The following is a 51,790-nucleotide window of genomic DNA, read 5'->3' as shown; positions in this document are numbered from 1 at the left end:
TAAATAGTCATACTAAATATATCAAGATGGCGTTAGGAATAAAAGGTTCTGCAATTCAAGAACAATCTTCAACTTTATATTTAGATTTTATAAAAATTACCCTTCTTTAATTTACTACCCCAGATATGAATACTGTTCAACAAGGAAATATATTTTTATCTATCCTGCTCTTCGAATAATATGGGAAGATTATGGCACCTTTAGTGGTTGGACTTATGATTATTTTGGGAACATTATTAATATGTAAGAATAGAATCTAAAGCCCAAAAAAGAGGAGCCCAATTGTTAAAACAAGATTAAGGATGAGATTATATTTTTGGAGAGGTCGAGATTATTCTTATATAGAATACATAACACTTGAAAGATAAATAGAGGACTAAGCAGGAATATCGACTTATATCTTATGAATTTTCGTCCCATATATTTCAAGTTTTGATAAAAATGTAAGTGAACTATGGGAAGTACTCCTGGAGTATGAATAGATACAGAAGACTTCCTTGTATACGGAGGTAGTTGGACATATGTTATTTAAAAACATGATAATCTTGTATTTGTTAATGTTAGTTCTAATGGCTGGATGTAGCCATATTCCATATCTACAGAAAGAAGTTAGCCCCGAACAAGCAAATAAAGCTTTGGAGCATGCTTTACAACAAGTAAACAAGCCCTATGTGTGGGGAGAACAAGACCCTAATATTGGATTTGACTGTTCAGGCTTAGTCATATGGGCATATAAACAGGTTATACATAATATCATGTTTTTATACAAAGGAAAACCCGCAAAAGATATAGACGTTTTTACATTATATACTGAAAACTCGAGACTTTTGGAAAAAGATGAGATTGTTGAAGGCGATATTGTATATATAGCAAATAAAGAAAATAAGGTAGAACATTGCGGTTTAGTAATAAAAGTAGATGAAGATTCTGTTCAAATAATACATGCTTCAGGAAGTTTAGGCAAAGTTGTCATAGAAAAATGGGGCTTAAAAGAAGAAATTAGGGAGGGACATATTCATAGTTTTGGAAGGCTTAAGTATGTTTCTCTTTCTCCCTAAAACTAAGAAGTGAGGGCAAAAATGAAAATAGGAAGTAGATAAAAGCAAGCACTTTATCTCAGGATTTATAGTTATATCCTTTTCTTTCTTGTCTCTCAAAATCTTGCAATTTGGGAAGTTATAGCTCTTGCTTTAGAAAAAAATTTCTACGAGTTTGTAGCGTGCCTATAAGGTATTGAAATTACTTTGAGCTGATCACAGGAATTGGGAGTGTTTTGCTGAATAAATTTTAGGGATAAATTCCGAAGATAAGCTCTAAAATAAAAAACTTTGAAGTTTTAGAATTTATAATTTTTTTATTCCCCCCTATAAAATTTTCAAAAAATTCCTCTTGACATATAAAGAAACATAGATAAAACCTATATTTTTTGAAATTCTATCTTTTTAAAAAGTTAGATTTCTCCTTGTTTTTTGAAACTTGACAAACTTTAAAGTTATGTTAAAATTATAATTGCCACAGGCATCAAGGGGTCCGAAAGGGCTCGGATGCACTTGGCTGGGACAATGTAAGTCTCAAGAGCTGAGGAAAGGTTGGGGCGAGACTCCATACCAAGTACTCAGGTAGCTACTAGAGAGTAGTAGGAGTATTAGTAAAGCCTGGTACTCCTGCGAAATCGGTGGTTAAATCTTGAGGCTGAAAGTCTCAGAAAAGTGTTGAAGGGTTCTGTAAGGGTCCGTTGAGCCTGTGGCATAAATTTTTTGGAGAATTTTCCTCAATTAAAACCATCATTTTTAACCTTAGTTTAAGAAATGGTTTTATCCATTTTATGATGATATTCTGTTAATCCACTATCACTTTTAAATGGGCTTTATAACTTAAGTTTTTTTTGCTTTTTATGATAGAATATTAGTCAAAAAAAGGAGGAAAAATTCGTGAAGTCTAAAGTATTTGTTTATAATGCAGAGTACGATATAAAAGTATTAAGAACATTTATCAAAAAAGCTTTTGAAGAATTTAATCTTTTAGATTTTTCAAATAAAAGAATACTTATAAAGCCTAATTTATTAATGGCATCATCCCCTGAAAAAGCAATAACTACTCATCCCACAGTAATAGAAGCAATTGTTGAAGTTCTTAAGGAAAAAAGAGCAAAGGATATATATATTGGAGATACCCCTGGAAACTCTTCTGCCAATATGGAATATCTCTATAAAGCCACAGGTATGGAAGAAGTGGCAGAAAGAACAGGGGCAAAGCTTATTAACTTATATAAAGAGGGAATAATAAATATCCCTGGAAATAATTTTATAAATTCTATTCCTATTGTTAAATTCACAAAGGATGTAGATTTTATTATCAATGTCCCAAAATTAAAAACTCATTCTTTTATGCTTATGACCTGCGTTATAAAGAATCTTTTTGGGCTTGTTCCTGGCATGAATAAATCAAAAATGCACTCCATTGCCATAAGTCCTAAAAGTTTTGCAGAGATATTAGTGGATATATTTAAAGAGATAAATCCCATATTAAATATCGTAGATGCCATAGTGGGAATGGAAGGGGAAGGACCATCCGCAGGAATCCCAAGAAAATTTGGAAAAATTATCATTGGTACTGACCCAGTAGCAGTGGATGTCATATCAAGCCTTCTTTTGGGATATAAACCTGAAGAAATTTATACCAATGTTATTGCCTATGAAAAGGGACTTGGCGAGATAGATTTAAAAAATATTGAGGTGATAGGAGAAGAAAAGGATAAATTATATAATGAAGATGTAAAAAGGATTAGAAACTTACATAATTTGACATCAAGAATTCCTAAGTTTCTCAATAAAATAGCTCCTTTCTTTTACCTTAAGCTTTTTAAGCAAATTCCCGTAATTTTGGATGAAAAATGCATAAGATGTAAAATTTGCGAGAGGGCATGTCCAAATAAAGCTATTTCATTAATAAATAACAGAATGATAATAGATTACAAAAAATGTATATCTTGCTTTTGTTGTCATGAACTATGTCCTCAGAAAGCTGTAATTATTAAAAAAAGTTCTTTTGCAAAACTTTTATTTAAATAAATTATTCTTCCATCTCAAGGATGTTTCTTCCAAACATACCTACCAAGATAATAAAGACAGTAATCATCACAAGAGACATTTTAAGTATGAAGCTTAAATCTCCCTCTTCCACACCTACCGATATTCTTAAGGACTTTGCCACATAATAAAGGGGTAATGTCTGCCCAAATTTTCTTAAATAATCGGGAAGAAAATCTAAGGGCATGTATACTCCAGAGAAAAATATCATGATATTAACCAGTAAATTTCCTACATTATTTGCTGTTTGAGGATCTTTAAATAGAGAAGTTAGAAAAATACCAAGAGCCATCATTCCTAATATGGAAGATGAAAGAGAAAGAAAATAATATCCCCAGTTTATAGAGAATTTTATATTAAAAATAATTTGAGTAAAGAATAATACAAAAATTGAGGAAAAAAAACTAATTAAGAAATTTCCCGTAATCATCCCTGAAATGAAGGAAAAGGAATTTATTGGGGTTAGTGCGAATTTTTTTAATACTTTTCTTTTTCTGTAATATCCAAAAAGAGCTATCATGGCAAAAAGAGAAGAAGCAATAGAAAAGCTCATAACCCCAGGAAGAAGATATCCCAATTGGGAAACCCTGGCTTTTCCTGGATCAATAAACTCTTCTTCTACTTTTAGAAATCCTCCTTCTACTCCTGCTTCATTTAGAGAATAAGCATTTGATACCGTATCTCCAAGGGTTCTTAAGAAAGGCTTTTGTTGAAAACTTGCAAAATTTATGATTAAGTTAAAATTTTTACCATCAAATAATATTCCTGCATCTAAAGAGCCTTTTAATACTAAATCTCTTAATTCCTCAAGATTTTTTATAATATAAATACTTATTCCTTCTATTTTCTCTAGAGTTTTAATCAAAATATCATTGTTATCTAATATCCCAATATTAATTGTGTTTTCTCCATTGACATCTCCTGATCCGCCAAAGACAAAACCAAATATAATGGCAAAAATTATAGGTAGGATTAAAGAGAAAAAGAAGGTAAAGATATCCCTATAAAAACTTTTAAAGCGATAGAAAGCTATAGTTAAAAATGCTTTCATGAAGATTCACCCACATATCTTTTAAGAGCTATAAAGAGAAAGATTACTATATATAATAATGGGACCAAAATTGTTAAATAGAGAGGATATGGAGAGGGCATTATTCCAAGGGTATCTCTAATACCACAAGCAAGATAGGTAATAGGATTAATAACAACAATCCATCTAATTATCCAGGGAACATGAAAAACAGGAAAATATATTCCTCCGAGAAATTGTAAGGGAAATTGAATTAATTGGGCAATTATAGCGGACATATTAGTATTCTTAGAGATAGAGGAGACAAAAAAGCCTAAGGTGGATAACACTAACATTGATAAAATCACATAGAAGATGAAGTAAAAGGATAATGGATTAACACTGCTCTTGTAAATTACCTTTCCCACAAAGGTTACTAATAAAACTTGAAGGACAAAAAAGTAAAATCTTGCAAGAAAATAGGATATGAAAAATTGTAATGAAGAAAAGGGAGTAAGTTGATATCTTTTTAAAATTTTACCCTCTTTATACCAGGAAAGCTCCTGCCCAATTCCCATTAATCCTGCAAAAAATATAGAAACTATAACAATTCCTGGATAGATAAAATCTACATAGGAAAATCCTTCTTTACTTCCTAATATTTCTGTCTTTACAGAATATTCTTTTACGTTTCTTATTTTTTTGACAAATTCTAAATTCATTCTATTGAATACATTCTTTGCTATCATACTTGCAGTTTCAGAAGATGTATTATATTTTAAACTGTAGATCTTTATTGCAGGAGATGTTCCTTCCATTCCTAACATTTTAAAGGTAATGTAAGAGAGAACCTGGGCATCAAAGCCTTCTGGAATTTCTAAAATTAAATTGGTTTTACCCCTTTTAAGATCATCAATAAGTTTTTCTCTTGACGAAATATCTTTAAGAAGCCTCAGATTAAATATTTTATCCTTTCCTTCACTTAATTTTGTAAATACATCCTCTATCATATTAGAAAACTCATTAGATTCAGGCTTAATAAGGTAAATATTAAAATTAATTCTCTCAACCCTTGTCATAGAAGAAAAGATAGTAATAAGCATAACCATAAGAATAATGGGAAAGGCAAGAAACCAAAAAATAAAAGCCCTTTCTCTTATAGCGGATTTAAAAAAATAAATAGAAGTTTTCAGTACTGTCATTCTTCTCTCAATTGTCTTCCTGTAAGAGTTAAAAATACATCTTCTAAATTTGGCTGGCGAATAATCTCATTTCTAACCTTTAAAGAACATTCCCTGGCAATTCTTAAAATAGAATCTATAGTTTCTAAAACATTATTGGTTTTTATCAAGAGACGACTATGCTTGGGATTATAAGTATAATTTAGGTTTAATTCCTTTAATCTATCAAAAAAGGAAGGATTTTCTTCTACATCTACCTCGATAATACTCTCTCCTCCTATACTTTTAATGAGATCCTCAGGAGTTCCTTCCCTTATTATTTTTCCATAATCCATGATACATACCCAATCTGCCAAAAATTCTGCCTCTTCCATGTAGTGGGTAGTTAAAATAATTGTCTTTCCTTGTTTTTTTAATTGTAAAAGGAGATCCCATATGCTTCTTCTTGCTTGAGGATCAAGACCTGTAGTTGGCTCATCAAGGAAAAGAAGTTCTGGATCATTAATAAGGGCAAGCCCAATAGCAAGTCTTTGTTTCTGTCCTCCTGAGAGCTTATCCACTCGATCCTTAGCTTTATCTTTTAAATTAATAAACTCAAGAACATCGTCTACTTTTAAACCCTTTTTATATAGATTTCTAAACATAGAGAGGGTTTCTCTTACAGTAAGATGGGAAATAAGTTGAGTTTCCTGAAGCGAAACACCAATTAACTCCTTTTCTTCCCTTCCTATTCTTCTCACTTCTTTTCCAAATATTTTGATCCTTCCACTATCAGGAATTCTAAGCCCTTCAATTATCTCAAGGGTAGTAGTTTTTCCTGCACCATTAGGACCAAGAAGGGTAAAGATAGAGCCCTGTTTTATCTTAAAACTTACTCCATCAACAGCCTTTATATTTCCATAGGTTTTTCTTAAATCTTCAACTTCCACAATAAATTTATAATTATTCATGAAAGTCATTATAACACAAAAAATTAACTTATAAAAATTTAGGGCTCTCTTAAGAGAGCCCTTTTTTATTATTCTGATTGTTCCTTTAAGATAACATGGGGAGAAATAGCTTTTATTCTTCTTCTTCCTAAATATCTTGAAAGCAAGAAAGCAACAAATAAATAGGAAAATGAGAATAAAATGTCTCTTATGGTAGGCTGAAGTTTAAAAGAAAAATCTACATCTTTTAAGGCTTCATTCATTATATATCCCATTAAAGTATTAAAGAGAGGTATTCCCAATAGAAAGCCTACTATAAAGGAGAAATTATTAAAACCTAAGAACATGGAGCTTAACTCTCCATCTTTATATCCTAAGATTTTAAATATACCAAGGGGTTTTCTATTTTCTGTTATAACAAGAGCGGACAGTACATAGATTATTATAAAGGCTAAGAAGAAGGAGAGCATATACATAACCTGAAGCATTTGGTCGACACTTTGGGCAGAATCTCTAAAGGATTTTATAATATCTTCTTTACTGAAAGAAGATACAAGATTTTCCTTAGGTATGTTAAGTTTATTCATGGAATATAGTCCAATAAAGGAACCTTCTTCCATATTAAAGGTTTTATTAAAATCATCTAATATCATGTAGCCACTATTTCCCACATAAAGATCTGCAATCTTGTTAATTTTTAGACTATATTCCTTTCCATCTATATTATTTACAATATTTATAATATCTCCTTCCTTTAGATTAAACTTATCCGCTAAAGATTGAGCAATAACAAGTCCTTCCAGTTTTAGCCTATTTCCATGCTTATCCTTTAAAATAATCATTTGAGAATCCTTTTCTATTCCATAAATAACCACCTTTGCCTTTGTTCCCTTTAAATAAAAGGAAAGCATATTGAAAGGTTCTGCTTTTGGATAATTCTTTTCCTTTTCATAATAGTTAAAAAGATACATGTAATTATATTTAAAAATATTCTCAAAGGTATCTTCTACTAAATACGAAAGCGCAGTTTTTGCAACAACACCATACATTATAATCAAAGTAGCAAAGGCAACGCCAATAATCAAGACAAGCTCCCTTGAGGGATGAAGTAGTCCTTGCTTAAGCATAATTCTTCTTCTAAAGGAAAATCTATCAAGGAATTTCATTCTAAATTTGCTTTTAAATCCTTTTTCCGATTCTCCTCTTATTATCTCTACCACACTTCTTCTTAAAAGATCTCTTATAGCTATATATCCTGAAGGTAACATAAATAAAGCAGGTATAAATATAGCAATAAAAAGATCAGTTAGAGGGAAAAACTTTTCCACAACAGGTACACTTATGAAGGAAACATAAAATTTTGTAAAAGGATCCGAAAGGACATAACCTAAAGCTCCTCCAGGAATAGATCCTAATATCCATATATATATGGGAAACATAATGTAAGTCTTTAATAGTTCTTTTCTATCATATCCCAAAGCATAAAGGGTGCCAATCTCAGCATGCATAGAATTTATTAGTCTTCTTAGAACTATAAAAAGAAGTATAGAGGAAATTATCATAATAGTGAAAGAAATAACATAGGACATGGGTCTTGCACTCTCCATTTTCATTTCAGTTACTATAATTCTAAAATTTTCATCCTTTTCCTGAAAATTAAGAAGGGTATATTTAGAGTTTACTTCTGATTTGAAGGAATCAAGATCGGAAATTTTTCCCCTTACCATGTAGTATCTATATGCAATATTTCCTAAAAATTTCTTCATATCTTCAAAATTCATTATTCCTATTCCAAAATGAATAGGATCAGGAAGAAGATCATTTTCATTTTTTGTAATATATATGTAATCGGGAAGAGCAACAGCACCAGAAATTTTAAAACTTTTTCCTAAAATCTCAATTTCATCTCCTATTTTCAACTTATTTGCATTCAGGAAATTGGGGTCAAGAGCAATTTCTCCAATTTGGGGCATACTTCCTTCTAATATCAAGGGTTTATTTACCTTTTCTGTTATATTAAAAAATCTTATTATCTTTTCTCCAAATTCAAAATCCCAAGTAAATTTTTCTTCTATTAATACATTATATTTTTTCTCTAGTCCCTCTATATCTACAGGAAAAAAGGTTGTAAAATGAAAATTCTCCTGATTATACTTCTCCACAAAATTTTTGTAATTGGTATCAATATTTGTAATAAGAATGCTGAAAAGAGCATATCCAAAGGATGCAAGAAAAACCAATAAAATTATGCCAATAAAATGGGCTTTATCTCTCCACATTATTCTAAAAGGAATTTTTCTCAACATTACCAGACCACCTCCTCAGCAGGTATAGGAGATGGATTATCACTGTATTCTACAAGTTCTCCGCTTCTTAATCTTATTATCTTGTGGGACATTTTGGAGATAGCTGTATTATGGGTTGCTACAATTATTGTAGTACCATATTTTTTATTTATATCTTCAAGAAGCTTTAAAACTCTCTTTGCATTCTCAAAATCAAGAGCACCTGTGGGCTCATCACAAAGAATAATAGAAGGATTTTTTACTACAGCTCTGGCAATAGCAACCCTTTGCTGTTCCCCTCCAGAAAGTTCAAAGGGAAATTTATCTTTATGTTCCCACATTCCTACCACTTCAAGAACCTCTTTTGGATCTAACCCATCCTCAGAAAGATATTTTGTGGAAAGGACATTTTCAAGAACGGTAAGGGAGTTTACAAGGTTATAAAATTGAAAAACAAAGCCAAGCTTCTTTCTCCTATAATTAGTAAGAGCCGTGTCATCAAGAGCTGTTATATCTTCGCCATCAACAAAAACCTTCCCAGAATCAGCCTTATCAATTCCTCCAAGAATATTAAGAAGGGTTGTTTTTCCTGATCCTGATGGGCCAAGAATTACATAGAATTTCCCCTTTTCTAAATCCATGGTAATATTTTTAAGGGCATCAATTTTAAAACTACCCACTTGGTAGCTCTTCCACAAGTTCTTAATCTCAATAAACATAAAATTCCCCCTTTCTAAAATTTTCTTCCTTATTATGACTCTTTAGTCAGTGAAAGTCAAGATTAAACCCTATAGAGAACAAACTTATATCTAACAAGCCTTCTCTTATATAAGACTTAATCTAAACATTTGCCATTTTCTCCTCGGAAAACTGTACAGAACAAAGTTTATAATAAAGTCCTTTCTTTTTCATAAGTTCTTCGTGATTTCCTATTTCTATAATCTCGCCCTCTTTTAATACAATTATCTTGTCCGCCCTCTTTACTGTGGAGAGTCGATGGGCAATTATTAAAATAGTTCTTGTACCTGCTAAATTGTTAATAGCTTTCTGAATTTCCCTTTCTGTTTCTGTATCTACCGATGATGTAGCCTCATCTAAAATAAGTATAGGAGCATTCTTAAGGACAGCTCTTGCAATGGCAAGTCTTTGTTTCTGCCCCCCAGAGAGTTTTATTCCCCTTTCTCCAATCTCTGTATAATATTTATTGGGAAGTTCCATTATAAAATCGTGAGCACAGGCAATCTTTGCAGCATTGATAACTTCTTCTAAAGTTGCATTATCCTTTCCATATGCTATGTTCTCAAAAATTGTTCCATTAAATAAAAAAACATCCTGCATAACCATGCTTATATTTTCATGTAAAGATCTCAAAGTAACATCCCTTATATCGATGTCATCTATCTTTATACTTCCAGAATTGGGATCAAAAAATCTATTTATTAAATACATGATTGTTGTTTTTCCTACTCCTGTAGGTCCTACAAAGGCTACCATCTCTCCCGGATTTATCTCAAAGGATATATTTTTCAGAACAGGAATATCAGAATTATAAGAAAAGGATACATTCTCGAAGGTAATTTTGCCTTTTACATTTTTCAATTCTATGGCATTCTCTTTTTCCTTTATCTCCGATTCTGTCTCCAGTACTTCAAAAACCCTTTCTGCTCCAGCTAATGCCTGTTGTAGATTTTCTAAAATTTGAGATAAGGAATTTATGGGTTGATAAAACATATTAAGATAAAGTAAAAATCCCACTATATCCTGAACAAGAACTCTTCCCTTTAAAGCCATTATTCCTCCTATGGATACAACTATCAAATTGCCAAGAGAGCTTAAAAATCCCACTGTAGGATGGAAAACTGCACTAAGTTTAAGGGCAGAAAGAAGAAAAGATATATGTTTATAAACCTTATCCTTTATCTTTAAATATTCCTTTTCCTGTTTATTGAAGAGCTGAATTTCTCTTATTCCAGAAAGATTATCCTGAAGATCCGCATTTAAATCTGCAATAGCCCTCTGAGCCTTTCTAAAAATGGGCATTATTTTTTTTGCAAAATAGGTGCTACTTAACAACAAAAAGGGTATGGGAATTAGTGAAAGTAAAGCCAATATGGTATTTATTTTAAAGAGAATTATCATTATACCTAAAAGGATAAGAAAATTAGAAAGAAGGTCAGGAACCGCATGGGCAATAAGCATTTCTAAATTGGCAGTATCATTTACAACTCGGGACATAAGTTGACCTGTTTGTTTATCTAAAAAATATCTAAAGGAAAGGTTTTGAAGCTTATCATAAAGCATCATTCGAACATCTGCAACAAGATTCCATGCTGCATAATGGGAAAAATAACTTCTTAGAAATTGAAAAATTATCCCCCCAATATAGGAAATAACAAGTAAAAGGGAGATTTTTACTATATACTCCTGGGCATTGGGATATTTATTTATATTGGTTACTACACCTACTAAGGATCTTATAAGCCAAGGACCTAAAAGATTAAGTCCTGTTATTGTTAAAAGACTGATAACAGATATTATAAGATATCCCCAATAGGGTTTTGCAATCTTAACAAGTTTTATCAAATATTTCAAATTTCACACCTCCAATAGTTAGCTATCAAAATATTTTAATATAAAAAATGCTTTCTTGTCTATGAAATCCAAAAGAAAATTTTATTTAAAAATTTACAAAGAAAGGATTTAGGGACAAAATATAGAGTATGAATAAAACGAAGATGGAACTAAAATTACTTATAAATTTGGCAGAGAGATTTTTTGAGAAGAAAGAGGAAAATAAAAAAACCAGTAAGAAGGGGAAAACCAAAGGCATATCCTGAGCATTTTGTTCTTGGACTACTATTATTTAAGATATCCCAAGGATTGTCTTTTAGAGAACTTGAAAGGATAGCAATAAGAGAGATAGAAGGAAGGAATTTACAAATTATGTAAAAGATTGTATAGAAGTTGGATATAACGATGGGATAAGAAGAATTTGGGAGTATGGAAAAGTATCAAGAAGGGGATTCAAAAGAAAGATAAAATATTTTCACTTTTTAATCAATATTTCATTCTTTAAGCAGTTTCACATAACAATAGAGTAAATTTAGATGAGATTCTTATAGGTAATTAGAAGATCTAAGCTTTATCTTTATTTTCAATTCCTTCTTTTAATAATTTTATATACTGCTTCTGAAGATCCTTTATATATTCTGTGGAAAGATCTGTTATCTTTATTCCTTTACTTCTTATGAGATGAATAAAGAATCTTTTTAAACCCCAAGAGGAACTTTCAATAAATATTTCAACTATCTCAGGAGGAATATCCTGCCTTATAAATCCTGCTTTTTGATTTTTAATAACTAAATTATACAAAACATCCTTGGTCATTTTTTCATAATATTCTGCTATTTCCTCTCTATAGGGAGAATCATCATAAAAGGCTGATTTTTCAAGAAGAGTATATTCATGGGGATGTTTTAAAACAAAATCCCAGGTTTCTTCAAAGGATTTTTCTATATAATCAAAAAGGCTAATATTTTCAAAGTCATAATTTTTCATTAATTCAAGGAGTCTTTTTGTGGCAACTTCAATTGAATAAAAATACATCTCCTTCTTATTTTCAAAATATTGATACATACTCCCCTTAGCTACACCACATTCCTTTGCCACATCCTCAATATCTACTTGGCTATAAGGTTTTTCTGCAAAAAATTTTATAAGAACATTTGTTATCCTTTCTCTTTTTTCCTTGGGAAGATTAAAAAAGGTTTTCTTAGGCAGATCCTATCACCTCATTTTTTAATTCCCTTTTTTCTTCTTTTTTCCTCATACATTAATTTATCCGCTTTTTCTAAAAGATCCTCAAGGGGCATAGACTCTTCTGGATCATGAACTATGAGCCCCACACTAAGGGAGATTTCATAAGGTCTTTCTTCTTCTTCATTAAATTTTCTCACATTCGCCATAAGTCTTTCAATTATTTTTTCTTTATGATTTTCCTCACCTATTACACCAAGAACCACAAATTCATCTCCTCCAATTCTTGCAATAAGATCATTTTGTCTAAAGGTTTTTCTCAAAATATTTGCAGTATCAATTAAAGCCTGATCTCCCACATTATGCCCTAAGTTATCATTTATCCACTTCATATGATCAAGATCTATGAATAATATTATGGCTTTTTTATTTAATCTTCTTGCAAGTCCTAAAGTATGTTCAGCAAGGGTAAGAAATCCCCTTCGGTTATAAAGTTCTGTAAGAGCATCGGTTATAGATAAGATCTTCAATTCTTCTTCTAACTGTTTCCTATAAGTAATATCTAAAATAGTTCCTAAAATAGTGGGCTTTGACTTGTAATGTATATTAACCATAGATATTTCAATATAAATGGGTTGATTATTAGACTTTCTTGCCTTAAATTCATCAATAATATAATCTAAGCTTCTTTCTAGAACCATATTATATCTTTCTCGAAATCTTTCCCTATCTTCCTGGGAAATAAAATTTATAAAATCTTCCAAAGTTTCTATTATTAAAGGATATGCAAATAATTCTACAAATCTGGGATTTACATATATTATTTTTTCTTCCTGAATCATGAATACTCCCACAAGAGACTGCTCTGCAAGGATTCTATATCTATCCTCAGACTCCTTTAAAGCAGAAAAAAGCCTCGCATTATCTAAGATTAATGCTCCCTGCATGGCTATGGTTTCTAAATTAAGAATATCATTCTTTTTGAAGGCATTTCTATCAAAGGATTCTAATAGTAGAACTCCTAATATATCTTCTTTTCCTAAAAGGGGAAGGGCAAGAAGAGAGTTAGAAGAAGGTTCAAGACAAATTATTTCTGTCTCTTTTATATTAGGAATATATATAGTTTTCTTTTCCTTTATAGCTTGGTTTATAATACAATTAGGCTTATTTAAAATTTCATTATCTATTTCTAAATTTACCGTGGATTTTTTTAATGTTAATTTTCCATTTTCTTTTAAGAAAAGGGCAACTATTGGAGCATTACTAAGCTTTATTACACCATCAAAAATCTTCTCGATACATTCTTCAAAATCTAAAACAAAGATTGATTTCTGGATATCATTTAATATGCTAAGATTTTTTATTTGTCTTTTATAAATCTCCTCTTTTTTGACTCTATCTGTTACATCCTCTATTACAGTTATTACTCCCTTTATTTCTCCATCATCCATTAGGGGAAAAATTTGGGTAGTTTGTTGCATATATTCTAAATCCTCGTCCTCTATTTTTATTGGAATAAAATATTTATGAAATCTTTGGGCTAATATAATGGATCCTCCCTCTAGAGCTTGAAGATAATAACTCTTAAATTTCTTAAGCTCAGGAAATATTTCAAAAAGATTTTTGTTTAAAACCTCTTCTTTTCTCTTTTTTGTATTTATTTCCAGCCATCTATTCCAAAAGATAATTTTAAATTCCCAATCTACAGCAAAAACTCCCCAAGGTATATATTCTTCAATCCATTGATAGTAGCTTTTTAGATATTCTTCCATTTTCTAACCTAATTTATCTAAGGATTCTAAAAGTTTCTCTAGGGATGCCACTCCAAGAATAATCACTAAATAGCCCTTTATGGAACTATCTTTTATTCTAAATCTTGTTACTGCAATAAGGGCATATTTTAATTCCTCTTGGGATATAACAAGGGTATCTAAAATTGCATTTAGCTCATCTAAATGAATTTTGGGAACTGAAAAGGTTATATGTAATTGAAGAAGGTTTCCAAACATACCAAGACAAGCATTAAGAAGAATATTTCCTAATTCCATTATTACTTCTTTTAAGGATGGAGTTAGATAATCTACTTCTATTTCTTCTTCTCCTGCTACGATACTTGCAAGTCTTACTGCTCCATGATAATCTAACATAAGTAAGGCATCTCCAGCCACAGGACCAGTAAATATTTGATGTACTGTTGCCACTTCTCCATTTAATTCTTCCCCTAACTTTTTACTTATATTTTCTATGGGAAGAATATCAACTTTAGGTGGTTCAAGAAGAATTCTATCTCCTGTTAATTCTGAAAGGGAATTTGCTGTCCTTGAGAAGGCAATGTTAATGAGCTCTGTAAGAGCATCTCTTTGTTTCTCTGTTAATAGCATTATTTTTCCTCCTAAACCTTTCTAAGGACATCTAAAATTTCTTCCTCATTGAAGGGCTTATTTATAAAAGCAAAGGCACCTTTTTCCAATGCAAGATTTTTTGTCTGCTTCTGGATATCTGCAGAAGCTACAATTACCTTTGCAGAGGGATCTATCTCTTTTATTTTTTCTAAAACATCAAGTCCATATAATCCTTCCATGGTAAGATCTAAAAATACTACATCGGGTTTTTCCAGATAATATTTTTCTAAACCTTCCATACCACTTCCTGCTTCTATTATTTCATGATTCTCTTTTTCTAATATTTTTCTTAATAATCTTCTTGCAAGAGAAGAATCATCAATTAAAAGAATTTTCATCATATCCCCCCGTCACAAAATTAATAATTTCCTCTGCCATTTTATATAGAGGAACAACCTTATCGGAAAGTCCCTTTTCCTCTACAGATCTAGGCATCCCATATATAATACACGTTTCTTCAGCTTCTGTAAAAATTTTTCCTCCCTTTGATTTTATAAATTCTGCACCTAAGGTTCCATCATTTCCCATTCCAGTCATTATCACTCCCAAAACCCTTTCCCCAAAAACTTCTCCTGCGGATCTAAAAGTAATATCTATAGACGGCTTGTGTAAGGTATCAAAGGGCTTAAGATCAAGCTTTATATATACCTTTTCTTTTCTTACAAAAAGCATATGTTTTCCTGCAGGAGCAATATAAACTTTGCCCCTTTCCAACAGCTCTCCATCTTTTGCTTCTACTACCTCAAGTTCCGCTATTTCATTAAGTTTTTGGGCAAAAAGCTCGGTATATCCTACTGGCATATGTATAACCACTGCAATGGGCACTGGAAACTCTTTAGGAAATTTAGGAATTAAATATCTTAATGCTTGAGGTCCTCCCGTAGATACCCCTATCACTATTATATCTACTTTTGTTTTTATTAATTCTTTCTTTACTTCTAACTTTTCAGGTGGCTTCTCTATTAATTTTTCAACCTTAGTTAGAGAAATTTTACTTGCATTCTTTACCTTCCCTATCAAATCTTCAGATATTTCATAGATTTTTTCCGTTGCAAGAGCAGTAGGCTTTTGAACAATATCTACAGCACCTAAATTTAAAGCCTCTATAGCAAGTTCTCCAGACTCACTGGCAATACTTACTATTACCACTGGAATAGGCTTTCTTTTCATCTGTTCCCTTAAAAAGGAAATTCCATCCATATTGGGCATGATTAAATCTAAGGTTATTACATCGGGATTTAGCTTTTCTGCAAGCTCTAAGGCTTCCTCTCCATCCCTCGCAGTTCCAACCACTTCAATAAAGGGACTCTTAGATAAAATATGAGTTAGAGTTTTTCTTACAAAAGCAGAATCATCCACTATGAGAACTTTTATAATTTTATTTAAATTATCTTTTGACATATACAAAAGCTCCTCCAATTATCTGAAGATCAAAGGAATGAGAAAATCTCAAGAGAGATTCTGCAGAACCAACAAACAAATATCCAGGATTTTCCATATTTTCCTCAAAAACCCTCAAGATTTTTTGTATAATATCATCAGAAAAATATATAAACACATTCCTACAAAATATTATCTTCGATTTAGCTAAATCTTTAATTTCCTCTTCTTTAACTAAATTTGCCCTTCTAAAAATTACCCTTTTATGAATTTCTGGAATTATTCTAAATCCATTTTCTTCTTTTGTAAAATATTTATTAATTAATTCTTTGGGGAAATTTCTAAAGGATCTTTCCTTATAAATTCCTATTTTAGCTTTTTCAATAGCGGAATTACTTATATCAGTCCCATATATCTCAATATACATTTTCTCAAACCAATCCTTTTCCTTTAGCATTATAGCAATAGAGAGAGGTTCTTCTCCTGTGGCACATGCAGAACTCCAAATTTTTATGTGTTTTATCCCTTCCTGAGAAATTTTAGGAATTATAATATCTACAAGAGCTTTGATCTGATCTATCTCTCTAAAAAAGTAAGTCTCTTGTACCGAAAGGGCATCTGCAATTTTGTCCCATTCTTCTTTTCCTTCGGGATCATATTTCAAATAGTAATAATAATCTAAAAAATTGGAGAAATTTCTTTCCAGAGCAAGAGGAGAAAGTTTATCCGCCAAGATATCCTTCTTAGAATCATCATAAAAAATACCTATATTTTCCTTTATAAGATCCCTTAGGAGATAGAAGGAATTGCCAGGAAAATCTAAGGCTTCCTGAAAAAATCTCATGCCTTTTTCCTCTCAAGATTGGTTTTTATAATTTCTATAATCTCAGGATCCTTTTCTATTTTAAGATGTTCTCTAAGTAGATTTTCTCCTTCATAGGATCCAAGATTCTTAAGGGATAGTATTGCTTGTATTCTTATCTCCTTATCTTCATCTTTTAAAAATTTTTCAAGAAGGGGATAAACTCCTAATTTTTTCCTCTCCAAGGCTAAAATTAAAGATTTTTTTACTGATTTATGCATTTGGGATACATCTTCCAAAAGAATAGAAATCTTCTCCAAAGGAACCTGGGTTAGAGCTTCTACACAAAATTCTCTTTTAGAAGAATCCATAGCTAAGGAAAGAATTCCTTTAAGGCTTTCTTTTGTACCAATATTAATAAGAGCTAATAAACCTTCTTTTATTATCTCTTCCTTTTCTTCTGTCGCTATAGCCCATAAAATGTTTCCTACTATAGAGCTATCTTTTTTATTCCCCAAAGCCCTCAAAGCTTCCCTCTTAATCTCTCCTTCTTGGGAAAGAAAGGGAAGAAGAAGGGAAATAGTTTCAGGATGATCTATATTCCCCAAAGCTTTAATGGCATTTATAACTAAATCCTTATCTTCAGAACTTAAAAAGGATTTTAATAGAGGAATAGATTCTTTCTTTCTCAGCTTTCCTAAAGATTCTATAACTACAGCCTTTACTAAATTAGTTTCTTCTTTCTCAATAAGGGAAGAAAGGATCTCAAAAAGATTAGGAGGATTGTGGAAAACAAGGGATTTTACCCCATAATATCTTACCCAGGGCGAAGAATCTTTCAAGGCTTTCTCTATTAGAGGTATTGCTTTTTCTTGCTCTAAAAATATTAAGGATTTAGCAATAACTTCCCTTACCTTTCTTTTCTCTATATCTAATCCCCTATTAAGAATCTCTGGAATTCTTTCATCTTCAAAAAACACTATATTCTCATATATTGCCTTTCTTATTTCCTCATTCTCCTCTTCTATTAAATTAAATATCTCTTCTTTACATTCCTCATAGCCAAAATATCCTGCTATTTTAATTGCGGACTCTTTCTCCCATGGATTTTCACTTCTCAAAAGCTCCTTAATTTTCCTTAGCATTTCTGGATGTCCTAAAGAGTTTAATGCTGAAATTACTGCCTGTCTTATATAGGGATTGGGATTTTTAAGCATATTAATTAGGGGTTCAAAGGCTCTCCTATCTCCAATTTTTGCTAAAGCTCCAGCACTTACCACAGCTAAATCTTCATCCTCTAAGGTCTCAATAAGATAGGGGACAGCAGAACTATCTCCTATTCTTCCTAAAGCAATTACAGCAGAAAGCCTTATCTCTATATCTTCATCCCTTAATTTTTCTATAAGTAAGGGAATTATATCCTTTCCATATTTTACCAATACATTTATGACTTCACTCCTTATATTTGGATTTCCAATAAACTTAACAATAGTTTTCTCCAAGACTGGATCCTTGATATATCCCAATAACAGAATTAAATTCTTTAAATCTTCCTCTTTTAAATTGTATAAATGGTCAATTATATTTCTTAATCCAAAGGGAGTGATTTTATCTCTAAATAATTTTCCAATATATTCTCCTTCAGATATTTCTTCATATCTTCTATATATTTTGCCTAAAGCTACTAAGATGGACTCTATATTCTCAGTATTTTTATTAAGATAATCCACTAAAATCTCAAAGGAATCTTCGTCTCCTATCTCCCCTAAAAGTTCTATTGCATAAATGGAAAACAAATCTTCATAAAGAAGGGGATAAATTTTAGGAAGAATTACAGGATCCTTTATCTCTTTTAAAGCTTCTAAAGCAGGAATACAAAGATAAAAATCTTTCTTCTCAACAATATCTAAAAGATATGGGATTGCTTTTTGAGATTTCCTCTTTCCCAATCCCTCTATGGCAGAGAAAACTACATTGGGATTTTTATCATCAAGAGCCTTTATCAGTAGATCTTCTGCTCTTTTATCTTTTTGATTTTGAAGAATCTGTACCGTATATAACCTTAAATCAGGGTCAGGATGAGAAAGCATATGGGAAAGGGCATCTATAATATCTAAGTCAACAGAGGATAAAATCTGGATAATGCTGTTTAATACACTTAAGTTTTGATATTTCTCTTTCATTTTTATTAATAATTCCTCTACCATTTCCTTTGATGATTTTTTTAATTCTTCTACTGCCAATTTTCTTACTCTCCAGTTTTCATCTGAGATTACTTCTATCAAATCTTCTTTATGAGATAATCTTTTTACTGCTTCAAGCCTTATCTTATCATCGGGATTTTTTAAGTCTTCTTTTAACTTAAGTTCCTCTTCCAAAATTGGAGTAACGTCTTTAATGGTTATTACAAGTCCCAATATTTCATTCTCCTCCTTTATAGGTGATATGGTTACTAGCTGTTGCATTCTATGGAAATATTTTGAAGGGAATTGAGGCTTAACAGAGAAAAAGTAGTGATGAATCCTCGTGGAAAGGACTCTTATCATTCCAGAATTTAAGACTTCTTCTAAAAATATGGTAAGTTTTCTTTCTTTAATCTCTGGAAAAATTTCTGTAAGAACTTTTCCCAAAGCATTTTCCTGAGATATCCCTGTGATTTTTTCAATCCAAGGACTCCAGTAGGTAATAACAAGATTTCTATCGGTAGTGATAATACCTATTTCAAGATTATCTTTCATTTTTCCTCCAAGGATTTTATTCTTTACCCAATTCTCCTACTAATTTTTTTATACCAGAAATACTTCTGAAAATTAAGTTTAAGTTTTCCATATTTCTTTTATTGGAATCTGCAATAAGTTTTATCTGTTTTGAGATATTGCTTATAGCGGATAAGGTATTTTTATTAGATAAAACTTGCTCTGAAATTCCCTTTCTGATACCTTCAAGTTGTTTCCTAATATCTTCCACTGCAATAGAAATTTGAGAGGATGCCATAGCTTGTTCCGATAAGGCTTTACTCACGTTATTAATTATCTTAGAAAGCCTATCTGTTTCTCTTGAAATTTGATCGCTGGCTATACTTTGCTCCTGCATAGCTTTTGCAGTGGAAAGGGATATTTTTCTCATGGAATCTACTGCCTGAACAATCTGAGAAACTCCCTGAGATTGTTCCGCTGTAGCTTTTTCTACTTGACTTGCAAGACGAGCAGTAGTCTGCCCTGATCTTAATATCTCCCTAGCAGTCTTTGATTGTTCTTGCATGGCATTTACCATTTCCTTTGATATTCTTCTTATATTATTTATATTTTGTACAATATTGTGAGCTGTTTTTGTTTGTTCCGAGGTAGATCTTGCAATTTCTTCCGCCTGTTTAGAGGTAATGTTCACACTATTTACCACATTCTGTCCCGCAATAAGTTGTTCTTCACTGGCTCTTGCTATTTGAGAGATCATCTTTGTGGTTTCTTCCACACCTAAGAGAATTCTTTTTAGAGCATTTGCCCCTTCCTCAGAAAGATAGGTACTCTCTTCCACAACTTTTAAGCCTTCCTTTGATGCATCTACAGCCTCTTCCGCTACAGCCTGCAAGTTTTTTATAATTTTAGCTATATCAGAAGTTGCCTTTGTGGATCTATCCGCAAGATTTCTAATCTCTTCCGCAACAACAGCAAAACCTCTTCCTGCCTCTCCTGCCCTTGCAGCTTCTATGGATGCATTAAGGGAAAGGAGGTTTGTCCTTTCTGCAATCAAATCTATGGTATCTACAATCTCTGTAATTTCGCCTGCTCTCTTTCCCATCTCCTTTATAACGGAAGATATCTGATCCATTACCTGCTTTATCCTATTTATACCTTGAATAGCTTTTTCAACAGTAGCTCCTCCTTCCTTTGCCTCTTTCTCAAGAGTCTTTGATATTTCATCTGCCCTTTTTGTTATATCCACAACAGATTTTATAGACTTTTCCAACTGAAGGGCACTAGTAGCACTATTGGATACTGCCTCACTTATATCCTTTGTACTCTTTGCTACACTATCAATAGATCTTGCCATCTCTTCTATGGATGTTGCAATTTCCTCCACTGAAGCTGAAAGATTTTCAATGGATGCAGTTACTTCTTCTATGGAGGATGCCATTTCATTAATAGAGGATGTGGTTATATCAGCGGAGTTTGATAATTCTTTTGCATTTTCCGCCACACCCTGGATTGATCTGGAAATCTGTTCTATAGAAGATGCAGTCTCACTTACGGCAGTAGCTAAGGATTCTACATCGGAACTTACTGTTTTTATAGAGTTTACCATCTCTACCATACTTGCGGATAATTCTGTAGAGGATGATGCTATTTCCTGAGCCATCTGGCTAACACTTTGAATAGATTGGGAAAGCTCCTCAATACTTGAAGAAATTTCTTCAACAGAAGTAGAGAGACTATCAAGATTTTCTTTCATTTCTTCTATGGATGCGGTCATCTCATTAGCGGAAGATACCAATTCTTCTGTAGATCTGCTTATACTTTCCGCCTGTTCAGTGGTATTTCTAAACTCCTCGGTAAAACCTCTTAATCTCTCATCTAAATCCTCAGTTATTTCTATCCCCGTAAGGTTTTCAAGATTTATCTCATCACTTTTTTTCTTCTTCACTTTCTTTCCCTCCCTCTTTTAAAATCTCCTCTAAATTTAAAATTAAGATTAATCTATCTCCTAAGTTAGCAACTCCTTCTAAAAATCTTTCTGAAACTTCAAATATATCTTCAAAGGATTCCTGAATCTTATCCTTAGAAATTGTAGTGTATTCCCTTGCAGAATCCACAATAAGCCCTACTTCTCTATTCTTAACTTTTACTACTATCATTCTTGTCTTAATATTGAAATGAATTTTCTCCATTCCCAATCTTACTCTCAGATTTATAGCAGGAATAACCTTTCCTCGGGAAAAAACCACTCCTTCTATATAATTGGGAACATTAGGAACATGGGTAATATTTTCTATCATCTCAATCTGCTGAATATATTTACTTCTTATCCCATAATAAGTATTTCCCAATTGAAATATTACATAGGAATTATCCTCATCAAGCTTATTAAACACCTTCTCTCACCTCTCTTCTTAAAAGTCCCTCCACATTTAAAATTAGTACCACCTTTCCATCTCCAAAATCTGTTGCTCCTGAGATAGCAGGATTTTCCAAAATGATAGGATCATTAATAGGTCTTATTACTGCCTCTCTTATATTTATCACCTTATCTACTATAATTCCCCATTCTTTGTTTTCCTTAATAACTAAAAGCACATAATATTTATTTTTATTATTTTTTGATAATTTAAAAACATCGGAGAGAAACACCAAAGGTATACTTTTATCTCTATGGGAAATAATTTTCATGCCTCGAAATTCAACAATATCTTCCTTTCTTATCTCTATAATCTCTCTTATGGAAGATTGAGGAATGGCATATCTTTCTGAAGAAACCTCTACAATTATCGTGTCCAAAATGGCAAGGGTAAGGGGAAGTCTTAGAGTAAAGCAAGTGCTTTTCTCATTACTTCTTAAAGAAAGTTTTCCTCCAAGCTCCTTTACAGTATTTCTAACTACAGCCATTCCTACTCCCCTTCCACTGGCTCTATCCGCTTCATCCTTTGTAGAAAAATCAGGAGAACATATGATATCTAATATTTTCTCCTCGGAACTTACTTCTGATTTGTCCCTTATAAGTCCAAGCTTTAAAGCTTTTTCAGCAACTTTTTCGGTATCAATGGGTCTTCCATCATTTTCCACTTCTATTACCACTTCTTCTCCTGATGTATAGGCTCGGAGGTATATATTTCCAGTAGGATCCTTTCCCTTTTTTATTCTTTCTTCTTCTCCTTCAATTCCATGACTTATGGCATTTCTTACCAAGTGAAGAAGAGGCTCCACAATTCTTTCCACAATATATTTATCAATTTCTGTTTCCTTTCCCGATATATGCAAATTTATCTTTTTGTTACTCTCTCTAATCAAATCCCTTATTACAAATTGCATCCTTTCAAAGGCTTCTCCTATGGGGATAAGTCTTACTCTCATAAGACTTTCCCTTAATTCCCTTAAATGTCTTTCCAAGGATCTATTGGTCTCCAAAAGATTTCTATATATATGGAGAGGGAGATATTTTTCTATTTCCCTTAAATTCTCATGAAGCCTTGATCGAGCAATTACAAGCTCTCCCAATATTCTCATGAGTTCATCAAGCTTAGAAAGATCTACTCTAATATAGGATGTAGCCTGAGATGTTATAGATGGTTTTTCCTTTTTTTCCTCCTTGGAAACAATCTTTTCTCTCAAAAGATAGAAATCAACCTCAAGTTCCTGTAAAAATTTAAGTTTTTCTTCTTTATCACAGGCAACAATGAATTCAAAATACATTCTTTTATTCTCATCAATCTTAGGGGACACTTTAATAATCTCTGAAACTTCTGAAAGCTTTTCCCTTATAAAATCTACATTAATACCTTTTTCTGAAAGCTCTTGAGAAGGATAGAATATTACTTGAAATATGCTTTTACCTTCTTTAGTTTTTTTATCAAAGAGATCCTCTAATTCCCTTTCCATCTTTATATTCTTTTCTTCTTTAGGAGAATTTTCTGAAAGAAGTAATTTTAACTTATCAAGGATAGAGGTTAGATCAGGAATTTCTTTCTTCTCTTTTTCACACAAAATAACTTCCTCCAAATATTTAACTCCCTCTCTTAATATTGCTAAATCCTCATCCTTTAAAATCTTTTTTCCAGATTTTAGGAGCTTTAAATAACTTTCTAAATCGTGGGAAAGATTTTCTGCAGAAGATATTCCTACCATCGCGGAAAGTCCCTTTATTGTATGAAAACTTCTAAAAAGCTCATTTACTATACTTTCATCTATCCTTTCCTTTCCAAGAAAATCTTCTAAAATTAAAATATTCTTCTTTATGGATAGAAGATGCTCTTCACACTCAGCAAAGTAATCCTTTAATATGGATTCTAAAAATTCTTTATCCTCCCCCATGATAAGCTCCTAAGTTTAAAAATTCTTTCACTTTAGAAATCAATACCTCAGGATCAAAGGGCTTTGTTATATAATAATTTGCTCCTTCTTTTAATGCGGTTTCCCTCATCTCCTCATCTCCCCGAGTGGTGAGAATAATCACAGGCAAATCCTTATAATTATCATGACTTCTTAAGAATTTCAGCACTTCCAAACCATGCATATCGGGCATGTTAAGATCAAGAATCATAAGATCAATATTTTTAAGAGCAAGTTTTTCTAAAGCAAAAAGACCACTCTCCGCCTCTTCAAAGATTAAATTAGGAATTTTCGAAAGAATCGTAATCACCATCTTTCTAATAGTTTTAGAATCATCTACAATTAAAATAGTTTTCATAGTTTTCTCCCCTAAGATTTTATTGATAATATCTTTTACTCCTGAGAAAAACTCTGATTTGGAGATAAAACCATTAGCTCCTATTTCATAACCTGCTTTTTTATACTCTTCATTATCATATAAGGTAAGAATTACAGTTTTTACATGATTGTTTATTTTTTTTATTTCCTTTATTGTTGAAAATCCATCCATCTCAGGCATTATAATGTCAACAAAAACTAAATCAGGCTTTAAATTCTTAATTTTTTCAATTCCCTCTTTCCCTGAAAGGGCAAAACCAATAACTTCAATCCCCTCCTCCTCCAATAATTTAATTGCAGAATTTATAAAATCCTCACTATCATCAATTAAAAATACCTTCACCATGTTTTTTATCTCCTAATTAAAGAAAATAAAAAAGAGGAAAAAAATTTTCCATAGGAAAATTTCTGAGAAGAGGATAGGAAAAAGTAGGATTTTATTCTAGCTTAATTAATCCATATTTTATTGCAAATTTTACAAGACCTGCTAAATCATAAATGTTTAATTTCTCCATAATTTGAGATTTGTGGGTTTCCACAGTTTTTATACTTATACCAAGCTTATGGGATATTTCCTTTGCAGAATATCCTTCCGCCAAAAGCTTCAATATTTCCTTTTGTCTCTCTGTTAGTACATCTAAGGGATCTTTAACCTTTTCTAAATAATCCTTTACTAATATATTAGAAATTTTAGGACTTAAATATATTTCCCCCTTGAATACTGATCTAATTGCAAACTCTAATTCCGAAAGAGAAGAATCTTTTAATATATATCCCTTTACTCCATATTTTAATGCGGATCTAACATACTCCTCGGAATAATGCATGGATAGAATAATGACTTTTGTATTTTCAGAAATCTCTTTTATTCTTTCACAAAAGCTTAAATTATTCACATTGGGCATGGAAATATCCAATAGAACAATATCAGGGTCAAGAGTCTTTAATTTATCTATTAGTTCCTTACCATCTCCCACTTCCCCAACAACAAGCACATCAGGAATCTCTCTAAGAAGAGCTTTTATCCCCTCTCTTACCAAAGTATGGTCGTCTGCAATCAAAACTTTTATTTTCATAAGTCATTTTTATTATAATCAATTTTTAAGATTAAAAAATATATGATAAAATAGCTTCATGAGGAGCTTAAAATTATGGCAATTCCAAAAGAAGAGTTATATCCAATAATAAGAGAAATTGTCCTTCAAGAGCTTGAAGAAAGAATTCCCCTTCATAAAGAGATTGTGGATCTAAAATCCGCAATCGAAAGGCTTATCTTTGCTCAGGAAAGAACAGAAAAAAGAATTGAAGAACTTGCTGAAGCTCAAAAAAGAACTGAGGAAAGATTAGACGCTCTTGTTGAAGCTCAAAGAAAAACCGAAGAGGAGATTAGAGAACTTACTTTAGTTTTAAAAAACATGCAAAGACAAATTAATGGAATATCAAAGGAATTAGGCGGATTATCTCACGTTGTTAGATTCCAACTCGAAGATAGAGCCTATAGATCTCTTCCCTCTCTTTTAAAAAGAGATTTTGGAATTGAAGTAAAGGAAAGATTAGTAAGAAAATTTATCAAAAATAAAAAGGGAGAGAATATGGAAATAAATATCTTAGGAAAGGGAGAAAGAAATGGAAAAGAGATTTATATAGTAGGTGAGGCAAAGGCAAATCTTTCCATAAGACATGTTATTGATTTTATTGACAGATTAAAGGATATTAGAGAGGTTATAATAGGAGAAATTTTCCCCATTGTAGTCACTTATATGACAGAACCAGAGGTAGAAGAATTTGCAAAGAGCAAGGGAATTTATATCTATTATTCCTACGATTTTGAGCCTATTTATTAAATTGTGGCTTTAAAAGAATCCTTTGAAAAATTAAAAAATATTGAATTACCCTTTAAGAGAAGAATTTATTTCGTTGCTCTTTTAACTACCCTTTTAAAAGAAAAGAATATAACCCCTATAATAGTAGGAGGAAACGCCCTTGAATTCTACACCCTTGGAAGTTATTCCACGGAAGATATAGATCTTGTTTGTAATGGTATTGAAGAGGTTGGAAAAATCTTAGAAGGTTGGAATTTTAAAAAAATAGGAAGGCACTGGTATAATCCCGAGATAGATATATCTCTTGAAATTCCTAGTGAAATTCTTGCAGGAGATTATAATAGACTCACATTAGTTGAAATAGAAGGAATGACTGCATATATAATTGGGATTGAAGATCTGATCATAGATAGATTAAATGCCTGTTTTTATTGGAAATCTCAGCAGGACTGTGAATGGGCAAAGGAATTAATTCTTTTATATAAAGATGAAATTGACTGGAATTATTTAGAGAATAAATCCAAAGAAGAGGGGGTCTATGAAAATCTTATTAAGTTAAAAAATGAGAAAATTTAATTTTGATGATCATTTAAAAAGAAAGAAGGATTTTACGATTCTGAGGCTTGAAAAGGGAAAAAGAAAACTTCCAAGAGGAAAAGAAAAATCCTCTGAGGAATTGAGAATTATTATGGAGTTGATTAAAAAAAGATTTGAGGATATGATTAAAAAGGGAAAAATTGAGAAAATAGGAAAGAGAAAGTGGAGAATAAAACTTTAGTAAGTTAAATTATGGATAAAAATATTCTTATAGCTTTTTATAGCTGGTCGGGAAACACAAAAAGAATAGCGGAATTAATTCATAAGGAAGTAGGAGGAACCCTTTTCGAAATAGAGCCTGAGACTCCTTATCCTTCCTCCTATAATGCCACAGTGGAACAGGCAAAGAAGGAAATTAAAGAAGGATACAAGCCTCCAATTAAAGGAAAAGTTGAAGACTTTGAACTCTATGATGTTATATTTATAGGAACTCCCAATTGGTGGAGCACCATTGCACCACCTGTTGCCACCTTTTTAACTCAATATGATTTCTCAGGAAAAATTATTGCTCCCTTTTGTAGTCATGGGGGAGGAGGACAGGGAAAGATTATAAAGGATATAGAAAAACTTTGTCCCAATTCTAAAATATTAGAAATTTTCAGTGTATATTATGGAGGAGATAAGAATATAAAAGAAAAAATATCCTCATGGTTGAATAAGATAGGAATAAAATTGTAATATAATAGTTAAGGAGGTTTTTAAAAATGAAAATCTCTGAGGTAAGTAAAAAATATGGAATTTCTGAGGATACCCTCCGATATTATGAAAAGATAGGCTTGATTCCTAGAGTTCATCGTAATAAAAGTGGAGTTAGGGAGTATACCGAAGAAGATTGTAGATGGATTGAGTTTATCAAATGTATGAGAGAGGCTGGAGTACAAATAGAAGCCTTGGTAAGATATGTAAAGCTATTTCAACAGGGAGATAAGACTATTGAGGAGAGAAAAAAGATTTTAATGGAGCAAAGGGAACAACTTATATCCCGTCTTAAAGATATTCAAAAGGCTCTTGATAAGTTAAATTTAAAGATTGAGGCTTACGAGACTATAATAGTTCCTGCAGAAAAAAAGTTAAAAGGAGAAGAAAAAGTAAGTCTTTAAGAAATCTTAGATTTCAAGAGATAAGGTTATCTTTATTTCCGTTCCTTCTCCTTTTTTACTTTTAATTTCCATATTTCCATTAAAAAGTTCCACCCTTTCCTTTATTCCTAAAATTCCAAGGGCTCTCCCTTCTTTTATTTTTTCCCATATGTTTTCCACATCAAAACCAATTCCATCATCCTTAATGGTTATTAATATGTTTTCTCCTTCTTCTTTTATTTCTAAGAATATATTCCTTGCTTGGGCATGTTTTATAATATTTGTTAAGCCTTCTTGAATTATTCGGAAAATATTTATGGAAAGATCTTTATTTATTTTTTCCTGTTGGAAGTTAAAAACATATTCAATGTTAAGATTATTTCTCTTTTTTTCCCTCTCTATATACCATTTCAAAGAAGAAAGTAAGCCCAGATCATCCAAAAGAGAGGGGCGAAGATTTAGGGATAAATTTCTTACCTGTTCGATAGTTTTATCTATTAAATTAATACTATCATCTATGTAATTTACCAATTTAGGATCAATTTTTCTTCTAAGAAGTTCCAAATTAATTTTTATTGCAGTAAGGGCTTGACCAATTTCATCATGAAGTTCCCTTGCAATTTTCTTTCTCTCTTCTTCCTGAGCCTTCATCAAAAACTTACTTATATTTCCCTTCTCCATATTTTTATTTTACCTTAAAAAACTGATATATAAAAAAAAGTTTTCAATATGTTATAATCATAAAAAAATATAGTATTTTAGAGATTTTATGAAAGATTTTTTAGAAAATATAAAACATGGCGTTATTGTTATAAATTCTAACAATAAAATAATAAAATGTAATTCTGTCTTTGAAAAATTGTCAGGATATCAAAGGGAAGAAGTTGAGAATAAATTACTTGTTGATGATATTCTAGGAGATTTAAATCTATTAGAAGAAAGGGATTTTGAAACCTTTTTAAGAACAAAAAAGGGAGAGATATTAAAGGTCTTTGTTAATATTTTTCCCCTTAGTGAAAATTTAACTGTCCTTTCCCTCTATGATATCTATAAATTAAAAGAGACATATAATAACTTTAACCTGTTTTTTAATAAGTTTAATATTCCCCTTGTAGAGCTTGACGTTTCGGAACTTTTTCAATATTTTAAGACTTTAAAAAAGGTTATGGGAAAGGAACTATACAGATATTTTGATGTCCATCCCGAATTAGTATACGAAGTTGCTAAAAGAATAAAAATTGTAAATGTAAATCAAAGCTTTAAAAAGGAATTTTCTGATTTTGATTTTAGAAATTTTCAAGAAAATATTTTTCTTTATCTTAACGAGAGTAGTTTAGATATTATAAAAGAAGAGATAAATAAATTTTATAATGGTAATTTAAATTTGAATTTTGAAGTTCAAGCCTATAATCTACTAGGAAAGCCAAGAGATTTGAATATAAATATTTTACCTATAGAAAATGAAAGAGTCTTAGTCTCTATTGTAGATGTAACTCAAAGAAGAGATATAGAGAGAAAACTTTATGCGAGTATACATAAGCTAAACAATATTTTTACTCAAGTAATTATGACCCTTTCTTCTATTATGGAGTATAAAGATTCTTATACCGCTTATCATCAAAAAAGGGTATCGGAACTTTCTCAAGAAATTGCCAAAGAAATGAATCTTCCAAAGGATAAAATAGAAGCTATTAAAACTGGAGCCCTACTTCATGATATTGGAAAAATTTCCATACCTGGTGAGATTTTAAATAAGCCTGGAAGATTAAGTGTTCTTGAGATGAATATTGTTAAGACCCATCCCATTAATGGATATAACATGCTTAAAAATATTGATTTTCCATCCGAAGTTCTTGAGATAGTAGAAGAGCACCACGAAAGACTTGATGGATCAGGATATCCCGAAGGTCTTAAGGATAAAGAAATATCTCTTCCAGTAAGAATTGTTTCCGTTGCAGATGTAGTAGAAGCCATGGTTTCCCATAGACCTTATCGTCCTCCCTTGGGAATTGATAAGGCTTTAAAAGAAATAGAAGAGAATAAAGGAACTAAGTACGATGAAAATGTGGTAGAGGTCTGTATAAAACTTTTTAGAGAAAGGGGCTTTAAATTTTCTTTATAGTAATAGTAAGCTGAATTGCAGGTTTTTCATTATAGATTATGGGAACCCCTATACACTCCAATTCCACTTCTTCATCACATATATTCCCCTTAATCTTACATGTTCTTTTCTCTTTAGGAGAGAGAAGTACTTCTCTTAACTTTGCTATTTCCAAAGGGGATAGTTTGAGAAGCTCAAAAAGATTTTTTCCTATGATTTCTTCTTTATCCTTCTTTAAAAGGAGAGAAACATAAGAATTTGAAGTTAGAATTTCTCCTCCTATATCCTTTACCACAAAAAGGGGTAAGGGAATTCCCTCGATAAGATATTCATATTCTTTATCCTTTTCATAAAGAAGCTTTAACTCTTTATTTAATTTATTAATTTCTTCCTTTAATTTTTCAATCTCTTCGTTTTTTTCTAAATATTTTTCATAACTCTGAAGAAGTAAATTCAATATTTGGATCTGAGTGGTATATAATCTGTATCTTTTTCCCAAAATATTTATTTCAATTACAGATTCGATGGTACCTAACTTTTTTAATTCCCTACTGGAAATTAAAAATTGAAGGGTAGATATAAGATATTTGGTATCGAAGGGCTTTGTTATGAATCCATCCGCTCCAACCTCTAAACCCCTAATAATATCCTTAGGATCTGAAAGTACTGTCAATAGAAGAACAATTATGTTTTTTAATTTTTCATCGGATTTAATTTTTCCACATAATTCATATCCATCAATTCCTGGCATTACAATATCGGAAATTACTACCTGAGGTATTTTTGTTTTTAACAATTCTAAAGCTTCTTCTCCACTTAAAGCAACAAAAGAAGAATATCCATAGTCTCTCAGGATTTTTCTTAAGTATTCCGCCTGAGTAGGAGAATCTTCAACTATTAATATATCTCTTTCTTCTTCTGAGGGGATCATTTTTTTAGATTATATTATAAAAACTTTTTTAAGAGATATCAATATAAGTTTAAGGGAGGAAAGAAATCTCTCTCCTCCCTTAAAGTAATTTTATTAGTCAATAGAAAGAGGTAATTTCAAAATCCAAAGCTCAAGTATCTCTTCGTTTGAAACAATTTTAAAATTTTCGGTTATGTCTCTCAAAGTATCTTTTTCCCATATTCTTCCATTAATAAGTTGAGGAGATTTTAAGGTTGATAAATTACTTTTTACTCCAAAATCATTATCATTTAAAATTGCGAGTGTATCCTTCTGAATCAAAGCAAGTCCTTCACTTTTTTCAAAATTATATCCTAAGTTTCTTAGATCAATTATTTTTGTTTTCTTAACATAGAATCTATTCTCTATTTTCTTATCTTTTGTCTGACTCTCATCAAGAGTTTCAGGTATTGGAACTGCAGAATTTAGATCTATTAAGTAGATTATATTTTTATAACCCGAAGAAAGTTTTCCCCTCTCTAGGACTAAAAACTTTCCTTTTCCAAGGCTGGCCATATCTCCTATCATTCCATCACTGTATTTAGAATAGTCCTCATCTAAAGGATAGGCGTACATCTTTACTTTCTTGTCATCAAGGTTGAATTCAACTATTCTTACAAAATTTGCATTATTTTTAGTTTTTCCCTCTATATCTAAAGTACTTTGCACAACAACATATATCTTACCATCTTGAAAGGAAATAGCCTCAAATCCCCTATTTGGCTGTCTCCATTTCAAGATTTCAGGAAGTCCTTTTCCAGGATAAAATCTTTCTAAAATTCTATAAGTTTTGGGGTCAATTTTAATAATACTTGGACCGTATTCTTCACATATCCAAATAAATCCTTTATCATCAATAGTTATTCCCTCAGGATCTAGCCCTAAATCATCAAAATTTATTATTTTTAATTTTTCATCCAAAGGAATCTCTCCCGTAGAACCTATCTTATTCAGTGGTAAAGGTTTTCCTGTTGATTTCTCCCCATTTTCATTGTAGATTTCATAAAATTTATCTACATAACATTTATTGTTTCTTATCCTTAAATAGCCTATCTGGGGTGAAAACTCAGGTACTAAAAAGATTTTACTTGGATATAATTTGTTATCTAGAAGTATATCAGGAGAATCCACATTAGGTCCTCTATCAGTTATAGACAAGAAGACTAAATCTTCTCCTTCTTTTCCAAGGAAATATATTCCAGAACCAAAACTTATATTGTATTTTTCCTTTAAAAAAGGTGTATCAATTTTATACCTATAGACTTCAGTTTTTTCTCCAAAGTTTTGTCCTAAGATAAATATTATTAACAAAGATGCCAATAATATTAATCTTGATAAAACTCTATACATAATAGTTTATCCCCCTATTTAGATACTATTGCTTATAAATCTCCTCAAATTCTCTTAAAATCTTATTGCCTCTTTCCATTATATTATTTATAGTGGATCTTACATCTTGCTTGTTTTGGAATAATTTCTCAACTTCCTCGTAAATCACAATTCTTATAGCTGGAAGATTTCCGAGTCTAAGCCCTCTTGTGTTAGGAGTTGGATTTGTCCTTGTTAATTGAACAATTGGAATCTTCCCTACAGGATTTTGTTTATAAAAATCCTGTTTATTAGCATATTCATATCCTCCATAGGTAACAGGAACATATCCAGTAACCATATGCCACCATCCATCTATTTCAGGTCTTTTTAAGTAATTGAAGAAATCAATAACTCCTCGGTATTCTTCAGGATTCATATTAGGTCTTCTCATAACCCAAAGGGAGGCTCCACCAATTATTGAGTTGTATGGTTTACTTAAAAAATCATCATAATATGGTAAGAAACTTGCTCCCCATTTAAATTTAGCGTTAGCAGATATACTAGCATATGCAGCGGAAGATTCAATTATCATAGCAACTTCCTCTGAGAGAAATAAACTCCCAGGAGCAGAGTCTCTTCCTCCGTATATGAATAAACCTTTATCACTCATCTCCTTTAGATTTTCAAGATGTTTGCGATATAAAGGATGGGAAAAGGCAAGTCTTGCGTCAAGTCCTAAAAATCCATTCTGTCTTGTTGCAAAGGGAACATTGTGTATAGCAGAAAATTGTTCAAATTGGGTCCAAGAAAACCATGTGCAAGTAAAACCATTTTTAGCAGCCTTTGCTTTTACAATTTTATCTGCGTATTCCATTAACTCTTTCCAGGTGGTTGGAGGATTATCTGGATTAAGACCTGCTTTTTGAAAAGCATCTTTGTTATACCATAAAATAGCAGTAGAACTATTAAAGGGCATAGAAGCCATTTTCCCATCAGGATAGCTATAGTAGTATCTTATCGTAGGGATAAAATTATTTACGTCAAGCTTTTCTCCAAAATCTTTATAAAGTTGATATAATGGATATATAGCATCCTTAGCATACATCATAGTAGCAGTACCTACTTCAAAAATCTGAGCAATATGAGGTGCCTTACCAGCTCTAAAAGCAGCTATAGTCTGAGAAAGAACATCTTGATAGGATCCTTTATATACTAACTTAACGTAGTATTTATCTTGAGATTTATTATATCTTTCTACGTGCTGAGTAAGTAGATCTCCTAATCTACCTGAGAAGGCGTGCCAAAATTCTATTTCTATCTTTTTTGAAGACTGAGTGAAGGAAACATTTAAAATAAAAAGAGTTAAAATTAAAATCACAATCTTCTTCATTATATTCTACCTCCTTAAATTTTATATAGTAATGGAATCTTAAAGTTTTTCTAAAAAATTTATCTAGACTTTTTCACCCCCTTCACTTTTCTATATCTACAAGTCCTTTTATCAGCCATTTTTGGGCAATTATAGTAATGAAAAGAGGAATAATTATGGCAATAATCGCGGAAGACATTATTAAATTCCAGTCAGTCATACTATCTGCTCCTCCAATCATCCTTGCTATACCTACAACAATGGGTTGTTTTTCTGGCTCTGTTAATACTAAAAGAGGCCATAAATATTGATTCCATCCGTAAATAAACATAATGACAAATAATGATGCAATATTAGGTCTAATGAAGGGAATAATAATACTGAATAATAAAGAAAAAGGACCTATTCCATCTATAAGAGCAGCCTCTAAAACCTCTTTGGGTATACTCTTAAGAGATTGTCTAATAAGAAGTGTACCTGTAGCAGAAACCATTAGTGGTAAAACTAAACCTTGATAAGTATTGATAAGGTTAAAATCTGAAAGAACTTTATAGGTAGAGACAATTCTAACTTCTAAAGGCATCATTAGAGTAGAGAATATTATCCAAAAGAAAAAATTCTTAAAGGGAAGACTAAAAAATTCAATAGCATATGCAGAGAGAATGGATAGAGTAATCTTTCCCACTGAAACTAAGATGGCCAAGATAAAAGAATTTAATAATAAGATTTTTATAGGAACACCCTTAACTCGTTGTCCAGATCCTAAATCCCAAGCCTGTTTATAATTTTCTAAAAATTTATTTCCAAAAGTTAAAGACATTTTTCCCCTACTAATTGTAGGTGTATCATAGGTTGATGCTACAAAAGCTACATATATGGGGAACATAATAAAAAGAACACCTAATAATAGAACTAAATAAGCAAAGTAATTTTCTCTAATATTATTCTTGAATTTAAGAAGTTTAGATTCCATGATAATAAATTCTCCTCTCAAAAAATCTAAGCTGTAAATAGGTAAGTAAAATACCTATAAAAAACAATATTACTGATTGAGTAGCTGAATTATTAAGATCAAACTTTGTTATCCCATCAACATAAGATTTATAAATGAGAGTCTCTGTGGCTTTTGCTGGACCACCCTTTGTGAGAGCATCAATTATACCAAAAGTTTCAAAAAGGGAAAAAATTAAATTCATTATCAAAAGAAACAAAGTTGTAGGAGAAATAAAGGGAAAAATAATATGCCAGAAAATTCTTTTAGAATTTGCTCCATCAATTTTAGCAGATTCTATAAGAGACTTAGGTATTGATGTAAGTGCAGCCAAATAAAATATAAAATTATACCCAATCTGAGCCCAAGAAGAAACGAATATAATTAAAAATAAGGCTTGTCCTCCATTTAATATATAATTCCAGTCATATCCAATACTTTCCAATAATCTTGAAATGATTCCAATGGATGGTTGAAAAATAAAAACCCAAACTACCGATGCAACAGGAGGAGCAATAGAAAAGGGCCATATTAATAACGTCTTAAACAATTTACTGTTATAAATAGGCTTTTCAACCATAAGAGCTAAAAGAAGAGAAATTGGAATTGTTATAAAAACTATAGAAATAGATATAACAGTGGTCACAAAAAGAGCATTCAAAAAATCTTTACTTGTAAATAAATCTATATAATTTTTAAACCAAACAAACTTTTGATTTATACCAAAAGGATCTGTTTGCTGAAAGGATAATACAAAAGATTCCCATATTGGATACAAGAAAAATAATATTGCAAATATTACTTGAGGTAAGAGAAAAATTAATGGGACAAACTTATTTTTAAATAGAACTCTACTTTTCATATTCAATAAGCTCCTTTCAAGCAGAAGTATAGAGGGCTAATTTTAAATAAGCTTTAAGAAAATATTAAATTTTGACTTTAATAAGTTAAAGAAATTTTAAAGCTTTAATGTAAGGCAATACTTAAAAGGGTTTAAAGGTTTTGTAAAGATTTAAAAGTTATGAGGAAATATTTAAAAAAGAAACCTAGTATATATTTTCTCCTCCATTCTCCATCAACTTTATCTTTCTATGTACATAATCGGAGTAATCTTGAACTAATCTTTCATACTCAGTATTCATTAAAGGGGAAGAGATAAGAAAATCTGCTGTTGCTCTATTACATGCTATGGGAATATTCCATACCACTGCAATACGCAAAAGAGCCTTTACATCGGGATCATGGGGCAGAGGTTCCAAGGGATCCCAAAAGAATATGAGAAAATCTATTTCCCCCTCTGCTATTTTGGCTCCTATCTGTTGGTCTCCTCCCAAGGGACCACTATATAGTTTATTAATCTTCAATCCCAATTCTTTTTCCAAAATATCCCCTGTGGTTCCTGTAGCATAAAGTATGTGCTGAGCTAAAGTGCCTTTATTAAATTTAGCCCAGTCCAGTAATTCTTGCTTTTTATTATCATGAGCCACTAAGGCAATTCTCTTTTGTTTTCCCATTAAAATTTTTTTATATTCCATTATTAAATCCTCCAAGAATATTAATATTTAATAATCATTATATCAAAAAGAAAATAATCTACTAGCACTTGGTATGGACATAGGTGCCACTCTTAAGAAATATAGATAAATTCTTAGTAAATAAGCCATAATAGGCAAATTTATATAACTTTCAGAGATAGATAAGTAATATTTTCTTTTAAAAAATATTCATGTCTTCTATAAGAGAAGTCAGTTCTTTTTAGCTTATTAGATAAAGTTTTAACTTCCTGTTTATATCAAGGACAGTGAGCACAGTCTTAATTCTTTCTATCTTATTATACTGGCGCATATCTCACTAACTATTTTGCTAAAAGAAAAATAGTTTTTATGCACCAGATTTTATCTTTCTCCTTCTAAAAAAGATCTTTATCTTTAATAATTGCAGATAAAGGATTAAGCTATTTGGAATATGAGAAATAGGTAAATATAGAAGAACTGATTAAAGTCATAAATCATAGTGATCCAAATATAAGAAGACTTGGATATAACAGAGAAGAGATATAAATCCATTTGTGCGAGAAGCATCCGCCTATGCTCTAGGAGAGATAAAAGATCAAAGAGCAATAGAAGCACTGATACTAATATTAAATGATTCCCATTTTAATGTAAAAGATGCTGTAATAAGATTCCTTAGAAAGATTACAGGCATTCATTTTGACTATAATATAAACAAATGGATTGAATGGTGGGAAAAGAATAAATATAAATTCTTAAAATAATGTTTAAAAGTGAACTTCTAAAAAAATTTAGGGGATGTCTTATTGGGGGAGCTATAGGTGATGCTCTTGGCTATCCTGTTGAATTTTTAAAAAGAGAGGAAATTCTTAAAATATATGGAAATGAGGGAATTACAGATTTAATAGTAAAAGATAACAGTAATTCAGAATTTTCAGATGATACTCAGATGACTCTTTTTACCGCAGAAGGAATATTAATCTTTGAAAATTATAAAATTATAAATAGTTCATATGTTGATCACAAAAAAGTTATGTATCATTCTTATCTGAGGTGGCTTTATACTCAAGGTTTTCCTTTAAAAAACTTTGAGGAGATAAATGTTGGATTTCTGATAAAAATAAGAGAACTTTATAAGATAAAAGCCCCTGGAAAGACTTGCATATCCGCTCTTTCTTCTGGAAAAATGGGCACTTTAGATAATCCTATAAACAATAGTAAGGGATGTGGAGGAGTTATGAGAATTGCACCTTGTGGGTTGGCATATCCTAAGAATGTTGCTTTTGATATGGCTGTTGATTTTTCAGCAATAACCCATGGACATCCTACAGGATATTTGGCAGGAGGTGCTCTAGCTTATTTTATTTCTGCTATAATTGATGGTTTAGATTTAGAAGAAGCCTTAATGGAAGTCATTTCTAAGCTGAAGAATTGTAAAAAAAGTGAAGAACTTGTAGAAGCTCTAATTGAGGCCTATAAACTTTCTAAGAGTTCTCTTGGAGATATTTCTGCCATACCTAAATTAGGACAAGGGTTTACAGGGGAAGAAGCCTTATCTATATCTTTATATTGTGCTTTAAAATATAGAAACGATTTTAGAAAAGCTTTAATTTCTGCTGTAAATCATGATGGAGACAGTGATAGTACTGGAGCAATAACAGGTAATATATTAGGAGCCTATTTAGGAATTGATAACATTCCTAAAGAATGGATCCAAAAGATAGAACTTAAGGATGTTATTTTAAAGATTGCCGATGATTTGTTTGAGTTAAGTCAAAAAACAAGGAGAATATATTAAAAGCAATTTTTCTAAAATTTTACATACAGTTATCAGAAGTATAACTACTATTCTCTTTCCTTCTCCCAAATCCTTTGCCATTTTTAAGGATGCAAAGACATTTCCTTAACATTTCCTCCTGGATTAAAAGATTCTATCTTTCCAATAATTTCTGCCATTCCATGCTCCCCAATTTTATTTAGCCTTATCATGGGAGTATTCCCAATAAGATCTATCACACTATCTACTATCTTGGAATTCCCATTCTTCTTTCTTATCAATTCTTTTTAAAGATCATAAATATTGACTTCGAGTTAACTCTAAGATATATATTTAAACCTATATTCCATAAGGGAAGAAAAAATAATTATGAATAAAAAGGAGGAAAGAAATGGAAAAAAATATATTTGGAAAAGGAGAGCCTGCTTCTCCTGAGTTAAGTAAATATTTCTCAGGAAAGGTTTATTTTAATCCCTTAGTTTCCTCTGAGGAAAAATATAATTTTCAAGTAATAAATGTTACCTTTGAGCCTGGATGTCGTAATAATTGGCATACTCATTCCCATGGACAAATTTTATTAATTATCGATGGATATGGTTGGTATCAGGAATGGGGGAAGAAAGCCCAAAGACTAAAACCTGGTGATGTGATAAAAGTTCCAAGTGGGGTAAAACACTGGCATGGAGCAGGAAAGGATACATGGCTTTCTCATGTAGTTATCAGCGCATCTGAAAATATAACCCAATGGCTTGAGCCCGTTTCTGAAGAAGAATACGATAATTTGAAGGAATAAAGAGGTAAATTCATATGAAGGTGATAAAAAATAAAGATTTACTGCTTTTAAAAGTCTTTCTTTTCATTTATTATGCCAATTGGACCTTTATATTCTTCTTTATACCTGTTTATTTAAGAGAATATAAGAATTTTTCTATTGGAATGATAGGAACCCTTTCTGCCCTTTCTGCCTTTTTTGGTGCTCTTTCTCAGGTTTATGTAGGTTATCTTTCTGATAGATTGAGAAAGAGAAAGCCTTTTTTAATAGTAAGTTCTCTAATACTTATACTAATATACTTCTTAGTCTTTCCAAGATTAAATCAATTTTTAGGCTTTGTTTTTATGTACTCCCTTATAGGCATTTTTATGAACTCTTTGACCACATTATCAAATGTTTTAATCTTTGACTATTCCACTGGAATAGGCACAGGAAAAGCCTTTGCATCAGTAAGAGTATGGGCTCCCATAGGATTTTTAATAATGATGCTAACTATTGGTTTTTATCCCAAACTTACAGAACCTAATATTATGTTTCCGTTAATAAGTTTAATCTTTTTTCTTGGATTATTAACAGTTCTTCTTCTAAAGGAGCCAGAATTAAAAACTGGAGTAAGAAGGATAGAGATAAAAGATATACAAAAGTTTATAACAAGAACGGATGTTAGAAATTTTTTAATATTCTTTATGATCTATATTTTTGCCATGGGGGGCTCTGCAGGAAATGTCAATCTTTTAATTAAACATTTAGGAGGGACAAATAGTGATATTAGTTGGGCTCTTTCTGTATGTTCTATTACCGAAATACCTACTACTTATCTATGGGGATATTTATCGGATAAAATAGGAAGATTGCCTCTTCTTTTATTCACTTCAATAATATTACCTATAAGGGTATTTTTATATTCCTTGGCTAACAAAGCCTTAGATGTTATTTTAATACAACTTTTTACCCATAGCTTAACCTTTGCAATAATGATTACTGTTGCAGTGGTATATATTAACGATCTTGTATCGGAAGAGGAAAGAGCAAGTGCCCAAGGAATTCTATCTATGGCAATGGCTATTTCTCAAACATTAACAGCATTAATATCGGGCAATGTTGCGGATATCTTAGGATTAAAGGGCATGTACTTATTCTTAACAGTTATTGCCTTAATTTCTACTTTTCTCGGCTTAACTTTACTAAGAGGAAAAAGAAGGAAAGTATAAATTTAAATTCTTCTCTTTAAGTATGAAATAATATGATCTTTATATTTTATGAAATCATTGAGATTTTTTTTAATTATATTTACAACAATCCCAGGATCAATTTTATCATAATTATGAACTATTATATTTCGAAATCTTACCATCCTTTCCATTATCTCTAACAACTCATTATTAATAATTTCTTTTTCATACAATACTTTAAAAGTATCACTATAACTTGAAGGTATTCTAAAGCCTTCCTCTGAAATAATATGATTTGCTATATCAATACAAATTTCTATAGTAATCTGCAATGTTCTCTCTATAATTCTCTGTATTTTCCAATCTTTCGAATAAATTTCAACGGTTATATCTTTAAACTCGTCTAATTCTTTTAAATGTTCTTCCAATTCGGATATCTTTCTAAGAATAAGAGCTTTATCAACCAAGCTTATATCTCCTATAAAGAATTTGTTTTTCTTTTATAGAAAAATCAAAAAACATTCTTAAAGTCAAAGACTCAAATGAATACCTCAAAGAAGGATCTTTATCAATAATAACTATTCTATTTTGAAGTATTCTTCCCTTTAAAGAGATAGGAGCCATATTCAGAATTATAAGGTCTACATCATCATATTTTAAAGAATCACATATTTTATTCAAAATTCTAATTTTTTCATTCACAATATTCGCTACATTTCTTAAATATACTGCTATATCAATATCACTTATAGGAGAAATTCTATTCTTAGCTAATCCTCCAAAAAGATATGCAAATATAATATTCTCATCTTCTTCAAAATTTTCTTTTAATTTTGAAATCAATTCTGTTAAATTTATTGATATACTTCTCCTTCCATATTTCATAATTAATAGTTTATCATTTTCTCTCCAATTTTTCAGTAAATCTTACTTCTCACCTCCCCGATTCCTATTTCTTTGACAATCTTTAGGAACTCAAGGCGCTTGCAACTTTTTCTAATAGATCTCTTATAGGAAGACTTTGAGGACACTTTGGCTCACATTCACCGCATTTCTTACAGTTTTCAGCCCTTTCTTCTGGATTCATTCCATGATTATAGTGCCACGAAGGAGCTCCCCAACTATTATATCTTACTCCCTCATTGTAAAGATGGAAGTTTAGAGGAATATTTACTCCATAGGGACAGGGCATACAATATTGACATTGAGTGCAATCTATTGCTTTTATCCCCAAATAAATATCTCTTACTTTTTCAATAATCCTAAGCTCCTCTTGAGTTAACAAACCAATTTCAGCCTTATCTGCGATCTCAATATTTTCTTTGACTTGCTCCAAGGTACTCATTCCAGAAAGAACTGTGGAAACTTCAGGATGATTCCAAATCCAAAGTAATGCCCATTCTACAGGAGATCTTTTTGTTTTATAATTTTCCATAAGTCTTTTTGCTTCCTCAGGAGGATTAACCAATCTACCTCCCCTTAAAGGTTCCATTATTACTACTCCAATACCCCTTTTCCCTGCATATTCTAAACCTTCTTTTCCTGCCTGTTCTTTTATATCCATGTAATTATACTGAATCTGACAAAAATCCCAGTCATAAGCATCAATAATCTTTTTAAAAGCCTCCAGATTATCATGAAAAGAAAAACCAAAATATCTAATAAGACCTTTTTCTTTCATCTTTTCGCCCCAATCTAAAGCTCCTAAATTATACATTCTCTGCCATGAACTCTCATTAAGAGCATGTAAAAGATAAAAATCTATATGATCAGTATCTAATTTTTTCAACTGTTCCATTAAATACTTATCCATATCTTCTTTTCTACTAACAAGCCAAACAGGAAGTTTTGTAGCAACATATGTTTTCTCTCTATATCCTTCTTTTAATGCTTTTCCAACTACTATTTCACTTTGCCCTCCATGGTAGGGATATGCAGTATCCACATAATTTACTCCATGATTAATAGCATATCTTATCATCTCTATAGCCTTAGGTTCATCTATTTGGGACTCTCTTCCTAAGGTTGGAAGTCTCATAGCGCCAAATCCTAAAACAGAAACTTTTACATTAAGTTTTCCCAAATTTCTGTATTTCATTCATATACCTCCTTAATTATTATTTTTAGTTATAAATAAAATTATAAATTTTGGAGTTAACTCCAAGTCAAGATAACTTAATAAACAAAAAGTAGATAGGCATGGAGATAGGTCACTTAGAAAGAAATTGAGACTATACTATATATAACAGAAGAATGGAATAACATATTCTATACTTATGGTCTTATGCTTTAAAATTAGTAAAAATAAAAAACAAAATCTCCTAACTTAAGTAGATTCAATTATTAAAAGTCTAGACTTTTTACCTTACTCATTTACCATTACTATCCTTAAGTATTTTCTAAAAAATAGTTTAAAAAATTTACTTCTTTTAATAAAACATTCCCAAACTCTTTCTAAAAGAGATTAATAAATTATTGTGTTTCCAACTCCAAAATACCATCTTTTATTCTCACCATCCCTTTTACACAATATTCTTTTGCTTCACATCTCTCATAAAGTAGACAATCTCCTGTAATCTCATCACGATTTCTACAACCATACTTTGAAAGTATCCATAGAGGTTCATCTATATCTAAAGATATCATCTCTCTATCTTTTAATCTAAGCCCTTTAACGCTTTCAAACCAAGCTTTTCGTATATGCTCAAATATTTTATTGAATTTATCTCTAAATTTACCTCTAATAACCCCAGTAGTTAAAGTAGCTCTCGCTATATGTATATCTACAGGAATTGGAATTTTTTCTAAATTTTTCAATTGAATTCCTACGTTATCCCTTAGCATCCTTAACCATAATGAACTAATTTTAGGACCACGAAGATATGGAAAGTCATACTTTAAATATTTCAAATATTTCAAAACATTTTCTGCATCCCAATCACAATATTCGAGAAATTTGAAAGGATTACCCTGCCATCTTTTATAAAAAGTAACTCCAATTCCTCTCCAAATATTAGCATCCTTTTCAATTTTCTTAGACAGTTTATACTTTTGCATATCTAAAATAATTTTTTCTATGGGAGTTTCATATAATAATTTAGGAACAAATAGATATTTTGTTTCGGCATCTTCAAAAGTTTTTCTTGAACTTTCCCATAATAATGTAGCATCTCTTTGATAATCAATAGAAACTGTTAGAGTGATAAATAATATATGATCAATAGAACCTTTTTCTACACCTTTAGGTATCATATCCTCTGGCATTTCAGTTTTTCCATGAATCCCCTTGGTAGAGAAAACCCTATAGAGAAGATCAGCAACCTTTTTCCCTCTCTCAGTATCGATAATAACAGACATAATTTTAACTCCAAATTAAAACTTTTATTCTTAAATCTAATTAAAGATTACGATAATCCTTTAAGAATTTAGATTTTGTATTATTCTTTCCCTTGTAACTCCAATTTTATAAATTCCTGAATGAACTTACTTTCCCCATAGATTTCATCCCTTAAAAACTCTTCCAATATGATTTCCTCTGAAAAATCATTATACATCATCATTTTTGTTTTTAAACAGCTATCTATACAATTAATTAATTCCTGCAAACACTCATATTCTTCATTGGAAAATTCATCTAAGAGAATATCATAGGGAATAAATTTATATTCAAAACATTTTAAATCTTTAATTAACTCCATATCCCATCCCAAAAAATAGGATAATTCTTCTAAATTTGGTTCTCTGTTATATTTTTCTAAAAAATTTTTATAACCTTTTCTTAAAATTTCTTGTCTTTCTTTAAAATGTAATGGTGTTCTAATCAAAGATCCAAAATCTACTATTGCCCTTGTAATTGACTGTTTTATCCACCATTTAGCATAGGTAGAGAATTTATAGCCCTTTTTCCAATCGAATCTTTCCAAAGCTTAAATAAGTCCTAACCTTATATAAGAAACATCCCTTATATGAGGGAATAGAAGTTTAAAATATGCAGTAGATATTTTTTTAATTGCAATCACATACCTTGTATCTGCTTATATTAAAAATTCAGTATAGGATTAAAATAAGACCTTTTTATAATCAAAGAATTAAAAAAAATAACAAGGGGAGAGAAGATCTCTCCCCAAGATTTTTATTGATTGAAAGTAAGATTATAACTTAGAATTCTAACTCCTCTACCACCAAGGGGATCATTTCTTTCACTATCACCAATATAAGGAGGAAGATAATAAAAATCTACCTCACAGACAGATTCTGCTAAACCGGCACAAACTGCTCTTGCTTTACCTTCTATACACACAAAGATACTATAATTTGTATTTCCTTTTAATTTTATATTCTTAAATTCAATCCTATATTTTCCGTTTACAACTTCAGCAGCATTTACAGATTGATTGGCTACTTCAATCAATGTTACTGCCACATCATATCCTGGAACAAAAATACTTCCATATCCTCCCAATATAGTTTTAATTGAGGATTCAATGAATTCTAACCAATCCCTTGATGCCTTTTGCCATATAATAGCTCTATAACCAGATTGACTTTCTAAATAATAAAGATTTACATTCTCTACTATTCCAGCGGTAACTTTTCCCAAGTATTGAGTATCACTTGCTCCGACTGGCAAAGCATAATCTATCTTACCAATTAATCCCTTAACATCCACTTCCATGGTTAAATTACAAGTGTAAAAATCATTAGTGGGTGCATTAATTTTAATATTATGGGATCTAAATGCTTTTACATAAGAAACAACATCACTTGCTGGTATTTTAGCATAAGCATAACACCAAGCCTTCAAATATCCATTAGCATCTATACTATACCTATAATTTCCAGAACATCCCACTACAGGACCATGTGACGTAGAAACTTCTGTATAGCTTATATTTTGAGTTGAGGGCACAACTGTACTTGGCAATCCTGCAAAACCTAGCCACTGAGTCCATACATTTTGGGCAGGAGTTCCATCATGCTTAATTAAAGACAGGGTAAAACCATCATTTCTATTATTAACTGCTCCAGCAATAACCCCTGGCTGTGCGGAAAGAACATAAGAAGGACTACTTATAAAAGGAGGAGTAAAGGAAATATTGCTACCATTACTTAATACTTTGACTTCTCCCTTAAATCCATTAAGCTGAGGCTCAGGAATAATAGCTCCCCAAATAACCCAAGCATCATTTACAGGATTTCCATTACTATCTACCAAGTATAAATCAAATCCTGTGGGAGAATTGTTCATAGCACCAGAAATTAAAGCAACTCCTCCTTTCTGAGCATTTGTGATTATTACTGGATAATTGGGAAGATTAAAGGATATACGTTGACCATGACTTGCAACCATTATGGATCCTACCATTTTTAAAGATGCATCAGGAATAAAAGCTATCCACTGAACCCAAGCAGAAGGGACAGGATTCCCTGCATCATCTCTCAGGGAAATAACAAAATTATCTCTTCCCACATTTACAGCACAGCTTGATACAGCCCTTCCATTTACCTGAGCAGATGTTAAAACTACTGGAACATTAGGAAAGGTAAAATTATAATTTATAACCTGATTGTTATTTGCATATAATACTCCATATTTTGGTGTTACCAAACCTAAGGAAGGGGAAAGAAAAAGAAGAAAAAGAATGAAGGGGAAAAGAAATACTGTTTTTTTCATCTCTATCCTCCTAATTGAATTTTTTAAAGAAGTAAGATTTGAATGTGATATAAATTATTAATATTATGATTATTCAAATCTTATTTCTATGAGTATTATAAAAAAATAAAATTTTTTAAAAAGTGATTTTTATCACATCTTGAAAAGAATAAAAAATTTTTATGGCAATTTTGATATAATTTTATTAAAATCTATTTTAAAGAGGAGATGATATAAATAGGGGAGATTAATATGAAAAAGTTATTACTTATCTCTTTAATATTTATTTTACTTTCTACACCTATTATTGGAAATATAAGACCTACTACAGGCACATTTTTAAAAGATTCTGAAAGAAATGGGTATGGAGTCTTAACAATCAAAAACGATATGAATAAAACTGATGCCATATGCATAATTTCTTCTGTAGATGAACCTAAAAAAGTATTGATAGCTGTATATATAAGAGCTAAGGAAACTTTTACTATAAAAGGGATAAAAGATGGAAAATATTATTTATATTTTAGCCTTGGAGAGAAATGGGATAGTAATGTTGGTAAATTTACTAAGAATGCCAGATATGAAAGGTTTAAAGATATTTTCATATTTAAAACTCAAAGGGTAGAATCTTCTATTCACTACACAGTCTATAAAGTAACTCTCTATGAAGTGGTAGGGGGAACTGCTAAAACTATTAATATACCAAAAGAAGATTTTCCAAAGATAAAATAGTTAGATTAAAATTATTAGGAGGTGTTATTTTTGAAGAAATTAAGCATCCTAATTTTATTTTTACTTCTAATCCTCTCAGGATGTGTAAAAAATAGTGAAGGAGGTGGTAATATTATTCCCACAGGACAATTTAGTGTTAATGTAAATATTAATACCAACAAAGAAAGAATAACTATTAGTCCATACATCTATGGAGCAAATCAGGATGTTGAAAATGTAAGGCATACTGCAAGAAGAATTGGAGGCAATAGACTTACAGGTTATAATTGGGAAACTAATATGTCAAATGCAGGTTCTGACTGGTATCATTATAGTGATTATTACTTACCTTGGGTTATGGGAATACCACAAAAGGACTATAATATACCTGCTATTGTACTTTCTAAATTTCATGATGATTCTTTAAAAATGGGAGCAATTAGCCTTATTACTCTTCAGATGGCAGGTTATGTGGCAAAGGATGCAAATGGTACTGTAAAGGAGAATGAAACTGCACCATCTCCAAGATGGGCACAAGTTCAATTTAAGAAAAATTCTCCTTTTTCTTTAACTCCAGATACTACTGATAATTTTGTATATATAGATGAACTTATAAATTTCCTTATAAACAAATATGGGAAAGCAAATACAAATACTGGGATAAAAGGTTATCTTCTTGATAATGAGCCCGATTTATGGTCAAGCACTCATCCAAGAATTCATCCCAATAAGACTACATGTAATGAACTTATTCAGAAATCTGTTGAACTTGCAAAGGTAATAAAGGAGATGGATAAAGATGCAGAAGTTATGGGATATGAATCCTATGGATTTATGGGATATTATTCTCTACAGGATGCTCCTGATTGGAATCAAGTAAAAGGAAATCATAAGTGGTTTATTAGCTATTATCTGCAGAAAATGAAGGAAGAATCACAAAACTATGGAAAAAGACTTCTTGATGTTTTATCTCTTCACTGGTATCCCGAGGCAAGAGGAGGTAATGTAAGAATTTGCTTTGAAGGAGAAAATAACATAGATAAAGATGTCAGTATTGCAAGAATGCAGGCTCCAAGAACCTTATGGGATCCTACCTATAAATCCTCTCAAAAAGGTGTTATTACTGCGGGCGAGAATAGCTGGATCAATCAATGGTTTCCTGAGTTTTTACCTATAATTCCTACTATCAAGAAAGATATTGAGACTTATTATCCTGGAACAAAGCTTGCCATAACTGAATATGATTATGGAGGAAGAAATCATATTTCAGGAGGAATTGCTCAAACTGATGTTCTTGGTATCTTTGGGAAATATGGTATTTATCTTGCCACAAGATGGGGGGATTCAGGTAGCTACATTTCTTCCGCTTACAATATTTATTTAAATTATGACGGAAAAGGGTCAAAATATGGAGATATATGTGTAAAAGCAGAAACCAGTGATGTAGAAAATATGCCAGTATACGCCTCTATTCATAAGGATAATGAAAATAAACTACATATTATTATTATAAATAGAAATTGGGACAAAGAAGGTATAGCAAAGGTAAATATAGAAAGTTCATATACCTATTCTTCTTGTGTTATATGGGGATTTGATTATAACTCACCTAATATAAGAAAAATGGGAGAAATAAAGAATATAGAAAATAATCGTTTTGAATTGAAAGTTCCACCTCTAACAGTATATCATTTGGTGTTTTGATAGAGAACATAACATCAAATAGAAGGGGGGTGAATAAATGTTAATTAAGTGTAGTTCAGAATATTTAAAAAGAGAAAATTACACTTTAGAACTTCCAAACGGAGCTAAGTTATTACATGATGGAAATATAATATGGAGGGAAAATTCTAAAACTGCAGAAATCTATGGTGCTTATGTTTACAGAGGATGGATTTTTGAAAATATAAAATTAGAATTTTCACCAAGATTTTACTCATGTTATATTATAGATTCACTGACTTTTGGAGAAGATTTACTTGAAGATCGATGGTATTGGTTTAATATAAAACCTACATCTAAAACATCAATATTTAGAAAAGGGGAGGAAGAAGCTTTACTTGATCCATCTTTAGAAAAAGTTTTTGAATACCTTGGTTATATCATCCTAGAAGATATGGAAATACTTGAAGAAAGTGGAGATGAGGAGGCAGAAGAAGAATTTTTAAAATTAATAATAGAACGCATGAAACTTCAAAGTAAAAACTGGAAAGAGTATACTGTATAAAAATTTTTTGCTATCTCCTGATAGACCATAATTTAAACTACTCTACTAATTTTAAATTTTGTCCTTCCACTTCAATTCTTTTGGTTTATGGAATACCATAGATTTCCAAACCCCTAAAGATATTCTATAATAATCCTCAAAATATACAAAATTGGAGGAATAAAAATATGAATATTAATTCAAAATTCCTTTTAAAAATTTTTATTATTTTTCTTTTATTTTTAACCTCCACATATTCTTCCCCTCAAGAAAATGTTAGTAGAAAATTAGTTCTTGAGCTTTTCACTGCTACTTGGTGCGGTCCCTGTGCAAGATATGGTCCACTAGTAGATAAAATTTATGATCAATTTTCAAATCAAATTATACTTTTAAGAAATCAAGTTTGGCATGATGGTTTAGATACTAAAGAGACTAACAACAGAGCAAATTATTATAGAATTGAGGGAGTACCTACTTTAATAATAAATGGCAAATATGCTATTCATCCAGCATATTATGATGAAATTATTGAAATAATTAATGATATTTTAAAAGAAAAACCGATATATTCCCTTGAAATATATGATTTGAAGAGAAGTGGAAACAAAATAAGTTTTAAAATTGGAATAGAATCTCTTTCTAATACTACAAAAAATCTTAAGCTTTTCGTTATTTTTTATGAAAAATTAGTTCATTATGAAGGTAGAAATGGAGAAAAGAAGCATAGATTTGTCATAAGAGATTATATTCCTGATGAGAGAGGAAAAAGCATAAAAATAAATCCTAAGGAAAATCTTGAATTAAAAATAGAATATGATTTACATAAAAATTTTAGTCCCAACAAATTCTCTATAGCAGTATTTTTACAAGATGTAAATACAAAGGAAATCTATAATGGAGAAAAAATAGAATTGTAAATAAGTACTTTCATTTATTGATATTATCATGCAGAAGCTCGAATTATTAACTTAGGTTCTAACATTACTTGTATGGGTTCCTTTTTTTCCTCTTTAAGTTTTTCAATAAGTATTCTTGCGGATTTTATTCCCATTTCATATTTTGATATGTCAACAGTAGTAAGAGGAGGGTCTATTAAATCGGTAAAATCCAAATTATCACATCCCATTACTGCAACGTCATCAGGTATTTTTATTTTTTTATCTTTTAAAATTTTAATTACTTCTAAAGCTATGGAATCACAAAAACAAAATATTGCTGTAGGTTTTAATTTTTGTGAAAAAACATGATCTAAAATATCTCTTAAATTAATATTGGGGCTTAAGGAATATATAAGCTTAGGATTTATCTTTAAACCAGAATTAAGAAGAGATCTCTTATGTCCTTCTAATCTTAATAGAGCACTAGAACTTCTCCAAGAATTGATAAAAAGAATTCTTTTATGTCCTTTCTTAATAAGATATTCCGTCGCTATTCTTCCTATCTTAAAGTCATCACAAATTACATAGTTAGTATTTTTATCTATGGTATTTCTTGCTACAAGAACAAAGGGAATTTGGTTTTCCAAAAGATATTTTACACTTTTAGATTGATATTCCACTGGAGCTAAGATTAATCCGTCTACCCTTTGAGCTCTTAAAGTTAATATGGATTCTCTCTCTTTCACAGGATCTTCGTTGGAATTATATAGAGCTAAGGTGTAACCCTGAGAAGATAATACGTTCTCTATACCTGAAACTACAGTGGCATAAAAGGGGTTTAGAATTGTTGTAATTATTATGCCAATTTTTTTTGTTCTTCCAGAGATAAGTCCACGAGCTAAGGAATTAGGAATGTACCCTAATTTTTTTGCAGCATCTAAAACTCTTTTTCGTGTCTTAGGACTTACTTCTTCTTTATTATTTAGAGCTCGAGAAGCAGTAGCTATACCTACCCCTGCAAGCCTTGCCACATCTCTTATGGTAACATGCTTCATACTAATCTCCTCTTTATATATTATATAAGAAAACATGTAAATTTTTTATATCTTTCAAATTTTCTTCTAATCACTAAACAAGATTAAGCTTGGTTTAAAGAACAATGAGAAATTTAGGCATAATTTCTCTTTATATTTCTTATTTTTTAGAATTTGCTTAAGTTTTTTATCTCTATTAGAGTCATACCTCAGCTTCTTTTTTCTCTGTTACCTCTGCTAGTACTATACTGGTACTTAGCTACTAAGAATTATAACAAAGTATTCAAAGTATAGTATAACTGAAATTACATATAGATAGTAAAAAAAGAAAAAAAATTTTTGTAGGGACTACTATTGACCCTTTCCTTATTTATAATATCTCTTAAAAGAAATTTTAGAAATTCCAGTAAATTTATTTAAGAGGTATAATATAAGGAATATTTTAAAAAGGAAAATAAAATTCATCTTTAAAAAGGGGTGATAGATTATGAGATTTAAGCTCATTTATGAAGGGGACCTCCTTCCTATAGATTACAGAAACTATTTTATGAAGCTAATTAAAGATGCCCTTAATCTATCAGAAGAAGGTAAAGAATATTTAGATAGATTATACCATTATGAAGAAGACAATATAGAAAAGACGAATAAGGCTCCTAAACCCTTTTGCTTTGCAATAAGATTTCAACACGATAAAGAAGAGTTTAAAAAAGAAAAAAATATCTTCTATCTAAAAAGTCCAGTTGAATTTTACATATCCTCTTTAGATATTAATTTCCTTGTTATTCTTTATAATGGCTTGATAAATAAAAAACTTTATCCCTATAAAGTAGGAGATGGAATAATCTCTAAAATCATAAATATCACTCTTTTAAAAGAAAAAATAATAAAAGACAATAAAGCTATTTTTAAAACGCTTTCACCAATACTGATAGAAGATAAAAACAAAAATCCTTTATTACCCATTGATAGCGATGGAGATATTCTTGAAAATACTAGTGAAAAATTTGTTTATTTTTTAAGAGAGTTTAATTACTTAATAGATTCAATTTTAAAAGGCATTAGAGGAGAAGGAATAAAGGAGAGGATTGAATTGAGACCCATAAAAATAAGAAAAGAAGTAATAAAACACAGAATAAGAGAAAAAAATGAAGAACCTTGTCTATACACTTTTACTTGTTTCTCGGGAGTTTTTGAACTTTCTGGAAATCCTGAAGACTTGGACTATTTACAAAAAATTGGAATTGGATTACGAAGAGCTCAAGGATTTGGAATGGTGGAGGTGGTTTAGAAAATGGGAGAAAAGACAGTAACATTATACCCAGGAAATTGGCTATATAACGCTAGTGTTATAGGCTTTTTATTATCGATCGAAAAGGTCGAAGGGTTGAATAATAAATATTTCTTATTAAAAGATGAAGGGAGTCTCGAAATAGACAAAGAACTTTTTCTTAACTTAGATGTTAATAAGAGATATTTTTCAACTAATAAAATAGCAGCTATAACAGCAAAGGTAAAATTATATAAAAATTATCTACAAAAAAAGTGGGAAGAACCTTTCCCCTTTTTTGTTAAAAGTCTCTACTTTTTAGAAGAAAAAGCTTCTTA

The 51,790-nt window shown here is 31.0% G+C and carries 51 protein-coding genes and 1 pseudogene; 19 read left to right on the top strand and 33 right to left on the bottom strand.

Annotated elements, in window-relative coordinates:
- The first annotated feature begins 521 nt into the window (after window positions 1-521).
- Window positions 522-1,058 (top strand): NlpC/P60 family protein, encoded by a 537-nt coding sequence (locus NZ841_07960; protein MCS7202692.1) that lies wholly within the window; start codon window positions 522-524, stop codon window positions 1,056-1,058.
- A gap of 873 nt (window positions 1,059-1,931) precedes the next feature.
- The gene (locus NZ841_07955; GenBank protein MCS7202691.1) at window positions 1,932-3,071 is read left to right on the top strand and encodes a DUF362 domain-containing protein; all 1,140 of its coding nucleotides are present in this window, start codon (window positions 1,932-1,934) and stop codon (window positions 3,069-3,071) included.
- A gap of 1 nt (window position 3,072) precedes the next feature.
- On the opposite strand, the gene NZ841_07950 is transcribed toward NZ841_07955, so the two are convergent.
- The 6 genes from NZ841_07950 to NZ841_07925 form a co-directional block, all read right to left on the bottom strand.
- The gene (locus NZ841_07950; protein ID MCS7202690.1) at window positions 3,073-4,140 is read right to left on the bottom strand and encodes an ABC transporter permease; all 1,068 of its coding nucleotides are present in this window, start codon (window positions 4,138-4,140) and stop codon (window positions 3,073-3,075) included.
- On the bottom strand, window positions 4,137-5,300 hold the full coding sequence (locus NZ841_07945; GenBank protein ID MCS7202689.1) for an ABC transporter permease: 1,164 nt from the start codon (window positions 5,298-5,300) through the stop codon (window positions 4,137-4,139). Before NZ841_07945 ends, NZ841_07950 begins: the two co-directional genes overlap by 4 nt.
- The gene (locus tag NZ841_07940) at window positions 5,297-6,229 is read right to left on the bottom strand and encodes an ABC transporter ATP-binding protein (GenBank protein ID MCS7202688.1); all 933 of its coding nucleotides are present in this window, start codon (window positions 6,227-6,229) and stop codon (window positions 5,297-5,299) included. The genes NZ841_07945 and NZ841_07940 overlap by 4 nt, the downstream gene beginning before the upstream one ends.
- A 68-nt stretch (window positions 6,230-6,297) precedes the next feature.
- Window positions 6,298-8,514: an FtsX-like permease family protein gene (locus NZ841_07935; protein ID MCS7202687.1), complete on the bottom strand. Its 2,217-nt coding sequence runs from the start codon at window positions 8,512-8,514 to the stop codon at window positions 6,298-6,300.
- On the bottom strand, window positions 8,514-9,212 hold the full coding sequence (locus NZ841_07930; GenBank protein MCS7202686.1) for an ABC transporter ATP-binding protein: 699 nt from the start codon (window positions 9,210-9,212) through the stop codon (window positions 8,514-8,516). Before NZ841_07930 ends, NZ841_07935 begins: the two co-directional genes overlap by 1 nt.
- A 121-nt stretch (window positions 9,213-9,333) precedes the next feature.
- A complete protein-coding gene (locus tag NZ841_07925) occupies window positions 9,334-11,085 on the bottom strand; it encodes an ABC transporter ATP-binding protein/permease (GenBank protein ID MCS7202685.1) in 1,752 nt (583 codons plus the stop codon).
- 183 nt (window positions 11,086-11,268) lie between these two features.
- On the opposite strand from NZ841_07925, the gene NZ841_07920 reads away from it, so the two are divergent.
- The gene (locus NZ841_07920; protein ID MCS7202684.1) at window positions 11,269-11,442 is read left to right on the top strand and encodes a hypothetical protein; all 174 of its coding nucleotides are present in this window, start codon (window positions 11,269-11,271) and stop codon (window positions 11,440-11,442) included.
- Window positions 11,443-11,628: 186 nt separating this feature from the next.
- On the opposite strand, the gene NZ841_07915 is transcribed toward NZ841_07920, so the two are convergent.
- The 12 genes from NZ841_07915 to NZ841_07860 all read right to left on the bottom strand — a co-directional run bounded on the left by NZ841_07915 (window position 11,629) and on the right by NZ841_07860 (window position 25,327).
- Window positions 11,629-12,210 carry a TetR/AcrR family transcriptional regulator gene (locus NZ841_07915; GenBank protein ID MCS7202683.1) on the bottom strand — a complete coding sequence of 194 codons (582 nt, stop codon included), beginning with the start codon at window positions 12,208-12,210 and terminating at the stop codon, window positions 11,629-11,631.
- A 74-nt stretch (window positions 12,211-12,284) separates the two neighbouring features.
- Entirely contained in the window at window positions 12,285-14,021 is a 1,737-nt protein-coding gene (locus NZ841_07910; GenBank protein ID MCS7202682.1) for a diguanylate cyclase, read from the bottom strand.
- Between the two features lie 3 nt (window positions 14,022-14,024).
- A complete protein-coding gene (locus NZ841_07905) occupies window positions 14,025-14,630 on the bottom strand; it encodes a chemotaxis protein CheC (GenBank protein ID MCS7202681.1) in 606 nt (201 codons plus the stop codon).
- Between the two features lie 11 nt (window positions 14,631-14,641).
- On the bottom strand, window positions 14,642-14,989 hold the full coding sequence (locus NZ841_07900; protein MCS7202680.1) for a response regulator: 348 nt from the start codon (window positions 14,987-14,989) through the stop codon (window positions 14,642-14,644).
- The gene (locus tag NZ841_07895) at window positions 14,970-16,052 is read right to left on the bottom strand and encodes a chemotaxis response regulator protein-glutamate methylesterase (protein MCS7202679.1); all 1,083 of its coding nucleotides are present in this window, start codon (window positions 16,050-16,052) and stop codon (window positions 14,970-14,972) included. Before NZ841_07895 ends, NZ841_07900 begins: the two co-directional genes overlap by 20 nt.
- On the bottom strand, window positions 16,039-16,875 hold the full coding sequence (locus NZ841_07890; GenBank protein ID MCS7202678.1) for a protein-glutamate O-methyltransferase CheR: 837 nt from the start codon (window positions 16,873-16,875) through the stop codon (window positions 16,039-16,041). Before NZ841_07890 ends, NZ841_07895 begins: the two co-directional genes overlap by 14 nt.
- The gene (locus NZ841_07885) at window positions 16,872-19,571 is read right to left on the bottom strand and encodes a HEAT repeat domain-containing protein (GenBank protein ID MCS7202677.1); all 2,700 of its coding nucleotides are present in this window, start codon (window positions 19,569-19,571) and stop codon (window positions 16,872-16,874) included. Before NZ841_07885 ends, NZ841_07890 begins: the two co-directional genes overlap by 4 nt.
- Window positions 19,572-19,587: 16 nt before the next feature.
- The gene (locus NZ841_07880; GenBank protein MCS7202676.1) at window positions 19,588-21,474 is read right to left on the bottom strand and encodes a methyl-accepting chemotaxis protein; all 1,887 of its coding nucleotides are present in this window, start codon (window positions 21,472-21,474) and stop codon (window positions 19,588-19,590) included.
- A complete protein-coding gene (locus NZ841_07875) occupies window positions 21,455-21,922 on the bottom strand; it encodes a chemotaxis protein CheW (protein ID MCS7202675.1) in 468 nt (155 codons plus the stop codon). Before NZ841_07875 ends, NZ841_07880 begins: the two co-directional genes overlap by 20 nt.
- A complete protein-coding gene (locus tag NZ841_07870) occupies window positions 21,915-23,855 on the bottom strand; it encodes a chemotaxis protein CheA (GenBank protein MCS7202674.1) in 1,941 nt (646 codons plus the stop codon). Before NZ841_07870 ends, NZ841_07875 begins: the two co-directional genes overlap by 8 nt.
- Complete coding sequence (locus NZ841_07865) at window positions 23,842-24,597, bottom strand: response regulator (GenBank protein ID MCS7202673.1); 756 nt, start codon at window positions 24,595-24,597, stop codon at window positions 23,842-23,844. Before NZ841_07865 ends, NZ841_07870 begins: the two co-directional genes overlap by 14 nt.
- A gap of 91 nt (window positions 24,598-24,688) precedes the next feature.
- Window positions 24,689-25,327: a response regulator transcription factor gene (locus tag NZ841_07860; protein ID MCS7202672.1), complete on the bottom strand. Its 639-nt coding sequence runs from the start codon at window positions 25,325-25,327 to the stop codon at window positions 24,689-24,691.
- Window positions 25,328-25,402: 75 nt separating this feature from the next.
- On the opposite strand from NZ841_07860, the gene NZ841_07855 reads away from it, so the two are divergent.
- From NZ841_07855 to NZ841_07835, 5 genes are read left to right on the top strand one after another with little or no spacing between them, the layout of a single operon-like run.
- Window positions 25,403-26,095 (top strand): hypothetical protein, encoded by a 693-nt coding sequence (locus NZ841_07855; protein ID MCS7202671.1) that lies wholly within the window; start codon window positions 25,403-25,405, stop codon window positions 26,093-26,095.
- A gap of 3 nt (window positions 26,096-26,098) precedes the next feature.
- Window positions 26,099-26,650, top strand: a complete 552-nt coding sequence (locus tag NZ841_07850; protein ID MCS7202670.1) for a DUF6036 family nucleotidyltransferase — start codon at window positions 26,099-26,101, stop codon at window positions 26,648-26,650.
- Window positions 26,637-26,852: a hypothetical protein gene (locus NZ841_07845; GenBank protein ID MCS7202669.1), complete on the top strand. Its 216-nt coding sequence runs from the start codon at window positions 26,637-26,639 to the stop codon at window positions 26,850-26,852. The genes NZ841_07850 and NZ841_07845 overlap by 14 nt, the downstream gene beginning before the upstream one ends.
- An 11-nt stretch (window positions 26,853-26,863) precedes the next feature.
- Window positions 26,864-27,349: a flavodoxin gene (locus NZ841_07840; GenBank protein ID MCS7202668.1), complete on the top strand. Its 486-nt coding sequence runs from the start codon at window positions 26,864-26,866 to the stop codon at window positions 27,347-27,349.
- A 26-nt stretch (window positions 27,350-27,375) separates the two neighbouring features.
- A complete protein-coding gene (locus NZ841_07835) occupies window positions 27,376-27,771 on the top strand; it encodes a MerR family transcriptional regulator (GenBank protein MCS7202667.1) in 396 nt (131 codons plus the stop codon).
- Between the two features lie 6 nt (window positions 27,772-27,777).
- On the opposite strand, the gene NZ841_07830 is transcribed toward NZ841_07835, so the two are convergent.
- The gene (locus NZ841_07830) at window positions 27,778-28,431 is read right to left on the bottom strand and encodes a sensor histidine kinase (GenBank protein ID MCS7202666.1); all 654 of its coding nucleotides are present in this window, start codon (window positions 28,429-28,431) and stop codon (window positions 27,778-27,780) included.
- A gap of 88 nt (window positions 28,432-28,519) precedes the next feature.
- Between NZ841_07830 and NZ841_07825 the strand changes: the two genes are divergently transcribed.
- On the top strand, window positions 28,520-29,872 hold the full coding sequence (locus NZ841_07825) for an HD domain-containing protein (GenBank protein ID MCS7202665.1): 1,353 nt from the start codon (window positions 28,520-28,522) through the stop codon (window positions 29,870-29,872).
- Here the strand turns inward: NZ841_07825 and NZ841_07820 are convergent.
- The 6 genes from NZ841_07820 to NZ841_07795 all read right to left on the bottom strand — a co-directional run bounded on the left by NZ841_07820 (window position 29,856) and on the right by NZ841_07795 (window position 36,006).
- Complete coding sequence (locus NZ841_07820) at window positions 29,856-30,782, bottom strand: response regulator (protein ID MCS7202664.1); 927 nt, start codon at window positions 30,780-30,782, stop codon at window positions 29,856-29,858. The two genes, NZ841_07825 and NZ841_07820, sit on opposite strands and share 17 nt — an antisense overlap.
- A gap of 93 nt (window positions 30,783-30,875) precedes the next feature.
- On the bottom strand, window positions 30,876-32,150 hold the full coding sequence (locus tag NZ841_07815; GenBank protein ID MCS7202663.1) for an esterase-like activity of phytase family protein: 1,275 nt from the start codon (window positions 32,148-32,150) through the stop codon (window positions 30,876-30,878).
- Window positions 32,151-32,175: 25 nt separating this feature from the next.
- Window positions 32,176-33,501, bottom strand: a complete 1,326-nt coding sequence (ugpB, locus tag NZ841_07810) for a sn-glycerol-3-phosphate ABC transporter substrate-binding protein UgpB (GenBank protein ID MCS7202662.1) — start codon at window positions 33,499-33,501, stop codon at window positions 32,176-32,178.
- 82 nt (window positions 33,502-33,583) lie between these two features.
- Complete coding sequence (gene ugpE, locus NZ841_07805) at window positions 33,584-34,453, bottom strand: sn-glycerol-3-phosphate ABC transporter permease UgpE (GenBank protein MCS7202661.1); 870 nt, start codon at window positions 34,451-34,453, stop codon at window positions 33,584-33,586.
- Complete coding sequence (locus tag NZ841_07800) at window positions 34,443-35,333, bottom strand: ABC transporter permease subunit (protein MCS7202660.1); 891 nt, start codon at window positions 35,331-35,333, stop codon at window positions 34,443-34,445. The genes ugpE and NZ841_07800 overlap by 11 nt, the downstream gene beginning before the upstream one ends.
- A 184-nt stretch (window positions 35,334-35,517) precedes the next feature.
- Window positions 35,518-36,006 carry a methylglyoxal synthase gene (locus NZ841_07795; GenBank protein ID MCS7202659.1) on the bottom strand — a complete coding sequence of 163 codons (489 nt, stop codon included), beginning with the start codon at window positions 36,004-36,006 and terminating at the stop codon, window positions 35,518-35,520.
- A gap of 521 nt (window positions 36,007-36,527) precedes the next feature.
- On the opposite strand from NZ841_07795, the gene NZ841_07790 reads away from it, so the two are divergent.
- Entirely contained in the window at window positions 36,528-36,746 is a 219-nt protein-coding gene (locus tag NZ841_07790) for a HEAT repeat domain-containing protein (GenBank protein ID MCS7202658.1), read from the top strand.
- Window positions 36,746-37,780 carry an ADP-ribosylglycohydrolase family protein gene (locus NZ841_07785; protein MCS7202657.1) on the top strand — a complete coding sequence of 345 codons (1,035 nt, stop codon included), beginning with the start codon at window positions 36,746-36,748 and terminating at the stop codon, window positions 37,778-37,780. The genes NZ841_07790 and NZ841_07785 overlap by 1 nt, the downstream gene beginning before the upstream one ends.
- Before the next feature lie 83 nt (window positions 37,781-37,863).
- Here the strand turns inward: NZ841_07785 and NZ841_07780 are convergent, their stop codons facing one another.
- On the bottom strand, window positions 37,864-38,040 hold the full coding sequence (locus NZ841_07780) for a hypothetical protein (GenBank protein ID MCS7202656.1): 177 nt from the start codon (window positions 38,038-38,040) through the stop codon (window positions 37,864-37,866).
- 110 nt (window positions 38,041-38,150) lie between these two features.
- On the opposite strand from NZ841_07780, the gene NZ841_07775 reads away from it, so the two are divergent.
- The gene (locus NZ841_07775) at window positions 38,151-38,552 is read left to right on the top strand and encodes a cupin domain-containing protein (GenBank protein ID MCS7202655.1); all 402 of its coding nucleotides are present in this window, start codon (window positions 38,151-38,153) and stop codon (window positions 38,550-38,552) included.
- 14 nt (window positions 38,553-38,566) lie between these two features.
- On the top strand, window positions 38,567-39,742 hold the full coding sequence (locus NZ841_07770; GenBank protein MCS7202654.1) for an MFS transporter: 1,176 nt from the start codon (window positions 38,567-38,569) through the stop codon (window positions 39,740-39,742).
- 2 nt (window positions 39,743-39,744) lie between these two features.
- Here NZ841_07770 and NZ841_07765 read toward each other — a convergent pair whose 3' ends face one another.
- From NZ841_07765 to NZ841_07740, 6 genes and pseudogenes are all read right to left on the bottom strand, one after another.
- The gene (locus NZ841_07765; GenBank protein ID MCS7202653.1) at window positions 39,745-40,170 is read right to left on the bottom strand and encodes a DUF86 domain-containing protein; all 426 of its coding nucleotides are present in this window, start codon (window positions 40,168-40,170) and stop codon (window positions 39,745-39,747) included.
- On the bottom strand, window positions 40,163-40,588 hold the full coding sequence (locus NZ841_07760; protein MCS7202652.1) for a nucleotidyltransferase domain-containing protein: 426 nt from the start codon (window positions 40,586-40,588) through the stop codon (window positions 40,163-40,165). The genes NZ841_07765 and NZ841_07760 overlap by 8 nt, the downstream gene beginning before the upstream one ends.
- Window positions 40,589-40,670: 82 nt before the next feature.
- A complete protein-coding gene (locus NZ841_07755; protein ID MCS7202651.1) occupies window positions 40,671-41,801 on the bottom strand; it encodes an aldo/keto reductase in 1,131 nt (376 codons plus the stop codon).
- 374 nt (window positions 41,802-42,175) lie between these two features.
- Window positions 42,176-43,060, bottom strand: coding sequence for a hypothetical protein (locus tag NZ841_07750; protein ID MCS7202650.1), 885 nt, complete (start codon window positions 43,058-43,060; stop codon window positions 42,176-42,178).
- A 446-nt stretch (window positions 43,061-43,506) separates the two neighbouring features.
- Window positions 43,507-43,644 (bottom strand): annotated as a pseudogene (locus NZ841_07745) (RNA polymerase sigma factor RpoD).
- A 191-nt stretch (window positions 43,645-43,835) separates the two neighbouring features.
- Entirely contained in the window at window positions 43,836-45,377 is a 1,542-nt protein-coding gene (locus NZ841_07740) for a hypothetical protein (protein ID MCS7202649.1), read from the bottom strand.
- Between the two features lie 231 nt (window positions 45,378-45,608).
- Between NZ841_07740 and NZ841_07735 the strand changes: the two genes are divergently transcribed.
- The 4 genes from NZ841_07735 to NZ841_07720 all read left to right on the top strand — a co-directional run bounded on the left by NZ841_07735 (window position 45,609) and on the right by NZ841_07720 (window position 49,190).
- Window positions 45,609-46,088 (top strand): hypothetical protein, encoded by a 480-nt coding sequence (locus NZ841_07735; protein ID MCS7202648.1) that lies wholly within the window; start codon window positions 45,609-45,611, stop codon window positions 46,086-46,088.
- Between the two features lie 21 nt (window positions 46,089-46,109).
- Window positions 46,110-47,771 (top strand): glycoside hydrolase family 44 protein, encoded by a 1,662-nt coding sequence (locus NZ841_07730; GenBank protein ID MCS7202647.1) that lies wholly within the window; start codon window positions 46,110-46,112, stop codon window positions 47,769-47,771.
- A 37-nt stretch (window positions 47,772-47,808) separates the two neighbouring features.
- A complete protein-coding gene (locus NZ841_07725; GenBank protein MCS7202646.1) occupies window positions 47,809-48,294 on the top strand; it encodes a hypothetical protein in 486 nt (161 codons plus the stop codon).
- Between the two features lie 167 nt (window positions 48,295-48,461).
- A complete protein-coding gene (locus NZ841_07720; protein ID MCS7202645.1) occupies window positions 48,462-49,190 on the top strand; it encodes a thioredoxin in 729 nt (242 codons plus the stop codon).
- Window positions 49,191-49,216: 26 nt separating this feature from the next.
- On the opposite strand, the gene NZ841_07715 is transcribed toward NZ841_07720, so the two are convergent.
- Window positions 49,217-50,206: a LacI family transcriptional regulator gene (locus tag NZ841_07715; GenBank protein ID MCS7202644.1), complete on the bottom strand. Its 990-nt coding sequence runs from the start codon at window positions 50,204-50,206 to the stop codon at window positions 49,217-49,219.
- A gap of 466 nt (window positions 50,207-50,672) precedes the next feature.
- Here NZ841_07715 and cas6 point away from each other — a divergent pair, with 466 nt between their 5' ends.
- Window positions 50,673-51,473 carry a CRISPR-associated endoribonuclease Cas6 gene (gene cas6, locus NZ841_07710; protein MCS7202643.1) on the top strand — a complete coding sequence of 267 codons (801 nt, stop codon included), beginning with the start codon at window positions 50,673-50,675 and terminating at the stop codon, window positions 51,471-51,473.
- Window positions 51,474-51,476: 3 nt separating this feature from the next.
- Window positions 51,477-51,790: hypothetical protein (locus NZ841_07705; protein MCS7202642.1), on the top strand; the 314-nt coding region annotated here is incomplete at its 3' end.

This window comes from Dictyoglomus sp., assembly GCA_025060475.1.
GTDB lineage: Bacteria > Dictyoglomota > Dictyoglomia > Dictyoglomales > Dictyoglomaceae > NZ13-RE01.
This window is presented reverse-complemented; position numbering and strand designations above follow the sequence as displayed.

Excerpts from the sequence above, each read along its gene's own strand:
- NZ841_07835 (MCS7202667.1), top strand. The coding sequence starts at position 27,376 with ATGAAAATCTCTGAGGTAAGTAAAAAATATGGAATTTCTGAGGATACC.
- NZ841_07750 (MCS7202650.1), bottom strand. The coding sequence starts at position 43,060 with ATGTCTGTTATTATCGATACTGAGAGAGGGAAAAAGGTTGCTGATCTT.
- NZ841_07890 (MCS7202678.1), bottom strand. The coding sequence starts at position 16,875 with ATGAGATTTTTTCAGGAAGCCTTAGATTTTCCTGGCAATTCCTTCTAT.
- cas6 (MCS7202643.1), top strand. The coding sequence starts at position 50,673 with ATGAGATTTAAGCTCATTTATGAAGGGGACCTCCTTCCTATAGATTAC.
- NZ841_07840 (MCS7202668.1), top strand. The coding sequence starts at position 26,864 with ATGGATAAAAATATTCTTATAGCTTTTTATAGCTGGTCGGGAAACACA.
- NZ841_07960 (MCS7202692.1), top strand. The coding sequence starts at position 522 with ATGTTATTTAAAAACATGATAATCTTGTATTTGTTAATGTTAGTTCTA.
- ugpB (MCS7202662.1), bottom strand. The coding sequence starts at position 33,501 with ATGAAGAAGATTGTGATTTTAATTTTAACTCTTTTTATTTTAAATGTT.
- NZ841_07770 (MCS7202654.1), top strand. The coding sequence starts at position 38,567 with ATGAAGGTGATAAAAAATAAAGATTTACTGCTTTTAAAAGTCTTTCTT.
- NZ841_07855 (MCS7202671.1), top strand. The coding sequence starts at position 25,403 with ATGGCAATTCCAAAAGAAGAGTTATATCCAATAATAAGAGAAATTGTC.
- NZ841_07785 (MCS7202657.1), top strand. The coding sequence starts at position 36,746 with ATGTTTAAAAGTGAACTTCTAAAAAAATTTAGGGGATGTCTTATTGGG.
- NZ841_07735 (MCS7202648.1), top strand. The coding sequence starts at position 45,609 with ATGAAAAAGTTATTACTTATCTCTTTAATATTTATTTTACTTTCTACA.
- NZ841_07895 (MCS7202679.1), bottom strand. The coding sequence starts at position 16,052 with ATGTCAAAAGATAATTTAAATAAAATTATAAAAGTTCTCATAGTGGAT.
- NZ841_07775 (MCS7202655.1), top strand. The coding sequence starts at position 38,151 with ATGGAAAAAAATATATTTGGAAAAGGAGAGCCTGCTTCTCCTGAGTTA.
- NZ841_07905 (MCS7202681.1), bottom strand. The coding sequence starts at position 14,630 with ATGCTATTAACAGAGAAACAAAGAGATGCTCTTACAGAGCTCATTAAC.
- NZ841_07950 (MCS7202690.1), bottom strand. The coding sequence starts at position 4,140 with ATGAAAGCATTTTTAACTATAGCTTTCTATCGCTTTAAAAGTTTTTAT.
- ugpE (MCS7202661.1), bottom strand. The coding sequence starts at position 34,453 with ATGGAATCTAAACTTCTTAAATTCAAGAATAATATTAGAGAAAATTAC.
- NZ841_07830 (MCS7202666.1), bottom strand. The coding sequence starts at position 28,431 with ATGGAGAAGGGAAATATAAGTAAGTTTTTGATGAAGGCTCAGGAAGAA.
- NZ841_07740 (MCS7202649.1), bottom strand. The coding sequence starts at position 45,377 with ATGAAAAAAACAGTATTTCTTTTCCCCTTCATTCTTTTTCTTCTTTTT.
- NZ841_07910 (MCS7202682.1), bottom strand. The coding sequence starts at position 14,021 with ATGGAAGAATATCTAAAAAGCTACTATCAATGGATTGAAGAATATATA.
- NZ841_07825 (MCS7202665.1), top strand. The coding sequence starts at position 28,520 with ATGAAAGATTTTTTAGAAAATATAAAACATGGCGTTATTGTTATAAAT.
- NZ841_07760 (MCS7202652.1), bottom strand. The coding sequence starts at position 40,588 with ATGAAATATGGAAGGAGAAGTATATCAATAAATTTAACAGAATTGATT.
- NZ841_07945 (MCS7202689.1), bottom strand. The coding sequence starts at position 5,300 with ATGACAGTACTGAAAACTTCTATTTATTTTTTTAAATCCGCTATAAGA.
- NZ841_07820 (MCS7202664.1), bottom strand. The coding sequence starts at position 30,782 with ATGATCCCCTCAGAAGAAGAAAGAGATATATTAATAGTTGAAGATTCT.
- NZ841_07725 (MCS7202646.1), top strand. The coding sequence starts at position 47,809 with ATGTTAATTAAGTGTAGTTCAGAATATTTAAAAAGAGAAAATTACACT.
- NZ841_07930 (MCS7202686.1), bottom strand. The coding sequence starts at position 9,212 with ATGTTTATTGAGATTAAGAACTTGTGGAAGAGCTACCAAGTGGGTAGT.
- NZ841_07795 (MCS7202659.1), bottom strand. The coding sequence starts at position 36,006 with ATGGAATATAAAAAAATTTTAATGGGAAAACAAAAGAGAATTGCCTTA.
- NZ841_07860 (MCS7202672.1), bottom strand. The coding sequence starts at position 25,327 with ATGAAAATAAAAGTTTTGATTGCAGACGACCATACTTTGGTAAGAGAG.
- NZ841_07800 (MCS7202660.1), bottom strand. The coding sequence starts at position 35,333 with ATGAAAAGTAGAGTTCTATTTAAAAATAAGTTTGTCCCATTAATTTTT.
- NZ841_07720 (MCS7202645.1), top strand. The coding sequence starts at position 48,462 with ATGAATATTAATTCAAAATTCCTTTTAAAAATTTTTATTATTTTTCTT.
- NZ841_07715 (MCS7202644.1), bottom strand. The coding sequence starts at position 50,206 with ATGAAGCATGTTACCATAAGAGATGTGGCAAGGCTTGCAGGGGTAGGT.
- NZ841_07900 (MCS7202680.1), bottom strand. The coding sequence starts at position 14,989 with ATGAAAATTCTTTTAATTGATGATTCTTCTCTTGCAAGAAGATTATTA.
- NZ841_07940 (MCS7202688.1), bottom strand. The coding sequence starts at position 6,229 with ATGAATAATTATAAATTTATTGTGGAAGTTGAAGATTTAAGAAAAACC.
- NZ841_07845 (MCS7202669.1), top strand. The coding sequence starts at position 26,637 with ATGAGAAAATTTAATTTTGATGATCATTTAAAAAGAAAGAAGGATTTT.
- NZ841_07885 (MCS7202677.1), bottom strand. The coding sequence starts at position 19,571 with ATGAAAGATAATCTTGAAATAGGTATTATCACTACCGATAGAAATCTT.
- NZ841_07815 (MCS7202663.1), bottom strand. The coding sequence starts at position 32,150 with ATGTATAGAGTTTTATCAAGATTAATATTATTGGCATCTTTGTTAATA.
- NZ841_07865 (MCS7202673.1), bottom strand. The coding sequence starts at position 24,597 with ATGGTGAAGGTATTTTTAATTGATGATAGTGAGGATTTTATAAATTCT.
- NZ841_07935 (MCS7202687.1), bottom strand. The coding sequence starts at position 8,514 with ATGTTGAGAAAAATTCCTTTTAGAATAATGTGGAGAGATAAAGCCCAT.
- NZ841_07870 (MCS7202674.1), bottom strand. The coding sequence starts at position 23,855 with ATGGGGGAGGATAAAGAATTTTTAGAATCCATATTAAAGGATTACTTT.
- NZ841_07755 (MCS7202651.1), bottom strand. The coding sequence starts at position 41,801 with ATGAAATACAGAAATTTGGGAAAACTTAATGTAAAAGTTTCTGTTTTA.